Source organism: Methylobacterium sp. J-068, assembly GCF_022829445.1.
In the GTDB taxonomy this organism is placed as follows: domain Bacteria; phylum Pseudomonadota; class Alphaproteobacteria; order Rhizobiales; family Beijerinckiaceae; genus Methylobacterium.
Genome location: NZ_JAKSXY010000100.1, coordinates 56,812 through 97,617 on the forward strand (window position 1 = coordinate 56,812; position 40,806 = coordinate 97,617).

Here is a 40,806-nt window from a genome sequence, read left to right on the forward strand (position 1 = left end):
GGTCGACCCGCCCGCCACGTTTCCGCCCGAGCCGTTGCCGCCCGGTGCGCCCTGTGCCCAGGCGGCGCCCGAGACGGACAGGGCCAAGGCGGCGGCGGTGAGGGCTGCTGCGATGCGCACGGTGTTCTCCGTTTTCGTTTCCTCTGCGGCGTCACTCCCATCGCGGCCGATGGTTCTCCGGCAAGAGGCGCGGCCCGCATGCACCGAATACCTTGAACTGGACACATTCGATGAGCCGCTCTGCCAGGACGCAGGCCGTGGACAAGCGCGACGCTTCTTCGACGAATGTCAGCCCCTGGTCCGACACCCGGGCCAGGGGAGGCCATCGTGCTCGGCGAACCGCTTCCGAGTGGCTTTGACCTTGTTCGTTCGGCAACCTCAGGTTAATAAATCAATTAGATTAACCTGAAGTATGGGGAACGGCGGATTCATGGCCACGACAGTCACCCAGTCTATGTCCGCTCAGGAGGTCGCGACGGAGATTGACAGCTTCTACGCCAGGAATCCGCAACAGACAGTCGGATCTCGATCGAGGGACATCCGGACGGCTTACGGAAAAGTCTCTCCCTTGATGAGGATCAGTATTCCCTTCATCAAGGCGGCGGTCCTGGAGGTGCCCAGATACGGATCGAAGATCGCCGCGGGCCTGGATACGGTCTTGCTTCTGGCTGATACGGCGTGCCCCGTATCCGATCCTGCCCATGGCGATCACTCTGTGCCGAGGACGAAGCATCTCGTCAGTTTTCCAGGTGAAAGCAGCGAGCAGACCGATTACAGTTCATTCCGCATCGAGAATGGATATGGTCTGCTGAACAAGGTCGGGATCTCCGTCGCGCCGGGAGCGGAAGCGAATATCGACGTCGACTTCAAGACCTTGACCTTGACCGATCGGTCGGTTCGGCAATGGTTCGACAGTGTGAAGGGCGCTTTCGAGGGCGCTGGGACGCGCGCTCTGGAAGAAAAACATGCCTTCGGCGGGTTTTCTGGCAGCCTGCTCGCGGAGGTCTTCGGTTGCTTCTTCGGTGACGGGACTGACGATTACTACAAGAATCGAAGTGAGGACGTCGAGCTGTCGAATGATCTGATGCGCCAGGATTGTCTGAAGGCGCTGCATCAGATGCAGAAAACGTATATTCGGCTCACCGGTCGCATGGCGCTGACATCGACGGGTCCTGCTCCCGCCGAGGCGTTCGTCTTCGTCGAGACGACGACGATCACCTTCAATGATGGGACCGGAATATGTGTCGTCGACACGGCGAGTCCCATCGTGGCGGACCGATATGGTGACACGTCCGAAGTGTCCGGCAGGGGAACCATCCGGCCGCTTCCGATCGTCGGTTGAACGGCCATGCGACAACCGCCCGGCGTCCGACGCCTTAGCCGCTTCACCGAACCTCATCGGCTAGCCGCGATCGCTCGGTGAGGTTGCGGTGCCCGGTCGGCGGATGAGGGCACCGCGCACATACGCATGAGACTTCCGGCAGTCCTCAGGCCGCCCGCACGGTATCGAGGAAGCGGCTCACCGCGCCGCTGAGATGCTCGGATTCCCGAGACAGTTCGGAGGCCGAGGCCAGGACCTGGGACGCGGCGGCCCCGGTCTCCTCCGCCGCCCCGGCGACGCCGGAGATGTTTCGCGTCACCTCGCCGGTGCCGGTGGCCGCCGCGTTGACGTTGCGCACGATCTCCTGCGTCGCCGCGCCCTGCTCCTCGACCGCCGCCGCGATCGAGGTCGCGACCGCGTTGATCTCGCGGATGCGCCCGCTGATGCTCTCGATCGCCGTGACGGCGTGGCCGGTGGAGCCCTGGATGCGCCCGATCTGGCCGCTGATCTCCTCGGTGGCCCGCGCGGTCTGGTTGGCGAGTTCCTTGACCTCCGCCGCGACCACCGCGAAGCCGCGCCCCGCCTCGCCGGCGCGCGCCGCCTCGATGGTGGCGTTGAGCGCCAGCAGGTTGGTCTGGCCCGCGATGCTCGCGATCATCGCCACAACGTCGCCGATCCGCGCGGCGGCGGCGCTCAGCTCCTGCACCTGCGCGGCGGTGCGGGCGGTCTCGTCCACGGCGCGCTGGGCGAGGGTGGCCGAGCCGTCGACCTGCCGGCCGATCTCCCCCACCGAGGCGCCGAGTTCCTCGGCCGCCGCCGCCACCATGCCGACATTGGAGGCCGCCTGGTCCGCCGCCGCCGCGACGGTGCCGGATTGCGCCGCCGTCTCGGCGGCGGTGCCGGCCATGCTCTGCGCCGTGGCGCGAAGCTGGGTCGCGGCCGCCGTCACACGGACGAGGATGCCGCCGACGGCGCCCTCGAAGGCGTCTGCCATCTCGCGCATCGCGGCCTTGCGCTGCGCCTCGGCCCCGGCACGGGCAAGCCGGCTCTCCTCCTCCAGGGCGCGGCTGCGCACGAGGTTGGCGCGGAAGGTCTCGAGGGCGTCGGCCATGGCGCCGATCTCGTCGCGGCGCCCGACGCTCGGGATCTCGGCCTCGGCCCCGCCATCCGCCACCCGCCGCATCGCCCGCGCCATCGCGCCGAGGGGCCGGGTGACGCCGAGGATCGTATAGCCCATGGCGGCCAGCGCCATCAGGACCGAGAGGCCGAGCATGATCTGGGTGACCCGCATGGCGCTGGCCTGCTCCGCGCGGGCGGCCGTCCCGGCCGCCTGGCCGGCCTCGCTGTTCATGGCCACGAGCTTGCGCATCGTGGCGCCGGTGGCGAGGTAATTGGCGTTCATCGCCCCCCGGAAGACCGTCAGGATCTCGTCGCGCCGGGCCGCGTCGAGGGTCTGGAGGTGGCTCCAGTCCTGGTTCATCTGGCGGAGCTTGGCGGTGGCGTCGTCGTAGAGGGCCCCTTCCTCCGGCGAGCTGACCAGGGCCTTGTAGGCGGTGCGCTTCGCCTCGAGTTCCCGGGTCAGCGTCGCCGCCTGGGCGATGCTGTTGGCGCGCTCCTCGGCCGTGTCGGCGATGACGTAGCGGAACTGCCAGAGCCGGATGCGCATCACCAGCGCGTTCATCGCGTGCGCGGCATCGACCGAGGGGAGGACGTTGTCCGACAGGGCCGTGATGCGGTCGCCGATGCTGTCGACCTTGGCGAGCGAGATCAGGCCCTGCCCGGTGGTGATGACGGCGAGCAGGCCGAAGAGGCCGATGAGCGTCGACTTGAGGGAAGGGCGCATGATGGGGTGCCGAAATACCGCGTCGCGAGGGACAACACGTTCCCGGGTATGGGAGGGACCTTAAGATTGGCTTGCGCAAACCTTGCCGGGATCGAGCCACGGCGGAAAGATTTCAGATCCGACAGTGTCTTGGCCGGGATTTACGGTTAGGAAAAGCGGCGCTCGGAACGCGATTTCCGGATCAGGCGGCGGCGTTGATCGAGCGCAGGCCCGCCACGAGGTCCGAGAAGCGGTCGCCCTGCACGATGACATGGGCGCGCAGCAGGTCGGACGCGCCCGCCTCGTCGCCCGCCACGATGGCGGCGACGATCGCCGCGTGCTCGGCCAGGGATTGGCCGAGCCGGTTCCGCGCGCGCAGCTGGAGCCGCCGGAACGGCGCGAGCCGCCGGTGCAGCTGGCGCGCCTGCTCCTCCAGGAAGCCGTTGCGGCAGGCCCGGTACACCACCGTGTGGAAGATGTAGTTCTCCGCGTAGTAGGTCTCGGGGTCCCCGGCCTCGGCGGACAGGGCGCAGGCGGCGAGGGCCGCCTTCAGGGCGGCCTCGTCGTCGGGCACGAGGCGGCGCGCCGCGAGGCGTCCGCACGAGGCCTCGATCTCCGCCATCGTCTCGAACATCGCGATCAGGAGCTGCGGGTCCGGCGCGCTGACGATCGCGCCGCGGCGGGGCTTGACCTCCACGAGCCCGGTCATCGCCAGCTGAAGCAGCGCCTCGCGGATCGGCGTGCGCGAGACCCCGAAGCGCTCGGCGAGTTCGGTCTCGTCGAGCCGCGCGCCGAGGGCGAGGCGGCCATCCACGATCTCGGTCTCGATGGTCTGCCGGAGGCGCCGCGATTGGTTCATGCGCTGAGGTCCCAGCATGATTTTAATCCCGCCGACTCGCAAAAATCATCCGCCCACCATTATTCCCTCGCGTTGACAAAATATACAAGACGTCGTTTCATGTATAATCAAAGTGCGCCGCAGTATAAATGCTGCGCTGCAAAAACGGAGCGGCCCGAGGCCGCCCAGGAGTGACACGCCATGATGTTGACGCGCCGTGCCCTCGTTGCGGGCGGCCTCGCCGCCCCCGCCCTCCTGTCCCTGGGCTCGCGCGCCCGGGCCGCCACCACCCTGAAGCTCTCGCACCAGTTCCCCGGCGGCACCATCGACGAGGGTGATTTCCGCGATCGCATGTGCCGGAAGTTCGCCGCGATGCTGGCCGAGCGCTCGAAGGGCGCCCTGGAGGTGCAGGTCTATCCGGGGTCGTCCCTGATGAAGACGAACGCCCAGTTCGGCGCCATGCGCAAGGGCGCGCTCGACCTGTCGCTCTATCCCTCGCCCTATGCGGGGGGCGAGGTGGCGGAGATGAATATCGGCCTGATGCCGGCGCTGGTGAGTTCCTACGAGCAGGCCATCGCCTGGAAGAAGGCTCCGGTCGGCCGGAAGATCGCCGAGATCCTCGATGCGAAGGGCATCATCCTCGTCTCCTGGGTCTGGCAGTCGGGCGGCGTCGCCAGCCGCGAGCGGCCCCTCTACGCGCCGTCGGACGCCAAGGGCCTCAAGGTCCGCGGCGGCTCGCGCGAGATGGACCTGATGATGAAGCAGGCGGGCGCGGCCACCCTGTCGATCCCGTCGAGCGAATCCTACGCCGCCATGCAGACGGGCGCCTGCGACGCGGTCATCACCTCGTCCACCAGCCTGATCTCGTTCCGCCTGGAGGAGCTGGCGAAGTCCCTGACCTCGGGCCGCGAGCGCTCCTACTGGTTCATGCTGGAGCCGATCATGATGTCGAAGATCGCGTTCGAGCGCCTGCCCAAGGACCAGCAGGACCTGATCATGGCGATCGGTGCCGAGCTCGAGCCCTTCGGGCAGGCCGGCGCCAAGGCCGACGACACCAAGGTCGAGGAGATCTTCGGCAAGGCCGGCGCCAAGGTCCAGAACCTTGACGAGAAGACGCTGGGCCAGTGGCGCGACATCGCCCGCGACACCGCCTGGAAGGACTTCGCCGGCAAGTCCGCGAGCTGCGCCGAGCTCCTCAAGCTGGCGGAGCAGGTGTCGTGAGCCACGCCTTCGACGCGGCCTCGGCCGCTTCAGAGACCGCGCAGGCTGTGCCCGAGCCCCGGATTCCCGGCGTGCTCGGGCATCTCGACCGGGGCATGAAGGCCATCAACCGGGTGATCATGCTGCTCGGCGGCCTCGCCCTGGTCTGCGCCTGCCTCGTGCTCAGCTACAGCGTCGTCGTGCGCTACGCCCTGCACGAGCCCACAGACTGGCAGGACGAGATGGCGGTGTTCCTCATCGTGGGCGCGACCTTCTTCTCGGCCGCCGCCGTGCAGGCCAAGCGCGGCCACGTGGCGATCGAGGCGCTGAGCGGCCTGCTCTCGCCCCGCGTCAACCGCGCCCGCCTGCTGATGGCCGACATCGTCAGCGTGGTGTTCGTGACGTTCTTCGCCTGGAAGAGCTGGACCCTGCTGCACGAGGCCTGGGTGGACGGGCAGGTCTCGCAATCCTCCTGGGGGCCGCCCCTTTGGATTCCCTACGCCCTGATGGCGGTGGGCATGAGCTTCCTCGGCCTGCAATTCGTGCTCCAGATCGTCGAGGCGCTGACCTACGGCCCGCGCGCGGCCGGCTGGGCCGACCCGAAGGTCGGCCTCGGCGCCGATCTCGGCAAGAAACCCCTCACCACGGGCACCCATCCATGAGCGTCGCGGCCATCGGCTTCCTCTATGCGGGCGCGACGCTCAGCGCGATGCTCGCCGGCATTCCCATCGCCTTCGCCCTCGGCTTCGTGGCGCTGGCCTTCATGTATGTCTTCATGCCCGGCGCCTCCCTCGATACGGTGGCGCAGAACGTCTACGAGGAGATGGCCTCCATCACCCTGCTGTCGATCCCGCTCTTCATCCTGAAGGGCGCGGCGATCGGCCGGTCCAGGGCGGGCCAGGACCTCTACTCGGCCATGCATGCCTGGATGCACCGCATCCCCGGAGGGCTCGGCATCGCCAACGTCTTCGCCTGCGCGCTCTTCGCCGCCATGGCGGGCTCCTCGCCCGCCACCTGCTCGGCCATCGGCTCGGCGGGCATCCCGGAGATGAGGAAGCGCGGCTACTCGCCGGGCTTCGCCGCCGGCATCATCGCGGCGGGCGGGACGCTGGGCATCCTGCTGCCGCCCTCGATCACCATGATCCTCTACGCGGTGGCCGCCGAGCAGTCCCTGGGCCGCCTGTTCCTCGCGGGTATCGGGCCGGGCCTGCTCCTGGTCGGCCTGTTCGCCACTTGGTCGGTCTACCGCTTCCGCGCGGAATACGCCGCCGCCAAGCAGGCCTACGAGCGCCACGGCACGCCCTCCGCCATCCTGGCCGAGGACACCTACAGCATGCGCCAGCGCTTCTCGACGCTGCCGCGCGTGCTGCCCTTCGTCATCCTGCTCACCGGCGTGATGATCGCGCTCTACGGCGGCTACGCCACGCCCTCCGAGACGGCGGGCCTCGGCGGCCTCCTGGCGCTCGGCCTCATCGCGATCATCTACGGCGTCTGGCGCCCCAGGGACGTGAACCCGATCCTCGCCGCGACCCTGCGGGAATCGACCATGCTGATGCTGATCATCGGCATGTCGCTCCTCTACGCCTACGTGATGAGCTACCTGCACATCTCGCAATCGGCGGCCTCGGCCATCGTGGCGATGCAGCTCTCGCCCTGGGTGCTGCTGGTGACGATCCTCGGCCTCGTGATCCTGCTCGGCTTCTTCCTGCCGCCGGTCTCGATCATCCTGATGACGGCGCCGATCATCCTGCCACCGCTGAAAGCCGCCGGGTTCGACCTCGTCTGGTTCGGCGTGGTGATGACCATCACCATGGAGATGGGGCTGATCCACCCGCCGGTGGGCCTCAACATCTTCGTCATCAAGAACATCGCCCCCGACATCCCGCTCAAGGACATCATCTGGGGCACGCTGCCCTTCGTGATCCTGATGGGGATCGCGATCCTGATCCTCTGCCTCGTGCCCGGCATCGCCATGTGGCTGCCGAACTGGCTCCTGCCCACCACGCGCTGAGCCCGCCGGCCCCGGCCCCCGCGAACGGGGGCCGGGTTTCGTTCACGCGGAGAGAAAATGCCCGTCATGAGAAGCGCCCGGTTCGGTCTCCTCCTGCTCGCCGGTCTCGCGGGCCCGGCCCACGCCGAGTCGGGCGAGGCGGCGGAGTACGCGCCCCGCGTCGAGATCCGGGCGTTCGAGAGCCTCACCCTGTCCGACGCGCAGTTCCTGAGCGGCAACGGCGAGGGCGCCAAGCCGGTCACCCTCGCGGGCACCCTGCGCATCGCCCGCGCGGGGAGCGAGCGCCTGCCGACCGTGATTCTGATGCACGGGTCCGGGGGCCTCGGCGGCAACATCGAGTTCTGGCAGCGCAAGCTGAACGCCGGGGGCTACTCCACCTTCGCGATCGACGCCTTCAGCGGCCGTGGGCTCACCAGCGTCAACACCGACCAGGCGCTGCTGGGCCGCACCACCATGGTCCTCGACATCTACCGCGCCCTCGAGGTGCTGGCCCGGCATCCCCGCGTCGATCCCGAGCGGGTGGCGATCATGGGGTTCTCCCGCGGAGGTCAGGCGGCGCTCTATGCCAGCCTGACCCGGTTCGACGCGGCCTGGAACCGCTCGGGCATCCGGCCGGCCGCCTACCTGCCGGTCTATCCCGACTGCTCCATCGCGTTCCTCGGCGACACGGAGGTCTCCCCGAGTCCGATCCGGATCCTGGCCGGGGGCGACGACGATTACAATCCGGCCGCCGCCTGCATGGCCTATCTCGATCGCCTGTCGGCGGCGGGCCGCAAGAACGTCGCCATGGAAGTCTACCACGGCGGCCAGCACGTCTTCGACAATCCCATCGGCCCGACGACGCCCATCGTGGCGGCGGGCGCGCAGACGGTGCGCAACTGCGCGCTGCGCGAGGAAGCCGGCGGCCGGATCGTCAACGCGCGGACGGGCGCGCCCTTCGCCTACACGGATGCCTGCGTCGAGACGGGCCCGCATATCGGCTCGGATGCCGGCCTGCGCGCCAAAGCCCTGAAGACCACCCTCGACCACCTGAACGCCGCCTTCGCGGCCCGCTGAGGCGGCGCAGCGACGGGGGCCGAAGGTTCGACACTCGCGCATTCTCAGGAGGCGCGCGTGCGGACCGGCACGGGGTTCAGCCGGCCTGTCCTCGTGATCAAGATCTTAGGCTTGGTACTCACCAGTGATGTCCGCAAAGGGTGGATTTCAGGCCGCCCGCTTTCGAAACATAGAGATATCAAAGCAGACATAACCTCGGAGACCGCTCGCGGCCCCTTGCCGCTTCTCTAAAAGTCCGCCCCCGAGCTGTCGAGGCAAATACTAACTACCAGATTGAGCAGGTTTCTGCCGGACCCCTTCTACGCAGCAGGGGGATAAAGTGGGCACCACGCCATCTCGCACGCAATATAGCTAATTAATTCTTGCGACAGCCATCTGTCACGGTTGTGATATAAGCCCTTACTTCTTGCGGATTGCAAACGAGAACTAACTTTGGGATTCGCCGGTGAACAATTGCAATTGCATCGGAGTGACCCATTATCCTAACCCGGTAGCCTGTGATACGATCTGCTTAACAGAAGCCTTGGATGGCTCCTCCCCGGCGTCATATGGTTAAAGAGTAAGATGCTAAGTCGTATCGACATAGTGAACTTTCGATCTCTGCAGAATTTTCACGCCCCAAAAGTAGGGCGAGTAAATCTGATAGTAGGGCGAAATAATTCGGGAAAGAGCTCTGTTTTGGAGGCCCTTCGAATTTATGCCGGCGGCGCTACCAGATCATTGTTGGAAGAGATTGCTCATGAGCACGATGAGCAAGCTTATTATTTCGACGAAGAAACCAGTTCCGCAGGGCAATTTCCATTTACCAATTTTTTTACTCGCCAAGAAGGCCATTCGAAAACTAACAGGATCGAAATCGGAAATCGCGCCGATGATAATTGCCTGATGAGTATAGATAGAGCATTTTTTAAAGAAGTCGAAGAACTATACGTTTCATCATCTTCTCAGAAACAGCTGACCCGAACCAAGTATACAAAGGTTACCGATAATGAATTGTCGTCGCATCAAGGCCTTCTTCGGCCCGGCCTAGAGATAAAAAAGGGCGGTCGCCAACGTCGCTTGTTTCTTGATCATACGCCACGAAATTATCGGCCAATGGAAGTTATCAAGCCGGAAAACTATTCTTACATACCGTCGAGGACAGTTCAAAACGATGAACTCGCTCGTGAATGGGATAAAATCCTATTCACTGCAAAGGGCGATTTGGTCATGTCAACCATTCGTTATGTCGCCCCCGATCTAGAAGCTCTCGCTTTCATCGAGTCTGAAAATTTCCTCTCTCCAAGGATAGATGGTAGATTAGATTTTAGTTCGCGTGAGAACCGTCGTATTCCAGTGGTGAAACTAAGAGGTATATCTGGAACGATGCCGCTGAACAGCTTAGGTGACGGCGCATTTCGCGTCTTCAACCTAGCCATGAAAACAATCAACGCACAAAATGGTCATCTTTTAATCGATGAGTTTGAGAATGGAATTCACTATAGCGCTCAGAAGAAGCTGTGGGAATTTATATTTGAAATGAGCAAAAGATTTAATTTTCAGGTTTTTGCTACGACCCACAGCTGGGATTGTATATCCACTTTCTCTGAAGTGGCAGTGCAAGACGAGCAAGTCGAAGGAATGCTATTCCGAGTCGGGAAAAGCGTTAGATCGTCTGATCGAGGAAAAACGATCGTAACGAGCTTTGATGAAGGACAGCTATTTGGGATTCAACAGTCTGATCTTGAGGTAAGATAATGCGCCAGGATCGCGTGCTGTTGGTTGAGGGTCCGAACGACAAATTTTTTTTCGAAGCGATGTGTCGGTCTTTAGGCCTTTCAACGATTGTCAAAGTTGCTAGTCCGCAAGATATTGCTGGCCCAAAGGTATTCAACAATAAGGGCGGTATATTTAAAATATTGCCTTTGCTAATATCTCAGATGAATGATGGGAGTATAGCAAGTCTTGGAGTGATCGTCGACGCTGACACCTCGGCCACCCATGGGATGGGCGTGGAAAAAACGCTTGAGCTTTTTGCACAAAAGATTGAAAAAGATGGATTCCGCGACAGAAGACGAGTGGGTGATCAGGGCGGTTATGTTTTCAAGAACAATGATGGCTTAGGCGATATCGGATTGTGGATCATGCCCGATAACCAATCTGAAGGCATGCTCGAAAATTGGGTCTATTCTACTGCACGCGGAAGCGAACGCGCTGATATTGCTCACGCGGAAAAAGCAATTGCAACCCTACCAGGGCAGATAAAATTCAAGGAAATTCACCGTATTAAAGCAATCACGTCTGTTTGGATGTCTTAGCAGAAGGTACCTGGTCAAGGGATCAAGCAAGTCGTAACAGATGATCTGTTGGACAGCGGTCACGAACTGCATCAGCGTTTCGTGGCGTGGTTAAAGGGCCTCTTCGCATAGGACGTCGCCTCACGATGCTCTGTCAGCTAATTGGCTGATATATAGTTCAAACTTATACGCGCTACGTGTTCATGAGCGGCGTAAAGAAGGGCCGTGAGGTCCGACGCATAATCGGAGGCCGCTAAGGGGGCGGATAGGAAGCTATTCGGGCTCATTTGGCGTCGGCACTGACGCGATTCATTTCGATTCGCATGAAGTACCCTTATTGTTGCGCCGCAAGGAAAGCTCCATAGCGGCTTCTTCGGAACAATGACATCATCGGTACCCACATCTCAATCGGGTCGAATACAGGATTTCCGCTTCCGGGCGGAGGGATAAAGCCAGCTTTACACGTGGAGCCGACGGTGCGGGACCGTCAACGAACAACCGCTTTGGGTGAGCACCCGTGTCGCTCCCGCCGGCTAGGTTGGGTCGGATGCAGCCACGCCGACACCTCGGCACAGCAGAGCAACGCCGAACACGGCAGCGTCCCATTCTGGCAGTTCGGTCGGACCTCGGGCGGTACCGCCCGCCGAAATCCTCGGCGGCCCGACCGCGCGCGGCGGGGCGAGCGCTCCGCCGTCTCGCCGCGCCGGGACCGATCGCACCAGGCGCGACCTATCCCGCGAGGATCGTCGCGAGGACCTGACGGGCGCGCTCCAGGTCGTGTCGCGCCTCCGCCTCGGCGGCCTCGGCCTGGGCGAGGCGATGCACGGCCTGCAGCAGGGGCGAGCCCTTGGCGAGGGCGGTCAGGGCCGCGACGGTCTCAGGGTCGATCGCCACGAGGTGCGAGGCGTCGCCGAGCAGGAGCGCGATCCGGTGCTCGCAATGCAGGCCCTCCCGTCCCTCCGTGCAGGTGCAGGTGAAGCGGAGGCCGCGCACGGTCTTCGTGGCCTCCATCCGGTGCAGGACATCGCCATCGGGACCGCGAACGGAAAATGCCAGCGCGGTCATCGGGGCTCCTGTCCTGCTTCCGGCGGACGACATGCGGCACGTATACCAGACCGCGTGCGCCGGAGTCCCGCCGCCGACGGACGCATGCGCGCCGCCCGCGCCCGAGCGGATCAGTCGAGCAGCGCGACGCTCTTCACCGCGGCGTAGACGGGCAGCCCCGGTCTCAGCGCCAGTTCGGCGAGCGAGCGGCGCGTGAGACGCGCGACGAGGCTCGCGCCCGCGCAATCCAGGCGCAGCTCGACCATCGGATCGGCGTCGGCCGAGGGGCCGATCTCCGCGACGGTGCCGGCCAGGATGTTGAGCGCGCTCGTTCCCTCCGGCCTGCGCAGGCTCAGCGTGATGTCGCGGGCCGAGACGAGGATGCGTAGGGAGGCCCCCACCGGACGGTCGAGGAGAGGCAGGTCGAGCGGACCGGCGCGCGTCGCGAGCCGCGTCAGCGCGAAGGCCGGGTCATGCCCCTCGACCGTGGCCGACAGCACGGCGCCGGCTTGCCGGGCGCCGCGCAGGGTCGACACGTCGAGCCGGGCCGTCACCGCGTCGACCGGGCCGCTCGCGACGACGCGCCCTTCCTCCAGCACCACCATGCGGTCGGCGAGCCGGGTCACCTCGGGCAGCGCGTGCGAGACGTAGACGATCGGGACCCGGGCCGCGTCGCGCAAGCGCTCCAGGAAGGGCAGGATCTCGGCCTTGCGCGTCTCGTCGAGGGCGGCCAGCGGCTCGTCCATCAAGAGAAGGCGGGGGCGGGCGAGGAGCGCGCGGCCGATCGCGACCCGCTGCCGTTCGCCGCCGGAGAGGCCGTTCGGGCGGCGGCCGAGCAGGGGCGCGATCCCGAGGAGGTCGATCACGTCGTCGAAGCCGATCCCGTCCGAGGCCCGCGCCAGGCGCCGCCCGAAGAGGAGGTTCGCGCGCACGCTGAGGTGCGGGAACAGGCGGCTGTCCTGGAACACGTAGCCGATGCGGCGGCGGTGCGGCGGCACGAAGCGCCGCGCGCCCGTGTCGACCAGGGTCTCGCCGTCCAGGACGATCCGGCCCCGGTCGGGACGGATGAGGCCGCCGATAAGGTTGACGAGCGTGGTCTTGCCGGAGCCCGAGCGCCCGAACAGGGCCGTGACCCCGCCCGGCGTCTCGAAGGCGGCATCGAGCCGGAACGCGCCCTGCCGGTGCTCGACCGCGACCGAGAGCGCGCTCATGCGGCGAGGCGGCGGGCGACGCCGCGCGCGAGGAGTTCGGAGAGCACCAGCGCCACCATCGAGACGGCGATGGAGATCAGGGTCAGCCGCATCGCCCCGGCCTCGCCGCCGGGCACCTGGGTCAGGGTGTAGATGGCCGAGGGCAGGGTCTGGGTCTCACCGGGGATGTTGGACACGAAGGTGATGGTGGCGCCGAACTCGCCCATCGCCTTGGCGAAGCAGAGCACCAGGCCGGCGAGGATGCCGGGCAGGATCAGCGGGAGCGTCACGAGGGCGAAGACTTGGAGCGGGTTCGCCCCGAGCGTCCCGGCCGCCTGTTCGAGCCGGACGTCCACCGCCTCGATCGAGAGGCGGATGGCCCGCACCAGGAGCGGGAAGCCCATGACCGCGCAGGCCAGGGCCGCCCCGGTCCAGCGGAACGAGAGCACGATGCCGAGCTCCGCCAGCGCCGCCCCGAAGGTGCCGCGCCGGCCGAAGGCCAGGAGCAGGAGGTAGCCGGTCACCACCGGCGGCAGCACCAGGGGCAGGTGGACCAGCATGTCGAGCACGGTCTTGCCCCAGAACCGGCCGCGCGCGAGCAGGTAGGCCACGCCGAGGCCGGGCCCCAGGCTCGCCAGCGTGCCGGTGCCGGCCACGAGCAGGCTGAGCCGCAGCGCGGCCCATTCCTCCGGTGTCAGCCAGTCGGTCACGGCCGGGCGGCGGCCGGACGGTCGAGCACCGTGAAACCCTGCTTCTCGAAGGCGGCCCGGGCCGCCGGCCCGCGCAGGTCGGCGAGGAGAGCCGCCGCGTCGGGGTTGACCGAATCCTTCGTGATCGCCACCGGGTAGACGATCGGCGGGTGGCTGTCGGCCGGGAAGGTGGCGACGACGCGCACATTGGCGTCGGCGGCGGCATCGGTGGCATAGACGATGCCCAGCGGCGCCTCGCCGCGCGAGACGAGGAGGAGCGCCGCGCGCACGCTCTCGGCCTGCGCGACCCGGTCCTTCACGCCCGCCCAGGCGCCGAGCTTCTCCAGCGCCGCCTTGCCGTACTTGCCGGCCGGCACCGCCTCGACGTTGCCCATGGCGAGCCGGCCCGAGCCCAGGGCCCCGGCGAGGTCGAGGCCCGGCCCCATCCTGACCTCCGCCCTCGACTCCTTCGGCGCGATCAGCACGATGCTGTTGGCGAGCAGGTTCACCCGCGTGTCCGGCCGGATGAGATCCTTCTTGGCGAGGTAGTCCATCCAGTCGAGGTCGGCCGAGAAGAACAGGTCGGCGGGCGCGCCCTGCTCGATCTGCTTGGCCAGCGTGTTCGAGGCCGCGTAGGAGATCTTCGGGGCCGGCTTGCCCGTCTTTCCGTAGGCGGCGGCGATCTCGTCGAGGGCGTTCTTCAGGCTCGCGGCGGCGAACACGGTCGCGGGCTCCGCCGCCCGTGCCGGGACGGCGCCCGTGAGGCAGGGCGAGACGAGGCCGACGACGACGAGGCCGGCCAGGAAGCCGGCGCGGGTGAGGATACGCATCGGGAAGGGTCCTAGGACTCGAGGGCGGGGTCGCGTCGGGCGGCTTTCGGTAGCGTAGCCGTGTCGATGGCGACGCGATACGTCACGTCGTTCTCGAGCATCCGGCCGTCGGCGGTCTCGATCCGGTCGATGGGGATCATCCCGTTACCGCCGATGAGCGAGCCGGCGAAGTCGCGCCGCCGCCGGATCACGCGGAACACGTTCACGTCGAGGGGCTTTTCCGGCGCGCCGACCTGCACCTGGGTGCCGTCGCGCTCGAGCAGGCCGAGATCGGCGTTCCCGTGGCCGGGAACGCCGGGGGAGAGCGTGTTCTGACCCGCGTCGCGGGCCTGGTGCAGGTCCGAAGGGCGGACGCCGCAAGAGACGATCTCGACATCGTTCGCGCCGGAAGCGCGCCGCTCGATCGTGAAGGCCGTCAGCGGCGCCCCGGCGCTGGCGGCCGCATGGCCGGTGCAGGTGAACATGCGCGCGTCTCTCCGCAATGGCCGATCCCGGCTGTCCGGGAAGCGGCATCCATGGCACGGATGCGCTATATACATCTGGCTATAGCCCTGGCTAGGGCCGCCGGCGCCCCGGTGAGATCATCCGCCTCGACCGCGTGCATGGCGTCCAGCGGATGGCGTCCCACGCTTGGCACCCGGTTCACGGGCCTCGCAACGGGGCGGAAGCGGACCCGGACGCCGGCTCATATCAAATCCGGTCGATCCCTTCGGGATGGCGGATTTGGCCTTCGATCAAGGGGAAGACGGTCTCATCCGTGAGATTTTGGCTGTCGGGAGCCGAGCGTGCGATGGGATGCCCATCGGGGCGGCCTGACGATCACCGGCGAGCGCCGGGGCCACCTGGGTCACGGGGACGGGACATGGCGCAACGGGACATGGCGCAACGAACCACGGCGCATCTGAGCATCCGGATCGACATCGGACCGGACAATCGTGTCGGTCCGGGCAAGGTGCTTCTCCTGGAGATGATCGCCGAGCACGGCTCGATCAGCGCCGCGGGCCGGGCCGTGGGGATGTCCTACCGGCGGGCCTGGATGCTGATCGACCAGATGAACACCGGCTTCGGACAGCCCGTGGTCGAGGCGCAGGTCGGCGGCAAGGCCGGCGGCGGGGCTCGCCTGTCGCCCCTCGGGACCGACCTCGTCGCGCATTACCGGGCCATCGAGCGCGCGGCGGAGAAGGCGGCCGCCCCCTTCCTCGCGCGGCTCCTGTCGCCGCCCGGAGAAACCTGACGCCTCCTCGTCGGGGCACCCTTAGCCAAGGCCCGCGGCATTCGGTAGAGTGTCATATCGGAATGGATACAGCGTCTGCCGGGTGCCCCATGCCGCCCACCTCAGCGCGCGGTGATCAGGTCCTTGATCCGCGACGCGAGCGCTTCCATCGGGAAAGGCTTGGTCAGCACCTCCATGCCGGGCTCCAGATGGCCGTGGCCGAGGATCGCGTTCTCCGCGTAGCCGGTGACGAACAGCACTTTCAGGTCCGGTCGCCCGACGCGGCCCGCATCCGCCATCTGTCGCCCGTTCATGCCGCCGGGGAGCCCGACATCGGTAACGAGGAGGTCGATGCGCACGTCCGATTGCAGGACCTTCAGGCCCGCCACGCTGTCGGCCGCCTCGATGGCGGTGTAGCCGAGATCCTCCAGCACCTCCGTCACCAGCATGCGCACCGAGGGCTCGTCGTCGACGATCAGCACCGTCTCGCCCTGCTGGGCGCGCGCGACCTCCGTGAGGGTCAACGCGACGTCGTCCACCTCGACGTCGCCGTAGTGGCGCGGCAGGTAGAGGCACACGGTCGTGCCCGCGCCGACCTCCGAATAGATCCGGACCTGGCCGCCCGATTGCTGCGTGAAGCCGTGGATCATCGAGAGTCCGAGCCCCGTGCCCTGGCCGAGGGGCTTGGTGGTGAAGAACGGCTCGAACACGCGGGCGACGACCTCCGGCGGCATGCCCGTGCCGGTGTCGCTCACGCACAGGGACAGGTACTGGCCCTCGGGGACGTCGTGCTTGATCGCGGCGGGGCGATCCAGCCACTTGTTGGCGGTCTCGATGGTGATGCGCCCGCCCTCCGGCATGGCGTCGCGGGCGTTGATGCAGAGGTTCAGGAGCGCGTTCTCGAGCTGGCCCGGATCGACCAGGGCCGGCCAGAGCCCGGCCGCCCCCACCATCTCCATCGCGATCTCCGGCCCGATGGTCCGGCGGATCAGCTCCTCCATGCCGGCGATGAGCCGGTTCACGTTCGTCGGCTTCGGGGTCAGGGTCTGCCGGCGCGAGAAGGCCAGCAGGCGGTGCGTAAGCGCGGCGGCGCGCTTGGCCGCGCCCTGGGCCACCGTCATGTAGCGTTCGAGGTCGCTGAAGCGGCCCTGGCTCATCCGGGTCTGCATCAGTTCCAGCGAGCCGGAGATGCCCGCCAGCAGGTTGTTGAAGTCGTGCGCCAGCCCGCCGGTGAGCTGGCCCACCGCCTCCATCTTCTGCGATTGGCGCAGCGCCTCCTGCGCGCTCATCAGCTCGTCCGTCCGCTCGGCCACGCGCTGTTCCAGGGTCTCGTTCAGGGCCGCCAGGGCGGCCGCCGCCCGGTCGCGCTCCGTCTGGACGGCGATCCGCTCCTCGATATCGATGAGGACGCCCGGAAAGGTCGTCGGCGTGCCGTCCTCGGCGTGGTCGGCCCGGCCGCTCGCCTCGACCCAGTAGTACCGTCCGTCGACGCGACGGACCCGGTACTGATGGGAATAGGCGCCGCCCCGCGTCACCGCCTCGGCGATGGCCTGGTTCAAGGCCTCCCGATCGTCGGGATGCACGGTGGCGACGACCTGCTCCAGGCCGAGGCCCAGGCGCACGCGCTCGGGATCCAGCCCGAAACTGCGCGCGAAGCCTTCGTCGGCCGTGAAGCGGTCGGCCGGGATGTCCCAGTGCCAGGTCCCGACGATCGCGCCGGCCGCGAGGGCGAGCTGGACCCGTCCCGCGTTCTCCCGGGCGCTGGCCTCGCTGGCCCGCAGGGCCGCGTCCGCCCGCTTGCGCGCGCTGATGTCCCGGAACAGCACCGAGACCTGGCGCCGGCTCGCCGGCTCGATCCGGGCGGCCGAGACCTCGATGTGCCGCCCGACCTCCGGGAACGCGCGCTCGAACCGGATCGATTTCCCCGTTCGAAGGACGCCGCCGTAGAGTTCGAGCCAGCCCTCCGCCTCGCCGGGCGCGATGTCCCGCAACGTCTTGCCGACGACGTCGGGGATTCCGGTCTGGCGCTCGTAGCCCTGGTTGGCCAGGACGTGGACGTAGTCGCTCGACGGCCCATGGGGGCCGTCGATGAACTCGATGATGCAGAAGCCCTCGTCGATCGTCTCGAACAGCGTGCGAAAGCGCGCCTCGCTGTGGGCCAGCGCGTCGCGCGATTCCCGCTCCCGCATCACGCCGCGCTGCTCCATGCGCGCGACCTCGCGCCGGTCGACGGCGCGGCGCATCTCCATCAGCGCGCAGACCTGCCGTGCGAGCGCGCGCAAGTCGTCGGCCTGCGCGGCCGTCAGCCCCTCCGGGCGCGGCACGGTGTCGATGACGCAGAGGGAGCCGAGCGTCTGCCCCTCGGGCGTGCGCAGCGGCGCTCCGGCATAGAAGCGGATGTGGGGAGGGCCCGTGACGAGGGGATTGGCGGCGGTGCGCGGGTCGACGCCGAGGTCCGGGATGACGAGGAGGCCGGGCTCCGAGAGCACGAACTGGCAGACGGAACGGTCGAGGTCGGTCTCGCACAAGGGAAATCCGACGCGGGCCTTGAACCATTGCCGATCGGCGGCGACGAGACTGATCAGGGCGACCGGTGCCGCGCAGAGCCGGGTCGCGAGCCGCACGACGTCGTCGAAGCCCTGCTCGGGCGGCGTGTCGAGAAGGTCGTAGGCGTCGAGCGTGGCGAGCCGGATCGGGTCGCCGACCGGGGTGGGACGATCGCTCACGGTGCAGGCTCCCCGGTGATGCGGGAAGGGGCCGGCCGCCCGCCGAGGATCGTCGCCTCACGCTCGATCGTGCGGTGGCGCGCGGCGCGGACGCCCGCACGTGCGCGCGCGAATTGGCCCGAAGCGACCCGCGTCCGGATCGAGGCGTCGAGCTCCCCGGTCAGGGCGATGCAGCGCGTCGGCGTACTGGACATGGCGCCCTGTGGCACGAGCGGCGGGCGTTATCAATCACGGACGAACCCGTGCCTCGACGCCCGGTCACCGGGCTTCCGGGAGCGGACCCCACGCACCGGGACATCGGGTCCGCGTCGCGGGCCGGCGCGACCTCGTGCCCCTCGTCGGGCACGGCCCCGGCCGTCGACGCCGGCGCGTGGATCGTCGCGGCGGGCCGATGGTTCATCGATCCGGACGGAGGCGGACCGGGGGGCACGCGCTGCCGATGGCGGCCCGAGCGCGCCGATCCCCAATCCCAGGACGCCAGGATCATCGGATCGCAGGAAAATGCGCGCCTTTCATCCCCTGAGCACGGGTCGTTAACGAAGCGGTAACCATACCGGGCATCAATGGTCTGGTAAGGAATCGCGAGAGCCCGTGACCGACTCAAGCCCTCCCCGCAGACCCGTTCAGCTTCGCGGCCGCGCCTTCAAGTCCCTGGTGCTGGCTCCCGAAGGCCCGCTTCCCGATTGGTTCGCCGATCTGGACGAGGCGCTGAAGCGCTCGCCGACCCTGTTCGACGGGCGCGCCCTGATCCTCGACGTGGCGGCGCTGGAGCCCGCCGCGCCGGACCTCGACGCCCTGCTGGCCGAACTCGGCAGCCGGCAGATCCGCATCCTCGGCGTCGAGGGCACGACCCACGCCCTCCTCGGGCCGGGGCGCCCGCCGCTCCTCGCCGGGGGACGGCCGGTGAGCACGATCGAGATCCCGGTCCAGCCCGAGCCGGAGGTGCCTTCGGCGCCCCCGGAGCCGGCCACCACCTCGCTCACCATCGAGGGCTCGGTCCGCTCGGGCCAGTCCATCGTCCACCCCACCGGCGACGTCACCGTGATGGGGTCGGTCTCGTCCGGCGCGGAGATCCTCGCCGGCGGCTCCATCCACGTCTACGGCGCGCTGCGCGGCCGGGCCATCGCCGGCGCCGCCCGCAACCCCCGCGCCCGCATCTGCTGCCGCAAGTTCGAGCCCGAACTTCTCGGCATCGACCGCCTCGTCCGCACGGCCGAGGAAATGGGCAATCACCTGCGCGGCAAGGCCGTGCAGATCTGGCTCGATGGCGGCGCCATCAAATTCGCATCCTTGGATTGAGGAGTAAGCTCGTATGGCCAAAGTTCTGGTCGTGACATCAGGCAAGGGCGGCGTCGGCAAGACGACGACGACGGCGGCTCTCGGCGCGGCGCTCGCGCAGGCCGGAAAGAGCGTGGCGGTGGTCGATTTCGACGTCGGCCTGCGCAACCTCGACCTCGTGATGGGCGCCGAGCGCCGGGTCGTCTACGACCTCATCAACGTGGTCAACGGCGACGCCAAGCTCAGCCAGGCCCTCATCCGCGACAAGCGGCTGGATAAGCTCCACCTGCTCCCCGCCTCGCAGACCCGCGACAAGGACGCCCTCACGGATGCGGGCGTCGCCCGGGTGATGGACGAGCTGCGCGAAAAGTTCGACTGGGTGATCTGCGACTCGCCGGCCGGCATCGAGCGCGGCGCGACGCTGGCCATGCGCCACGCCGACGTCGCCGTGGTGGTGACGAACCCCGAGGTCTCCTCGGTGCGCGATTCCGACCGGATCATCGGCCTGCTCGACTCCAAGACCCTCAAGGCCGAGCGCGGCGAGACCATGGAGAAGCACCTCATCCTCACCCGCTACGACCCTGCCCGGGCCGATCGCGGCGACATGCTGAAGATCGAGGACGTGCTCGAGATCCTCTCGATCCCGCTGCTCGCCATCATCCCGGAGAGCATGGAAGTTCTGCGCGCCTCCAATGTCGGCTGCCCCGTCACCCTGAACAACCCGCTCTGCGCCCCGGCCCGCGCCTACACGGACGCCGTGCGCCGCCTCAACGGCGATGCGGTCCCGATGTCGGTGCCCACCGACAAGAAGTCCTTCCTCGACAAACTCTTCACCCGGAGGGCAGCATGAGCCTCCTCAACATGTTCAACCGGCGCGGTTCGGCGCCGGTCGCCCGTGACCGCCTGCAACTCATCCTCGCTCATGAACGGGCGGGGGTCGGCGGCTCCGACCTCGTGATGGTGCTGCGCGAGGAGATCCTCGCGGTCATCGCCAAGCACGTCGAGGTGAACAGCGACAAGGTCCAGATCCGCCTCGACCGCGGCCAGGACATGTCGACCCTCGACATCGACATCGAACTCCCGCTGACGCCGGCCAAGGCCGGCGGACGGGCCGGGGAGCTCAAGACCAAGGCCGCGAAGCTCGCCGCCGCATGAGGTCCCGCGTGACGATCCCGGCCGGCTCCGCCGTCAGGCCCCGATGAACAACCCGGCGAGCGTCGCGCTCGTCAGGTTGGACAGGGTGCCGGCCAGGATCGCGCGAAGGCCGAAGCGGGCGATCTCGGGCCTGCGCTCCGGCGCGAGGCTCGCCAGACTCGCGAGCTGGATCGCCACCGAGGTCAGGTTGGCGAAGCCGCAGAGCGCGAAGCACAGGATCGCGGCGATGCGCGGATCGAGGCTGCCGCTTTTCAGCACCGGCGAGAGCTGCGCGTAGGCCAGGAACTCGTTGAAGGCGATCTTCTGCCCCAGCGCCCCGCCCACGAGGCCGGCCTGGTCCCAGGGCACGCCCATCAGCCAGGCGAGCGGCGCGAACACCGTGCCGAGGACGCCCTCCAGGCTCAAGCCGGGATAGCCGGCGAGGCCGCCCGCCCAGCCCGCGAACCCGTTCAGCAGGGCGATCAGCCCCGTGAAGGCGATGAGCATCGCCCCCACCGAGACCGCCACGGCCAGCCCCTTCTGGGTGCCGTCGGCCGCCGCCTCGATCACGTTGACGGCCCGCGTCTCCCCGAACGTGACCCGCGTAGTCGTCACCCGCGTGGGCTCCGTCGTCGGCACCAGGATCTTGGCGTAGAGCAGCCCGCCCGGAATCGCCATGACGCTGGCCGCCAGCAGGTACTCCATCGGCACGCCGAGCGCCGCGTAGCCGGCCAGGATCGTGCCCGCCGTGGAGGCGGCCCCGCTCGACATCACGGCGAAGAGTTCGGCCGAGGTCAGCGCCATCAGGAACGGCCGCAGCGCGATGGCGATCTCGCTCTGGCCGATGGCGATGGTGATCACCGCCGCGAAGGTCTCGATCGGCGAGGTTCCGATCACCCGCCGCAGCACGGCGCCGATGCCGCGTGCCGCCGCCTGCATCACGCCGACATGGTACAGCACCGCGATCAGCGCCGAGACGTAGAGGATCTGCGGCAGGATGCGCAAAGCGAGGATGAAGCCGCTGCCGCCGAACAGCTCGAACATGCGCGGCTCCACGAGCCCGCCGAACAGGAACGCGGTGCCCCGGTCGCCGTAGTTCAGCACGGTCTGCACGAAAACCGCCGCGCCCGCCAGCGCCGTGCGCCCCGCCGGCACGAACAGAACCAGGGCGCCCAGGGCCACCTGGAGCGCCAGGGCGGAGAGCACGACGCGGGGTGAGATCGCCCGCCGGTCGGTCGAGAACAGCACCGCGACGGCCAGAAGCAGGACGAGGCTCGCGCCCGCGTGAAACCATTTCTCGACCATGCCGCCCCGCTGTTCCTGGCCGGACGGAGCAAGCCCGATGCCGGGACGGTTGTCGCGGGCGAAGTTGCGCCGTCCACCGGGCGCTGGTCGCAACCGACCGTGTCCTTCTCCCGCGTGGGATGAGGCCGGTGGGCAAAATCCGACGGATGGGGTCCGAACCCTCTGGCTCGAGCGCTGACATTGCGACCGGATCAGGACCGCGGAGGGGCGCCGCCGCGCGTTGGCATGCCGATGCGAAGGGGCGAACGAGCCCACCCGTGACGCTGTGCTAACGCGGGCTACCGGGCTTCCGGGTCGTCGGCCCCCTCGATGAGCCGGGCATACTCGGTCTCGGCCAAGCCGTAGCCGTCCCCTGCCAGATCGAGCAGGCGTTCGCGGTCGATGATCTGGACGCGGCCCCGGCTCTTGGCGATGAGACCGTCCTTCTCCAACGTCCGCAACGCCATCGTCACGCCGGGCCGCTCCACACCCAGCATCAGCGACATGAATTCCTGCGTGACCGTGATTTCGTCGCTCTCGCTCCGGTCGTGGCACATCAGCAGCCAACGGGCGAGGCGGATTGGCGTACCGCCCCGGGCGTTCGTGAACGCGGTTTGCGCGGTCTGGACGTATTGGGTCTGGATGTAACGGTGCAGGAGACGGCGGAGGGCGGGGCGCCGCTCGATTTCGGCGCGCAGGTCGAGCACGTCGACGGCCAATGTGTGCCCGGCCGCCTGTACGAAGTGGGTGTACGGGCTGCGGTCATCGTCGAGCAGGACCGCGGCGGCACCGACGAGGGCCTCCCGTCCGAGCAACCCGATTTCGACGCGACCGCTGGGAGCGTCGGAGGTGATGGAGACAATGCCTGCCTCCACGAAATAGACGGTCGCGATCCGCGTGTTGGCCGAGATGAGCACGCGCCGGAGGGGGATCGTCTCAGGGCGCAGCAAAGGCGCCAGCACGGCGAACTCCTCCGGCGGGAGCGCGCGCAAGAGACCGTTGCGGAGGCCGGTCTGCTGGAGATTTGACATGTGTTCTCTCACGATCGGGCAAGAGCACACGCTGTCCCTCAATCGTCAGCGCCCTGAAACGAGCCGACCACGCACAATATTTGGTGCGAACAAGAAAGAATATTAATCCATAAAATTTACATCATCCAAGCTGATGTATGTTAAAATTTGGGATTGTGTCTGATTTTTACTAATCGTGCCCTCGGCATTGTGTCATCTCAGCCGGCGGCGCGCGTTGACTTTCCCTTGTCCGCCCGCAGCATTTCGCAGGCGAACGCGAACACCGCGTTGCGCGCCTTCGGCGACCTGATCGCCAGCCACGTTTGGATTAGGCGCGCGGCATCCTTCGAATAGACCGCGTCGGACGGCTCGAAGAAACACTCTACGGAGCAGCCGAGCACCTGGGCGATCCGAGCGAGCGTCTCACGATTGGAAACGTCTCGGGTTGGAATCATCCCTTCAGGCGTTGGCATGTCCATGTCGTTTCCCTCGCGCAGAGCCCCAGTCAACGTATAAAATCGAGCTTATCACCGCAGTGAGGCTTGCGAAATCGTAAACATTATACAATAGTAAAATACACATTTGATGCGTAAAATATTTACAATCAATCCTCCCGTGTAAGAGGGATAGGCCGATGGCTCACATGGGTGATTTGAATACGGTCGCCGACGTGGTCATTACCGCGCACGACGTTATCGAGGAGCACGGCACGCACGAAATGAAGGCGATGATTCGGATGCTTCTGTTGACGATCGGCAGAGAGATCGCTCAATCGGGCGGACTTGCTAAAGTGTCACAAGCTCTCCGCCGCGACGAAATCGAATGATCTTGAGAGTAGTTTGAGGCGCAGGGCTAAGAGTGCCTCACAAAACTTCCGACCACTGTCGGTCCTCACTGTGGGCACGGCGGCGCAGCGGGAGTTTTGTGAGAGACACTAAGTGCTCGCGAGGCGAGTGGACGATCCGGGCCTCCGCCAAAGCGTGGTGAGCCCGACCTGTGGGTCGGGCTCATGAAACACCCGGGATCCGTCGCCTGTGCGCCCTGCGCCTCGGGAAGCCCCCGGAGGCCGCTCCGAGGCGCGCGGGCGTCGGCGTCCGGTCAGGCGGCGCGGACGGTGGCGAGGAAGCGGTGGACTTCCGCCGACAGGTGCTCGGACTGGCGTGAGAGTTCGGCGGCCGAGGCGAGAACCTGGCCCGCCGCCGCGCCCGTCTCCTCCGAGGCCTTGGCCACGCCGGAGATGTTGCTCGTCACCTCCGTCGTGCCGGTGGACGCCTCGGCCACGTTGCGCACGATCTCCTGCGTCGCGGCCCCCTGTTCCTCCACCGCGGCGGCGATCGTGATCGCGACCGTGTTCATCTCGCGGATGCGGGTCGTGATCGAGCCGATCGCCCCGACCGAACGTCCGGTCGCGACCTGGATCTGCGTGATCTGCCCGGAGATTTCCTCGGTCGCGCGTGCCGTCTGCGAGGCCAGTTCCTTCACTTCCGCCGCGACCACCGCGAAGCCGCGCCCCGCCTCGCCGGCCCGCGCCGCCTCGATGGTGGCGTTGAGCGCCAGGAGGTTGGTCTGCCCGGCGATGTTGGAGATCATCCCCACCGCGTCACCGATCCTGGCGACGGCGCTGCTGAGGTCCTGCACGAGGGTGGCGGTCTGGTCGGCCTCGTTGACCGCCTGCTGAGCAAGATCGGACGAGCCGGAGACCTGGCGTCCGATCTCCTGCACGGATGCACCCAACTCCTCCGCGGCCGAGGCGACGGTGTTGACGTTGGCGGCGGCTTCCTCCGCGGCGGCGGCGACGGTGGTCGACTGGTTCGCCGTTTCCGTCGCGGTCGCGGTCATCTGCTGCGCCGTGGCCTGCAACTCGGTCGCGGAGGACGAGACGCGTCCGACGATGCCGCCCACCGCTCTCTCGAAGCTGTCGGCGATCTCGATCATCGTCCGCGTCCGTTCCGCGGCCGCGGCCGCATCGGCGATCTGCCTGCGCTCGGCTTCGTCGGCGGCCTTCTTGGCCACCATCGCCTTGATGCCTTCCACGGCCCGGCCCACGGAACCGATCTCGTCGCCGCGTGACGCTTCCGGGATCGCGGCATCGATCGCGCCCTGGGACATCCGCTGCAGGACGCCGACGAGGCTCGCGAGCGGACGTATGATGCCGATCACGACGATGGCGCCCGCGAGAGCGAGGGCGACGATCAGGCCCGCGATGGCGGTGCCGATGAGAAGTCGTGCCGCGCTCTCCGCCTGGGCTTGGGCCGCACGCTTCGCATCCGCGAATTGTTCGGTCAGCAAGTCGATCCGAGCCTGGACGGCATCACGGACTTTCGCCCGAGCGGCCGAACCCTCCGTCAGGGCGATTTGGGCGGCCGCCGCCGTTTCGTTCTTCAAGCCGAGTGCGGTCGACCGGTCGGAAATGACGAAATACTCCTCGACGACGCGACGCAACTTCACATTCGCGTCCCTCCGCTCGGGGGTGTCGGACATCGCGATCAGCCGGTCGACGGCAGCATAGCTGGCCGTCACGGCCGCATCGTAGCGCGTTTTGTAACCCCCCATTTCCTGGTCGCGTGTTTCGATCGTAATGTTTCTGTTCTGCACCGTCGCTTCGGTCACGCCGTTTCGCAGATTGAGAATGTTCTCGAGGCGAGTGGCCTGAACGTCGACGATGGATTTCGAGCGCGATGCCAGATCGTTCAACGCGCTTTGCGCATAGACAACGAGGCCGAATGCGAGTGCCGCCAGGAGCACTAAGGGCACTGCCAGCTTTACTTTGAGGCTGCTATTCCGCATCAGGCCAGACATTGTTCGTCTTTCGATAGAAGGTGTGATCGATCGATAAATGCAGAATTGCGGTTAAATTTGAATGAATTCCGTCTAGTGCCTCTATCGATGAACAAAGGGGTTCTGTAATCGGGCCTCCACCGTCAAAGGGTGCCGGGCTACCGCGCGTGTCGAAGGTCCGCAGCGGGTGGATTTCCGTTGGGCCGCTTTCGGAACGCGATAGCAGACAAGCGGACGTTCGCTGAATAGCGACCACTGGCTGCGAATCAATTGCGACCCGGCTCCGATGTGGACAGGCCGACCCCTGCGCACTTTAAAACCGCCGCGCTCGCAAGGCCGGCAGGTTGGGCAAGCGCTGCCCGCGGATGCATGCTAGACCGCTGGTTTTCCAGGAGTGCGGGCTTGTCCGTCGTTCGGCGACACAATGTGAGGCAGGCTGGAGACAGCGCGACCGCCATGGTCTTCGCGCATGGCTTCGGCTGCGACCAGAACATGTGGCGCTTCGTGGCTCCGGCCTTCGAGGAAAGCCACCGCACGATCGTGTTCGACCATATCGGGGCCGGCGGATCGGACCTGACCGCCTACGACGCCGACAAGTACGCCTCCCTCGACGGCTATGCCGACGACGTGGTCGAACTCTGCCGCGGCCTGTCGGTGACCGGTGGCGTGTTCGTCGGGCATTCCGTCAGCGCCATGATCGGCATCCTCGCCGCGAAGAAGGCCCCGGAGCTGTTCGAGAGCCTCGTCCTGGTCTGCCCCTCGCCGCGCTACCTCGACGACTACGGCTATGTCGGCGGCTTCACGCGCCCGCAGGTCGAGGAGTTGCTGGAATTCCTCGACACCAACCACATGGGATGGTCCCAGGCGATGGCGCCGGTGATCATGGGCAACGCCGACCGCCCCGAACTCGGCGAGGAGCTGACCAACAGCTTCTGCCGCACGGACCCGGACATCGCCCGGCGCTTCGCTCGCGCGACCTTCCTCGCCGACAACCGCGCCGACCTCGCGGGCGTGACGGCCCGCTGCCTCGTCATCCAAAGCTCCGAGGACGTGATTGCACCGCAGGAGGTCGGCGACTACGTGCACCGCCACTTGGCGAACAGCGAGCTCGTGCTACTCGACGCGACGGGCCACTGCCCAAACCTGAGCGCGCCCGAGGAGACCATCCAGGCCATCGCGACATTCCTTCGAGGACCGGGCGGTGAGTGACACGGCAGTCGGCTCTCAAGCGCTGGACGTGGACGATCTGGAGGACCTGTTCGAAAACGCCCCCTGCGGCTACGCCTCGACCCTGCCGAACGGACGGATCTCCAAGGTCAACCACACGCTCGCGATCTGGCTGGGTCACCCGGCCGAGCAGATCGTCGGGCGCCGCTTCCTCGATTTCCTGAACATCGCCGGCAAGATCTATTACGAGACCCACTTCGCGCCGATGCTGAGGATGCAGGGCTTCTTCAACGAAGTCGCCCTCGACCTCAGGCGCGCCGACGGCACGATGGTGCCGGTCCTGGTCAACGCCGTCGTCCGCAAGGACGCGGTGGGTGGCGTGCGCTTCATCCGGATCACCGTCTTCAACGCCTCGGACCGCAGGCGGTACGAGCGTGAGATGCTGGAGGCGCGCCGGGTCGCGGAAAGGGCCACGGTCGCGCTGCAGGATCTCAACCTGACCCTCGAAGCCCGGGTCGCCGAGCGTGCACGCGCCCTGGATCGGGCCTGGCGACTTTCGCCGGATCTCCTGGCCATCGCCGACGCGCAGGGGACGCTCCTGGCGGTGAACGCGGCCTGGACGGATCTGCTCGGCTGGGAGGCGTCCGATCTCGTCGGTCACGGCTTCGCCGGGTTTACCCATCCGGACGACCTGGAGCCGACCCGGGCCGCCCTGGGCCGCATCATGACGGCACCGCTCGTCGAGCCTTACGAATACCGCCTCAGGCATGTCGACGGGACCTATCGGCAATTCGCCTGGACGGGCGCTTTCGAGGACGGCCAGATCTATGCAACGGGCCGGCACACGACCGTCGAGCACGAGCAAGCCGCCGCGTTGGTCCAGGCGGAGGAGGCGTTGCGCCAGTCGCAGAAGCTGGAGGCCGTCGGGCAATTGACCGGCGGCGTGGCGCACGACTTCAACAACCTGCTGACCATCATCCGTTCCTCGGTCGACTTCCTGCGCCGGCCGGACCTGCCCGAAGACCGCCGGATCCGCTACATGGATGCGGTCTCCGACACGGTTGACCGGGCCGCGAAGCTCACCGGCCAGCTCCTCGCCTTCGCGCGACGCCAGACCCTGAAGCCGGAGGTGTTCAATGTCGGCGAAAGGCTTCATGACGTCGCCGACATGCTCGATACCGTCACCGGCGCCCGGATCCACGTGGTGATCGAGATCCCGGACGAGCCCTGCTTCGTGATGGCCGACGTGAGCCAGTTCGAGACCTCCCTGGTCAACATGGCGGTGAACGCCCGGGACGCCATGGACGGCGAGGGCACGCTAAGGCTGCGCCTGGACCATACGGGCACCCTGCCGCCGATCCGCGGACACGCCGCCGCGCCCGGCCGGTTCGCATGCGTGTCCCTCACCGATACGGGCACTGGAATCGCTCCGGATCAGGTCGCCCGCATCTTCGAGCCGTTCTTCACCACGAAGGAGGTCGGCAAGGGCACCGGGCTCGGCCTCAGCCAGGTCTTCGGCTTCGCCAAGCAGTCGGGCGGCGACGTCGAGGTCGAGAGCGTGCTTGATCGAGGCACAACCTTCACGCTCTACCTGCCGCAGATCGATGCGGGGATGTCCGAGCGTCCGGCCACCGCTCGCGACGGGGAGGACTTCCCAATGGGAGATGGGCAATGTGTGCTCATCGTCGAGGACAACGTCGAGGTGGGTCGGTTCGCCACCCAGATCTTGGAAGATATCGGCTACAGGACAACCTGGGCGGCCAACGCCGAGGAGGCGCTGGAAAAGCTCGGAGCCGATGGTGCCGGCTTCGACGTGGTGTTCTCGGACGTGGTCATGCCCGGCATGGGCGGCATCGCGCTGGCCAAAATCCTCCAACGCCGGATTCCGGACCTGCCGATCCTGTTGGCATCGGGCTACAGCCACGTACTGTCCCAGGACGGGCTGCACGGCTTTGAGTTGTTGCACAAGCCCTACTCCGCCGACCAACTTGGGCGCATCCTCGGCAAGGTGGTGCCACGTTCCCAGGACTGAGAAACCGTCCGCGCCGGTTGTTGAAAGAAACGGGCGCAATGCTGCCGGAGCGGCAACGGGCCGAGCGACCGCTTCCCGGTATGGTCGAGGCCGCGCATAACGACCGGATCGGGTCGAAAGTTCACCTTCCCCGGTCGCGCCCGGCGGGCGCGCGCGACGGTTGGGAACAGGGCGGTGAGCCCGCGACCACCGCGCGTCGGCGGAGCCGACCCACGCTCCCGTTGCGACGGAAGGGCGACGGGCACCCTGTCATGACAGTGTCGCCCAGGCTTGCGATCCACCCCCGCGATCGTCGGCGCTTTGCCGGCAACAGGGCCGCCCCCGGATGCAGCGCCTCCTCACCGACACCACTGCCCTGCCGGGCCTGCTCTTCGCGCTCGCCTTCGATGCACAGGGGAACGGGCGCCTGCTGACGCCGGGCGACGAACTGCCGGAGCCGGTCACGGGCGGCTTCCTCTGGCTGCACCTCGACCTCGTCGACGCCCGCCTCGACGGCCTGATCGCGGCCGGGCGCCTCGGGCCGCCGGCGCTCGCGGCCGCCACCTTCGCCCGCGACGGCCACCAGCGCGTGGTGATCGAGGGCACGGATCTCGGCCTCGTCATCGCCGACCGGGAACGGGAATTCAGCGGCCGGATCGAGGAGGAGCCGGCCGGGCGCCTGCACTGCGTGCTCGGCGAACGCCTCCTGGTCAGCGGGCGCCGCCACGCCACCGCCGCCGCCGAGGCCGCCCGCGACGCGGTGCTGGCCGGGCGGCGCGTGCCCTCGCCGGCCGGGTTGCTCGAAATCTTCGTCACGGGTGTGGCCGCCTCCCTCGACGCCTCGGCCCGACGCTTCTCGGACGCGCTCGACGCGATCGAGGACCGCATGCTCGACGAGGACCAGCCGGACGATCCGAAGCCGCTCGCGCCGATCCGCCGACAGGCGGTGCGCCAGCATCGCCAGCTCGCGGGCCTGAGCGCGGTCTTCCATCGCCTCGAATCCGAGACCGAGGAGGAGGACGACGCCCTGCCGGAGGCGGTGGTGAGCATGGCCGCGCGCGTGGTCCAGCGCCTCGATTCGCTTCACCGCGACATGCTGGTCCTGTCCGAGCGCTCGCGCCTGCTGCAGGACGAGATCGCCGGGCGCACGGCCGCCGAGACCAACCGCCAGCTCTTCACGCTCTCGATCCTCACCGCCCTGTTCCTGCCGCCGACCCTGGTGACGGGCGTGTTCGGCATGAACACCAAGGGGCTGTTCCTCGGCGAGTTCGAGAACGGCTCGCTCCTCGCCCTCGTGATCTGCGCGCTCGCCGCGCTGGCGGTCTACGGCGTGATCCGCCGCCTCGGGCTCGTCAAACGCCGCGCCTGATCGTAAGCCGGCTTTTCCGTCGCGGGGCGCACCCGCCGAAAACACCGCGATCCGCACCCATCCGTCATCGCAGCGTCACGTCCCGGCGCGAACGGTGCGCACAGACGCCCTCTGGAGCCTTTCCCGCATGGACTTCTTCCGCCGCTTCACCGTGCTGATGTGCGCGCCGAACTTCGATCCGGACGACCTCGAGGGCGTGCGCGTCCAGCAGATCATCGGCTCCGTGGAGAAGCTCGGCTTCGAGGTGGTGCGGGCCCGGCGCGTCGAGGACGCGGCCATCGCGGTCCAGACCGATTCGGCCATCGGCTGCATGGTGGTCGATTGGGGCAAGCGCGGGCTCGACGGCAAGGCGGCCGCACTCATCAACCTCATGCGGAAGCGCGGGCTGGAAATGCCCATTGTGATCATGGTCCGCCGCAAGCGCCTGGAGGACATCCCCGTCGAGGTGCTCGACTTCATCGACGGCTACATCTTCCTCGCGGAAGAAACCCCGGACTACATCGCCCGCGGCCTGGTCAGCCGGGTGAAGCAATACGCCGAGACCCTGAAGACGCCGTTCTTCGGGGCGCTCGTCGACTACGCCGAGCAGGGCAACCAGCTCTGGACCTGCCCCGGCCACAACGGCGGCATCTTCTACAACCGCTCGCCGATCGGACGCATCTTCGTCGAGCACCTCGGCGAGGCGGTGTTTCGCGACGACCTCGACAACTCGGTGCTCGATCTCGGCGACCTCCTCGTCCACGAGGGCCCGGCGCTGAAGGCGCAGAAGGAGGCCGCCGTCATCTTCGGGGCGGAGAAGACCTACTTCGTCCTCAACGGCACCTCGGCCTCGAACAAGATCGTGCTCTCGGCGCTGGTGGCCGAGGGCGACCTCGTGCTGTTCGACCGCAACAACCACAAGGCCGCGCATCACGGCGCGCTCTTCCTCGGCGGCGCGATCCCGGTCTTCCTGGAGACCGACCGCAACGCCTACGGGCTGATCGGCCCGATGTACCACGAGGCCCTGGACGAGACGCTCATCCGCCAGAAGATCCGCGACAACCCGCTGATCACCGACCCGGAGGCCTGGACGCGCGAGCGCCCGTTCCGCGTCGCGGTGGTGGAGCAATGCACCTATGACGGCACGATCTACAACGCGCAGATGATCCTCGATAAGATCGGGCACCTCTGCGACTACATCCTGTTCGACGAGGCCTGGGCGGGCTTCATGAAGTTCCACCCGCTCTTCGCCGGCCGCTTCGCCATGGGCCTCAAGGGTCTCGACGAGACCTCGCCGGGCATCATCGCCACGCAATCGACCCACAAGCAGCTGGCGAGCTTCTCCCAGGCCTCGCAGATCCACACCAAGGACAGCCACATCCGGGGCCAGACCCGGCGCATCGAGCACCGGCGCTTCAACGAGACCTTCCTGGTCCACGCCTCGACCTCGCCGTTCTACCCCCTGTTCGCCTCCCTCGACGTCGGCGCCCAGATGATGAAGGGCCGCTCCGGCGTCGTCCTGTGGGACGACACCATTCGTCTGGGCATCGAGTGGCGCAAGAAGGTCCGCGCCATCCGCCGCGAGTTCGAGGAGAAGGAGCGCGATCCGCTCCGCCGCTGGTTCTTCGACCCCTTCGTGCCCGACACCGTGAAGGGACCGGACGGCCGGGTGCCGTGGGAGAGCGTCTCGACCGACGAACTCGCCAGCAATGTGAAGTACTGGGAACTGACGCCCGGCGCCGACTGGCATGGCTTCACCCACGTGGCGCCCGACTACGCCATGACCGACCCCAACAAGCTGACCGTGCTCACCCCCGGCTTCGACCGGCGCACCGGCGAATACGCCGAGCACGGCGTGCCGGCGCCCATCGTCGCGCAGTACCTGCGCGAGAACCGCATCGTGCCGGAGAAGAACGACCTCAACTCGCTGCTCTTCCTGCTGACGCCCGGCGTCGAATCCTCCAAGGCCGGCACGCTGATCTCGGGGCTGGTCGCCTTCAAGCGCCTGCACGACGACAACGTGCCCCTGGAGGAGGCGATGCCGGAATTCGTGCGGCGCCGGCCCAACCGCTACAAGGGCGTGCGCCTGCGCGACCTCTGCGCGGATTTCCACGCCTTCCACCGCGAGCACGGCACCAGCACCCTCCAGCGCAAGCAGTTCGAGCCCGGCCACCTGCCCGAGATGGTGATGACCCCGAAGGCGGCGGTGCAGCAATTGACCCGCAACAACGTCGATTACGTGCCGATCGCGGAAGCGGAGGGCCGCGTGGCGACGACCTTGCTTCTGGTCTACCCGCCGGGCATCGGCACGGTGCTGCCGGGCGAGCGGCTGGACGAGCGGGCCAAACCCATGCTGGACTATTTCAAGATGTTCGAGCGCTCCGCGAACCTGTTCCCCGGGTTCGAGGCCGAGATCCAGGGCGTGTTCCGGGACGTCGATCCGGACGGCACCATCCGGTTCTACACCTACGTCATGCGCGAGACCCGCTGATGCGGGGCGCGACCGAGAGCGACCCCGACCTCGTCATCCGGCCCTCCTCGGACGCCGACGTGCCGGACATGGTGGACATCTACGCCCACCACATCCGGCGCGGCGTCGGCGATGTCGGGGATTTCGAGGCGGACCCGCTCCATCCGGACGACCTGAAGAAGCGGCGGAAAGCCATGCGCAAGAAGCGCCTGCCGCATCTCGTCGCCGACCGCGACGGGGTCGTGGCCGGCTACGCCTACGCGGTGCCGTTCCGCAAGCGCCCGGCCTACCGCTACACCCTCAAGCACTCGATCTACGTCCACCACGCGCACCTGCATGCCGGCATCGGCCGGCGCCTGCTGCCGGCCCTGATCGAGGCCTGCGCGGCGGGCGGCTACCGCCAGATGATCGGCTACATCGACGCGCAGAACGCGGCGTCCTTGCGCCTCCACGAGTCCTGCGGCTTCGTCCGCGTCGGCCTGCTGCCGGCGGTCGGCTACAAGTACGGCCGCTGGAGCGACAGCGTCATGGTCCAGCGCGCGCTCGGCACCGGCGCCACCGACCAGCCCGGAACCTGGACGCGGTCCGTCGAGGCCGTGACGGCGCCCCACGACTGGATCGGGAAGTAATACCGGGCCTCTGAGCAACAGAAGCGATGTGGCTGATTGACCTGCAATACAGTCGCCGGTTGATCCCTTCGGGACGATCAGACGCGACGGGCTCCCTCTCCTTCCATGAGAGGGGACCCGCGAGTCACCCCATCACCGAACCGACCAGGCGGCGGTAACAGTATCATTCCATCAAAATGACGAGCACGGACCTATTGCTGCGAACGGTTGATCAGCGCCTGCAACGCGCGGGCCACCGCCTCGCTGACGTTCTTGCGGTACTTGCGGTGAACCAGCTGCCCGTTGTGGTAGATGTCGTGCTCCACATAGAGCTTCTCGCCGTCCCAGCGGACGACGTTGTCGGTCTCGGTGGTCTCCTCGACGCCGAGATCCTCGCGAAAGGTAACGCCCCCGGCTTGCGCAAACATGGCTCGTCCCTGGTGATCGAAGCGGCGACCGGCTTCCTGGAGGGCCATTGTAGGCAGGCACCGTCCGGCGCGCTACCCGTAAGGCGTTTCAGCGCACCGTCACCTGTTCCTTGATCCGCTCGTAGACGGCCCGGCTGAGCACCCGCTTCGAGAGCAGTTCGCTCACCGCTCCGTAGGGCCGCTTCTGCACGATGGCGCGCCCGATCATGCCGCCGCCCTTCAGGGCGTTCAGCTCCGCCACGCTGCCTGTGTTGAGATCGACGATTGCGATGCCGCGCGGGCCGGCGGTCTCGGCCGCGTTGTCGATGGCCTCGTCGCCCGTCATCGGGGTCGCCGGTCGGTTCGCCGGCGCCGGCACGGGCGTGTTCGGAGCGGGCACGACCGGCATCGGTGCCGGCGCGGCGGCCTGCGGCGCCTCCGGGACTTGAGGTGGAAGGGCTTGCGGTGGAAGGGCTTGCGGCGACGGGGCCGGCGGTGGCGCCACCTGCCGCGGGGGCGCCGGGTCCACCGGAACGGCCGGCCGCGTCGCGGCCGGTGGACGTGCCGCCTGCGTGCCGGCCTTTCCCGTCTCGGGCGCCGTCCTCGTGACCGGAGCCTCGGACGTTCCGCTCTCCCGGGGGCGCAGCACCTGGATCACACCGGCGAGCACGGCCGCCACCACGACGAGGATGCCGACCCGCAGAAACGCTGAACCGCTAAGCATCGATGGCGGCCTCGTGCCGGTGAACACCTGCCAGGAACATCTGTCAGGACTAACATGCGCGGCAAAGCGAAGTCTCGCAGGCGGGCGGTCTGTCCTCAAGAGCTTGCCACTGGGCCGCTGCGACATGGGCGACGTTCGGGTCAGGATCGACGGGAGCGTCCGCCACCGTCATGGTCCGCGCCGATGCTCACCGTCCTCTCTCCCCTGGCCGCGCGCGCGGCCGAGCGCCTCGGCGCCCTGCGCCACCTGCCGGCCCTGGTCCGCCTCGTCTACGCCGCGAGCCCCCGTCTCCTCGTCCTGAGCCTGGGGCTCCGCCTCGCGCGGGCCAGCCTGCCCGTGCTGATGCTCTACCTCGCCAAGCTCATCCTCGACGCCATCGTGGCCGAGCACGCACGGCCGCATCCGGCCGGCCTCGGCCCGGAGAACTGGCTGGTCGACCCGGCGCTCCGCCAGCTCGGCCTGCTGGTGGCGGCCGAGTTCGGCCTCGCGATCCTCGCCGATCTCCTGGGCCGCGCCAGCACCCTGGTCGACGGCCTCGTGGCCGATCTCTACGGCCATGCCGCGACCCTGAAGCTGATGCGCCACGCCGCCGAACTCGACCTCGCGCAGTTCGAGGACAGCGCGCAGCAGGACCGGCTGGAGCGCGCCCGCCGCCAGGTCACCGGTCGCTCGAACCTCCTGTTCCAGCTCTTCGGGCAGGGGCAGGACCTCATCACCCTCGCGGCCTTCGCCATCGGCCTCATCGCCTATGCGCCCTGGCTGATCCTGCTTCTCGCGGTGGCCCTGGTCCCGGCTTTCCTCAACGAGACCTCCTTCAACCGCGAGGGCTACCGCCTGGCCTGGACCCGCACGCCCGAGCGGCGCCAGATCGACTACCTGCGGTTTCTCGGCGCCAGCGTCGAATCCGCCAAGGAGGTGAAGCTGTTCGGCCTGAACGGCTACATCGCCGAGCGGTACGGAACCCTGGCGGCCAGGCTCCTGGCCGACAACCGCGCGCTCGCGCTGCGGCGGGCCGGCTGGGGCGGCGCCTTCGCGGCCCTCGGGACGCTGGCCTATTACCTCGCCTACGCCACCATCGTCTGGCGCACGCTGGCGGGACAATTCTCCATCGGTGACCTCGCCTTCCTGGCGGGCTCCTTCCAGCGGCTGCGCGGCCTGATCGAGGGCCTGCTCCTCGGCTTCTCGCAGATCGCCGCGCAGGCGCAGTATCTCGACGACCTGTTCTCGTTCTTCGCCGTGGTCCCGGAGATCCGCTCGCCCGCCGATCCGAGGCCCCTGCCGCGCCCGATCCGGGCCGGCCTCGTCTTCGAGGCGGTCGGATTCCGGTATCCCGGCAGCGAGACCTGGGCGGTGCGGGGCCTGAGCTTCCACCTCGCGGCGGGCGAGGTGCTGGCGCTGGTGGGCGAGAACGGCGCCGGCAAGACCACCATCGTCAAGCTGCTGACCCGGCTCTACGACCCGACCGAGGGCCGGGTGCTCCTCGACGGCCTGCCGCTCTCCGCCTACGACCTCGACGACCTGCGCGCGCGCATCGGCGTGATCTTTCAGGACTTCGTGCGCTTCAGCTTCACCGCGTCCGAGAACGTCGCGGTGGGACGCATCGATGCGCGCGGCGACGCGGACCGGATCGCCCGCGCGGCGCGCCGCAGCCTCGCCGACGGCGTCATCGACCGGCTGCCGCTCGGCTACGAGCAGCCCCTGGGCAAGCGCTTCGCAGAGGGGGTCGACCTCTCGGGCGGCGAATGGCAGAAGATCGCCATCGCCCGCGCCTACATGCGCGAGGCCGAGATCCTGATCCTCGACGAGCCGACCGCCGCCCTCGACGCCCGCGCCGAGTTCGAGGTGTTCCAGCGCTTCCGCGAACTGAGCCAGGGGCGCACGGCGGTGCTGATCTCGCACCGGTTCTCCACCGTGCGCATGGCCGACCGCATCCTCGTCCTCGACGGCGGCCGGGTCATCGAATCCGGCAGCCACGCCGAATTGCAGGCCCGTGGCGGCCGCTACGCCGAACTGTTCGAATTGCAGGCGGCGGGCTATCGCTGAGGGATCGCCTCCGCGTCTTCCCGAACCTATCGCCCGGCCACCGGCCGGACCGACCACGTGCCCCAGTAGGTCGGGCGCCCGAACACGCTGGAAGTGCCGGTGTCGTGCCCCGGCGCGAGGCGGTCGAGCCACGTCAGGAAGCCGGCCTTGTTGCGGTAGTTCGTCGGGGTGGCGAGATTACCGTAGCGGTCGGTCATCCAGAAGTGCTGGCTCCGCCCGAAGCGGCCGGAGCCGTCGCCACCCGAGCGCAGGCCGAGATAGGCGTTCGAGCGCATGATCGCCTGGGGCTCGGAAAACCAGGTCAGGGATGCCAGCGAGCCCGGCGAGAGATCGGCGGTGTACTGGACGCAGATGTCGGAGACGGGCCCATCCATGGTGTTCGCGGGGCGGTTGCAGCGATAGGCCACCGCCCAGCGGTCCATGTCCTTGGCCTTCGCCACGCGCACGAGGCTCTGGTTCGGCAGGGGCTGCGCGATGGTGCGGGCCGTGGACCAGACTTTCTCGGCGTTGAGGTCCCGGCTGGTGCGCAGGTAGAGGCCGAGGCGCCGGGTCGCCGCGGGCTCGTTGCAGTCGGACGGCAGAACGTCGGTGTAGAAGTAGTGATAGACCTGATCGACTACGCTGATCGCGCCGACGAGGTCGGTACGGTCGAAGCCCTGGCCGGGGCAGTTGCCGATCACGGGCGCACCGCTCTCGTCCAGCACCGCGCCGGGATTGGGCTCCGCATCCGTCCGCGCTCGACGGCGCCGGCCTCGTCCCTCCGAGCCGCTCCCGCCGGACGAGGTCCAGACCGTGCCGTCCGCATTGCGCTCCCGGATGTCGAAGCGGGTGAAGTCGAGGGTGCGGGCCTGCAGCAGCGCGTGGCGGTTGCCGGACTCGGTCGGCACGGCGGCGAGAAAGAACACGTAGCTGTAGGCGTCGCCCCCCCAGTCGCGCCCCGCCACGCTCATCGGATGACGGGCGGCGATGCCCTCGCTCATCGGCGCGGCGTCCGGCGCCGCCGCGCCCTCCCGGCGGCCGCGCCGCCGCCCGGCCTGCTTCGCGTCCGCGGCGGTCATCTCCCAGAGCCGTCCCCGAACCGGCGGCATCGTGGTGGCGAGTTGCTCCGGCATCGCGCCCGCGCGCACCGAGCCGCCATCGAGCGGCGCGGTGGCGCGGCGCGGCGCGCAGGCCTCGCCATCCCGCTGGCCCCTGCTTCTGCCTCGCGAGGCAAGCGGCGCCTCGGCCTGGTACATCGCCTGAAGCGGACCCGTGCCGGGCGTCGTCCGGACGATCTGCACGCCGCTGACCGCTTCGCAGGCGCGGGGCGCGACGAACACGCCCTCGGCCTCGTTGCCACGGCAGATCTCCAGGGTTCCGCCGCCGGTGACGTAGCAACTCGGGTCGGCGGTCTGCGCGGAGGCGGCGGTCGCGCCGAGTGCCAGGGCGAAGGCCGCAGCGGAGGCGCGCCGGGGCGCGGCGATCGGGGTGGGGTGCAGGTCTCTCACGGTGCTTAGGGGTAACGCGCGCCGATCGTTCGGCAAGGCTCGGCCGCCCCCTCATCCACACCGCACCGGGTCACGTTTCCGAGGTGGACTACCGGCTCAGGCCGGGACGCGGGCCTCCGTCCCGCACCATTCGGCCACGAACAGCGCCAGGGCGGTGGTGATGCGCTGGACGGACGACAGGCTGACGCACTCGTCGAAGCCGTGGATGTTCCGGCTGATCGGCCCGTAGCAGAGGGCCGGGACCCGGTCGTAGAGGGCGTGGACGCGGGTATCGAGATAGCTCGGCGACATGAAGCTCCGCAGGTCCGCGCCGGTGGCGGTTCGGTGTGCCTGGCCCAGCACCGTCTCCGCCTCCGACCCCTCCGGCAGGACGTAGCCCTCCGCGAAGAAGCCGTCGAAGGCGACGCGCGGCGGATTGTTCGACAGGAACGGGTCGTCGCGGGCGAAATCGGCCACCGCCTGTTCCAGCGCGCGGGCGCCCGCCCGCGCCGAGAGGCCGGGATAGAGCCCGATGCGGCAGTCGATCCGGCACCAGGCCGGCACCGAGGAGGCCCAGTCGCCACCCGCGATCCGCCCGACATTGAGGTTGATGGCGTCGGGCGCGTCGGCGAAATGCCGGTGCGCCGTCTTCTCGGCGTTCCAGCGCGCCTCGACCGCCCGCAGGGCGCCGATCACCCGGTAGGTCGCGTCGATGGCGTTGGCCCCCGCTCCCATCTCGCGGACATGGACGGGGCGGCCGCGGACCTCCACGGTGAACCACAGCACGCCGACATTGGCGCGCACCAGCTTCTCGTCCTGCGGCTCGGGGATCAGCACCGCGTCGGCGCGGTAGCCCCGCAGGTGGGTCATCAGGGCGCCGTTGCCGGTGGATTCCTCCTCGACCACCGATTGCAGGGTGACGGCGGCGGCCGGCTGCAGGCCGATACGCGCCAGGGCGTCGAGGGCGAACAGGTTGGCGGCATGGCCCGCCTTCATGTCGGCCGCGCCCCGTCCGTACATCCAGTCACCGTCGATCACCGGCTCGAAGGGCGGATGGGTCCAGAGATCGGCGGGGCCGGGCGGGACCACGTCCACGTGCGCCTGGAGGATCAGCGAGCGTCCGGTCTCCGTCCGGGGCCGGTGGAGCGCGACCACGAGCGGCGCTTGGGAATGGCTCTCCGACATCGCCGCCCCGCCCGGATGGGCGGCCAGCGCCGCGCCGTCCATGCTGAAGCGGTCCATGGCGTAGCCGCGCGCGCGGAAGGCGCGGAACACGAAGTCCTGGATCGCGTGCTCGGCGCCCCGCGTCGATCCGAACCGCACGAGGGCCTGCGTGTGGGCGACCTGTTCGGCAAAGCCCGCCGCCACGGCCTCGGTGATGCGGGCGGCGAGGGCGGGACAGAGGGGCATCGGTACTCCCGGGGGGTGGTGACGGCCCCAGGCTACACGGTGCCGGCCGGGTTAGGCGAGGAGGGCGGCGGCGAGCGCCAGCGGCAGGGCGAGGAGGGCGGCGGGGCGGATCCAGCCGGGGCGATACGAGACCAGCCCGACCACGAGGAGCGCCGCCGCGGTGAGGGAGCCGATCCACTGGACCGGGCCGAAGTTCCAGTCGGACGTCACGACCGCCGCGGTGAACGAGGCCGCGAGGGCGACCCAGCCTCCCGCGCGCAGGGTACGGGCGCGGCCGCGGCTCTGTCCGCGACCGGAGATCGCCCGGTGATGGCGATCCATGGAGAGGCAGAGCGCTGCGAGTCCGGCAAAGCTCAGGGCGAGGTTCAGGGCGATGGAGAGCGGCGTCATGCTTTCATGAAACCTTCTTGCGCGAGACCGTCCTGCGTCGGACCCTTGCCCCGGCCGGCCACGGGAGCCGATCGGCGGCCCTCGTAGAGCGCGACCTTGCGGGCGCCGAGGGCCAGGACGACGCCGAGGCCGAGCATGGCGGCATCGAAGCCGACGAAATCGAGGCCCCGGTCCGTGGTGAGCCAACTGACCACCGGGACCGCGCCGAACAGCAGGCCGGCCGCCAACCCGGTCTCGGCCCAGGCCTGCCGCTGCGGCCGGGCGAGCGGCACCAGGGCGGCCAGCACCCAGGCTCCGAAGAACGAGGCCCCCTCCCAGGTCGCGCGGTGGGCGAGGTCGACGGGCAGCAGGCGGTTCGCGAGGAAGAGCGCCGCGATCCCGATGGGCAGGCCGAGGATCGTGCCGATGTTGAGCCCGCGAACCAGGCGCAGGCCGAAGCCCGTCGCCTCGCCGGCCCTCGGCATCCGCGCGACGCTCCAGAGGACGAGGCCCGTGGCGATGGTGGCCGCGCCCATCAGGCCGCAGAGGAAGAACAGCAGCCGCAGGGCGCCGCTGGCGAAATGCGCCTCGTGCAGGCCCATGAAGCTGGTGAAGACGCGCGCGGCCGGCTTCAACGCGCCGATGCGCTCGACGATGGCGCCGGAGACCGCGTCGAAGGCGATCTGCGGGTGCTGGTGGGCGAGGCCGTGCGGCTCCTCGAACACCGCCACCACGGTCGCGTTGGCGTCCCCCGGATTGTTGATGATGACCATCTCCAGGGGCTCGGAGACCTCGGCCCGCGCGCGCGCGAGGAGCGGGCCCAGGGGCGCGGGCTCGCCCGGCCGGCCGGCGGCGGGGCGCCAGGTCGTGGTCTGTGCGGCCTCGACGTAGAACCGCAGGTCGTCGCCCTTGTAGGCCGTTGTCACGCCCCAGGGCATGTACATCAGCGCGAGGGTGACGATGCCCGTGTAGGTGATCATGAGGTGGAAGGGCAGGGCGAGCACGCCGGTGACGTTGTGGGCGTCGAGCCAGCCGCGCTGGGCCGCCTTGTCCCGCCGGAAGGTGAAGAAGTCCGCGAAGATG

The 40,806-nt window shown here is 68.0% G+C and carries 38 protein-coding genes (1 of these 38 only partly in view); 18 read left to right on the forward strand and 20 right to left on the reverse strand.

The genetic code is table 11. From position 1 onward, the window contains the following. Nucleotides 1-120, reverse strand: the 5' portion of a protein-coding gene (locus MKK54_RS17180) for a hypothetical protein (RefSeq protein WP_244012417.1). 117 nt of this gene lie to the left of the window's left edge; 120 of the gene's 237 nt are visible here — the first part of the coding sequence; its start codon is at nucleotides 118-120; the stop codon falls past the left edge of the window. Between the two features lie 310 nt (nucleotides 121-430). On the opposite strand from MKK54_RS17180, the gene MKK54_RS17185 reads away from it, so the two are divergent. Then, entirely contained in the window at nucleotides 431-1,342 is a 912-nt protein-coding gene (locus MKK54_RS17185; protein WP_244012418.1) for a hypothetical protein, read from the forward strand. Nucleotides 1,343-1,487: 145 nt separating this feature from the next. On the opposite strand, the gene MKK54_RS17190 is transcribed toward MKK54_RS17185, so the two are convergent. Together MKK54_RS17190 and MKK54_RS17195 are read right to left on the reverse strand one after the other, a co-directional pair. Then, nucleotides 1,488-3,164, reverse strand: coding sequence for a methyl-accepting chemotaxis protein (locus tag MKK54_RS17190; protein WP_244012419.1), 1,677 nt, complete (start codon nucleotides 3,162-3,164; stop codon nucleotides 1,488-1,490). Between the two features lie 181 nt (nucleotides 3,165-3,345). Further along, nucleotides 3,346-4,002: a GntR family transcriptional regulator gene (locus MKK54_RS17195; RefSeq protein ID WP_244012457.1), complete on the reverse strand. Its 657-nt coding sequence runs from the start codon at nucleotides 4,000-4,002 to the stop codon at nucleotides 3,346-3,348. Between the two features lie 180 nt (nucleotides 4,003-4,182). Between MKK54_RS17195 and dctP the strand changes: the two genes are divergently transcribed. From dctP to MKK54_RS17225, 6 genes are all read left to right on the forward strand, one after another. After that, nucleotides 4,183-5,202, forward strand: coding sequence for a TRAP transporter substrate-binding protein DctP (gene dctP / locus MKK54_RS17200; RefSeq protein ID WP_244012420.1), 1,020 nt, complete (start codon nucleotides 4,183-4,185; stop codon nucleotides 5,200-5,202). Next, nucleotides 5,199-5,843 carry a TRAP transporter small permease gene (locus MKK54_RS17205; protein WP_244012421.1) on the forward strand — a complete coding sequence of 215 codons (645 nt, stop codon included), beginning with the start codon at nucleotides 5,199-5,201 and terminating at the stop codon, nucleotides 5,841-5,843. Before dctP ends, MKK54_RS17205 begins: the two co-directional genes overlap by 4 nt. Beyond that, nucleotides 5,840-7,192 (forward strand): TRAP transporter large permease, encoded by a 1,353-nt coding sequence (locus tag MKK54_RS17210; RefSeq protein ID WP_244012422.1) that lies wholly within the window; start codon nucleotides 5,840-5,842, stop codon nucleotides 7,190-7,192. Before MKK54_RS17205 ends, MKK54_RS17210 begins: the two co-directional genes overlap by 4 nt. A 57-nt stretch (nucleotides 7,193-7,249) precedes the next feature. Next, complete coding sequence (locus tag MKK54_RS17215; protein ID WP_244012423.1) at nucleotides 7,250-8,248, forward strand: dienelactone hydrolase family protein; 999 nt, start codon at nucleotides 7,250-7,252, stop codon at nucleotides 8,246-8,248. Nucleotides 8,249-8,812: 564 nt separating this feature from the next. Continuing rightward, on the forward strand, nucleotides 8,813-9,985 hold the full coding sequence (locus tag MKK54_RS17220; RefSeq protein ID WP_244012424.1) for an AAA family ATPase: 1,173 nt from the start codon (nucleotides 8,813-8,815) through the stop codon (nucleotides 9,983-9,985). Then, nucleotides 9,985-10,545: a DUF3226 domain-containing protein gene (locus MKK54_RS17225; RefSeq protein WP_244012425.1), complete on the forward strand. Its 561-nt coding sequence runs from the start codon at nucleotides 9,985-9,987 to the stop codon at nucleotides 10,543-10,545. Before MKK54_RS17220 ends, MKK54_RS17225 begins: the two co-directional genes overlap by 1 nt. 708 nt (nucleotides 10,546-11,253) lie before the next feature. On the opposite strand, the gene MKK54_RS17230 is transcribed toward MKK54_RS17225, so the two are convergent. From MKK54_RS17230 to MKK54_RS17250, 5 genes are all read right to left on the reverse strand, one after another. Then, on the reverse strand, nucleotides 11,254-11,589 hold the full coding sequence (locus MKK54_RS17230; protein WP_244012426.1) for a hypothetical protein: 336 nt from the start codon (nucleotides 11,587-11,589) through the stop codon (nucleotides 11,254-11,256). 110 nt (nucleotides 11,590-11,699) lie between these two features. Then, nucleotides 11,700-12,779, reverse strand: coding sequence for a molybdenum ABC transporter ATP-binding protein (gene modC / locus MKK54_RS17235; protein WP_244012427.1), 1,080 nt, complete (start codon nucleotides 12,777-12,779; stop codon nucleotides 11,700-11,702). Then, the gene (modB, locus tag MKK54_RS17240) at nucleotides 12,776-13,468 is read right to left on the reverse strand and encodes a molybdate ABC transporter permease subunit (RefSeq protein ID WP_244012428.1); all 693 of its coding nucleotides are present in this window, start codon (nucleotides 13,466-13,468) and stop codon (nucleotides 12,776-12,778) included. The genes modC and modB overlap by 4 nt, the downstream gene beginning before the upstream one ends. Continuing rightward, complete coding sequence (gene modA / locus MKK54_RS17245) at nucleotides 13,465-14,277, reverse strand: molybdate ABC transporter substrate-binding protein (protein ID WP_244012429.1); 813 nt, start codon at nucleotides 14,275-14,277, stop codon at nucleotides 13,465-13,467. Before modA ends, modB begins: the two co-directional genes overlap by 4 nt. 11 nt (nucleotides 14,278-14,288) lie before the next feature. Then, a complete protein-coding gene (locus tag MKK54_RS17250) occupies nucleotides 14,289-14,741 on the reverse strand; it encodes a hypothetical protein (RefSeq protein ID WP_244012430.1) in 453 nt (150 codons plus the stop codon). A gap of 398 nt (nucleotides 14,742-15,139) precedes the next feature. Between MKK54_RS17250 and MKK54_RS17255 the strand changes: the two genes are divergently transcribed. After that, nucleotides 15,140-15,511 (forward strand): winged helix-turn-helix domain-containing protein, encoded by a 372-nt coding sequence (locus MKK54_RS17255; RefSeq protein WP_244012431.1) that lies wholly within the window; start codon nucleotides 15,140-15,142, stop codon nucleotides 15,509-15,511. Nucleotides 15,512-15,612: 101 nt separating this feature from the next. Here MKK54_RS17255 and MKK54_RS17260 read toward each other — a convergent pair whose 3' ends face one another. After that, the gene (locus tag MKK54_RS17260; RefSeq protein ID WP_244012432.1) at nucleotides 15,613-18,216 is read right to left on the reverse strand and encodes an ATP-binding protein; all 2,604 of its coding nucleotides are present in this window, start codon (nucleotides 18,214-18,216) and stop codon (nucleotides 15,613-15,615) included. After that, nucleotides 18,213-18,410 (reverse strand): type II toxin-antitoxin system ParD family antitoxin, encoded by a 198-nt coding sequence (locus MKK54_RS17265; protein ID WP_244012433.1) that lies wholly within the window; start codon nucleotides 18,408-18,410, stop codon nucleotides 18,213-18,215. Before MKK54_RS17265 ends, MKK54_RS17260 begins: the two co-directional genes overlap by 4 nt. A 397-nt stretch (nucleotides 18,411-18,807) precedes the next feature. Between MKK54_RS17265 and minC the strand changes: the two genes are divergently transcribed. The 3 genes from minC to minE are packed head-to-tail and all read left to right on the forward strand — an operon-like array spanning nucleotide 18,808 to nucleotide 20,649. Beyond that, a complete protein-coding gene (gene minC, locus MKK54_RS17270; protein ID WP_244012434.1) occupies nucleotides 18,808-19,515 on the forward strand; it encodes a septum site-determining protein MinC in 708 nt (235 codons plus the stop codon). 13 nt (nucleotides 19,516-19,528) lie between these two features. Continuing rightward, complete coding sequence (gene minD / locus MKK54_RS17275; protein ID WP_244012435.1) at nucleotides 19,529-20,344, forward strand: septum site-determining protein MinD; 816 nt, start codon at nucleotides 19,529-19,531, stop codon at nucleotides 20,342-20,344. After that, entirely contained in the window at nucleotides 20,341-20,649 is a 309-nt protein-coding gene (gene minE / locus MKK54_RS17280; protein ID WP_244012436.1) for a cell division topological specificity factor MinE, read from the forward strand. The genes minD and minE overlap by 4 nt, the downstream gene beginning before the upstream one ends. Nucleotides 20,650-20,682: 33 nt before the next feature. Here minE and MKK54_RS17285 read toward each other — a convergent pair whose 3' ends face one another. The 3 genes from MKK54_RS17285 to MKK54_RS17295 all read right to left on the reverse strand — a co-directional run bounded on the left by MKK54_RS17285 (nucleotide 20,683) and on the right by MKK54_RS17295 (nucleotide 23,401). Then, nucleotides 20,683-21,933, reverse strand: coding sequence for a NupC/NupG family nucleoside CNT transporter (locus tag MKK54_RS17285; RefSeq protein WP_244012458.1), 1,251 nt, complete (start codon nucleotides 21,931-21,933; stop codon nucleotides 20,683-20,685). A gap of 278 nt (nucleotides 21,934-22,211) precedes the next feature. Further along, entirely contained in the window at nucleotides 22,212-22,874 is a 663-nt protein-coding gene (locus MKK54_RS17290; RefSeq protein ID WP_244012437.1) for a Crp/Fnr family transcriptional regulator, read from the reverse strand. A gap of 266 nt (nucleotides 22,875-23,140) precedes the next feature. Further along, the gene (locus MKK54_RS17295; protein ID WP_244012438.1) at nucleotides 23,141-23,401 is read right to left on the reverse strand and encodes a hypothetical protein; all 261 of its coding nucleotides are present in this window, start codon (nucleotides 23,399-23,401) and stop codon (nucleotides 23,141-23,143) included. Nucleotides 23,402-23,556: 155 nt separating this feature from the next. On the opposite strand from MKK54_RS17295, the gene MKK54_RS17300 reads away from it, so the two are divergent. Continuing rightward, nucleotides 23,557-23,748, forward strand: coding sequence for a hypothetical protein (locus MKK54_RS17300; protein ID WP_244012439.1), 192 nt, complete (start codon nucleotides 23,557-23,559; stop codon nucleotides 23,746-23,748). A 272-nt stretch (nucleotides 23,749-24,020) separates the two neighbouring features. Here MKK54_RS17300 and MKK54_RS17305 read toward each other — a convergent pair whose 3' ends face one another. After that, nucleotides 24,021-25,721 (reverse strand): methyl-accepting chemotaxis protein, encoded by a 1,701-nt coding sequence (locus MKK54_RS17305; protein WP_244012440.1) that lies wholly within the window; start codon nucleotides 25,719-25,721, stop codon nucleotides 24,021-24,023. Nucleotides 25,722-26,102: 381 nt separating this feature from the next. On the opposite strand from MKK54_RS17305, the gene MKK54_RS17310 reads away from it, so the two are divergent. From MKK54_RS17310 to MKK54_RS17330, 5 genes are all read left to right on the forward strand, one after another. Then, nucleotides 26,103-26,909: an alpha/beta fold hydrolase gene (locus MKK54_RS17310; protein ID WP_244012441.1), complete on the forward strand. Its 807-nt coding sequence runs from the start codon at nucleotides 26,103-26,105 to the stop codon at nucleotides 26,907-26,909. A gap of 28 nt (nucleotides 26,910-26,937) precedes the next feature. Further along, nucleotides 26,938-28,899: a PAS domain S-box protein gene (locus tag MKK54_RS17315; RefSeq protein ID WP_313898395.1), complete on the forward strand. Its 1,962-nt coding sequence runs from the start codon at nucleotides 26,938-26,940 to the stop codon at nucleotides 28,897-28,899. A gap of 325 nt (nucleotides 28,900-29,224) precedes the next feature. Continuing rightward, nucleotides 29,225-30,247 carry a CorA family divalent cation transporter gene (locus tag MKK54_RS17320; RefSeq protein WP_244012443.1) on the forward strand — a complete coding sequence of 341 codons (1,023 nt, stop codon included), beginning with the start codon at nucleotides 29,225-29,227 and terminating at the stop codon, nucleotides 30,245-30,247. A 127-nt stretch (nucleotides 30,248-30,374) separates the two neighbouring features. Beyond that, the gene (locus tag MKK54_RS17325) at nucleotides 30,375-32,717 is read left to right on the forward strand and encodes an Orn/Lys/Arg decarboxylase N-terminal domain-containing protein (RefSeq protein ID WP_244012444.1); all 2,343 of its coding nucleotides are present in this window, start codon (nucleotides 30,375-30,377) and stop codon (nucleotides 32,715-32,717) included. Continuing rightward, complete coding sequence (locus MKK54_RS17330) at nucleotides 32,717-33,325, forward strand: GNAT family N-acetyltransferase (protein WP_244012445.1); 609 nt, start codon at nucleotides 32,717-32,719, stop codon at nucleotides 33,323-33,325. The genes MKK54_RS17325 and MKK54_RS17330 overlap by 1 nt, the downstream gene beginning before the upstream one ends. Nucleotides 33,326-33,516: 191 nt before the next feature. Here the strand turns inward: MKK54_RS17330 and MKK54_RS17335 are convergent, their stop codons facing one another. Further along, entirely contained in the window at nucleotides 33,517-33,732 is a 216-nt protein-coding gene (locus MKK54_RS17335) for a hypothetical protein (RefSeq protein WP_056471345.1), read from the reverse strand. Nucleotides 33,733-33,820: 88 nt separating this feature from the next. Beyond that, nucleotides 33,821-34,435 carry a ComEA family DNA-binding protein gene (locus MKK54_RS17340; RefSeq protein WP_244012446.1) on the reverse strand — a complete coding sequence of 205 codons (615 nt, stop codon included), beginning with the start codon at nucleotides 34,433-34,435 and terminating at the stop codon, nucleotides 33,821-33,823. 183 nt (nucleotides 34,436-34,618) lie between these two features. Between MKK54_RS17340 and MKK54_RS17345 the strand changes: the two genes are divergently transcribed. Further along, nucleotides 34,619-36,478, forward strand: coding sequence for an ABC transporter ATP-binding protein (locus tag MKK54_RS17345; protein WP_244012447.1), 1,860 nt, complete (start codon nucleotides 34,619-34,621; stop codon nucleotides 36,476-36,478). Between the two features lie 26 nt (nucleotides 36,479-36,504). Here the strand turns inward: MKK54_RS17345 and MKK54_RS17350 are convergent, their stop codons facing one another. The 4 genes from MKK54_RS17350 to MKK54_RS17365 form a co-directional block, all read right to left on the reverse strand. Next, a complete protein-coding gene (locus MKK54_RS17350; RefSeq protein WP_244012448.1) occupies nucleotides 36,505-37,965 on the reverse strand; it encodes a hypothetical protein in 1,461 nt (486 codons plus the stop codon). Nucleotides 37,966-38,061: 96 nt separating this feature from the next. Then, complete coding sequence (locus MKK54_RS17355; protein WP_244012449.1) at nucleotides 38,062-39,354, reverse strand: ArgE/DapE family deacylase; 1,293 nt, start codon at nucleotides 39,352-39,354, stop codon at nucleotides 38,062-38,064. A 51-nt stretch (nucleotides 39,355-39,405) separates the two neighbouring features. Next, the gene (locus MKK54_RS17360; protein ID WP_244012450.1) at nucleotides 39,406-39,744 is read right to left on the reverse strand and encodes a DUF3325 domain-containing protein; all 339 of its coding nucleotides are present in this window, start codon (nucleotides 39,742-39,744) and stop codon (nucleotides 39,406-39,408) included. Further along, the coding region (locus tag MKK54_RS17365; RefSeq protein ID WP_244012451.1) for a PepSY-associated TM helix domain-containing protein at nucleotides 39,741-40,806 on the reverse strand (1,066 nt) is incomplete at its 5' end. The genes MKK54_RS17360 and MKK54_RS17365, both read right to left, overlap by 4 nt.

Coding starts and splice junctions, on each gene's coding strand:
- MKK54_RS17285 (WP_244012458.1), bottom strand. CDS start 21,933: ATGGTCGAGAAATGGTTTCACGCGGGCGCGAGCCTCGTCCTGCTTCTG.
- MKK54_RS17295 (WP_244012438.1), bottom strand. CDS start 23,401: ATGGACATGCCAACGCCTGAAGGGATGATTCCAACCCGAGACGTTTCC.
- MKK54_RS17220 (WP_244012424.1), top strand. CDS start 8,813: ATGCTAAGTCGTATCGACATAGTGAACTTTCGATCTCTGCAGAATTTT.
- MKK54_RS17190 (WP_244012419.1), bottom strand. CDS start 3,164: ATGCGCCCTTCCCTCAAGTCGACGCTCATCGGCCTCTTCGGCCTGCTC.
- MKK54_RS17230 (WP_244012426.1), bottom strand. CDS start 11,589: ATGACCGCGCTGGCATTTTCCGTTCGCGGTCCCGATGGCGATGTCCTG.
- minD (WP_244012435.1), top strand. CDS start 19,529: ATGGCCAAAGTTCTGGTCGTGACATCAGGCAAGGGCGGCGTCGGCAAG.
- modC (WP_244012427.1), bottom strand. CDS start 12,779: ATGAGCGCGCTCTCGGTCGCGGTCGAGCACCGGCAGGGCGCGTTCCGG.
- MKK54_RS17320 (WP_244012443.1), top strand. CDS start 29,225: ATGCAGCGCCTCCTCACCGACACCACTGCCCTGCCGGGCCTGCTCTTC.
- MKK54_RS17195 (WP_244012457.1), bottom strand. CDS start 4,002: ATGAACCAATCGCGGCGCCTCCGGCAGACCATCGAGACCGAGATCGTG.
- modA (WP_244012429.1), bottom strand. CDS start 14,277: ATGCGTATCCTCACCCGCGCCGGCTTCCTGGCCGGCCTCGTCGTCGTC.
- MKK54_RS17250 (WP_244012430.1), bottom strand. CDS start 14,741: ATGTTCACCTGCACCGGCCATGCGGCCGCCAGCGCCGGGGCGCCGCTG.
- MKK54_RS17360 (WP_244012450.1), bottom strand. CDS start 39,744: ATGACGCCGCTCTCCATCGCCCTGAACCTCGCCCTGAGCTTTGCCGGA.
- MKK54_RS17300 (WP_244012439.1), top strand. CDS start 23,557: ATGGCTCACATGGGTGATTTGAATACGGTCGCCGACGTGGTCATTACC.
- MKK54_RS17265 (WP_244012433.1), bottom strand. CDS start 18,410: ATGTCCAGTACGCCGACGCGCTGCATCGCCCTGACCGGGGAGCTCGAC.
- MKK54_RS17345 (WP_244012447.1), top strand. CDS start 34,619: ATGCTCACCGTCCTCTCTCCCCTGGCCGCGCGCGCGGCCGAGCGCCTC.
- MKK54_RS17305 (WP_244012440.1), bottom strand. CDS start 25,721: ATGTCTGGCCTGATGCGGAATAGCAGCCTCAAAGTAAAGCTGGCAGTG.
- MKK54_RS17215 (WP_244012423.1), top strand. CDS start 7,250: ATGCCCGTCATGAGAAGCGCCCGGTTCGGTCTCCTCCTGCTCGCCGGT.
- MKK54_RS17210 (WP_244012422.1), top strand. CDS start 5,840: ATGAGCGTCGCGGCCATCGGCTTCCTCTATGCGGGCGCGACGCTCAGC.
- MKK54_RS17330 (WP_244012445.1), top strand. CDS start 32,717: ATGCGGGGCGCGACCGAGAGCGACCCCGACCTCGTCATCCGGCCCTCC.
- minE (WP_244012436.1), top strand. CDS start 20,341: ATGAGCCTCCTCAACATGTTCAACCGGCGCGGTTCGGCGCCGGTCGCC.
- MKK54_RS17185 (WP_244012418.1), top strand. CDS start 431: ATGGCCACGACAGTCACCCAGTCTATGTCCGCTCAGGAGGTCGCGACG.
- MKK54_RS17335 (WP_056471345.1), bottom strand. CDS start 33,732: ATGTTTGCGCAAGCCGGGGGCGTTACCTTTCGCGAGGATCTCGGCGTC.
- dctP (WP_244012420.1), top strand. CDS start 4,183: ATGATGTTGACGCGCCGTGCCCTCGTTGCGGGCGGCCTCGCCGCCCCC.
- MKK54_RS17325 (WP_244012444.1), top strand. CDS start 30,375: ATGGACTTCTTCCGCCGCTTCACCGTGCTGATGTGCGCGCCGAACTTC.
- MKK54_RS17340 (WP_244012446.1), bottom strand. CDS start 34,435: ATGCTTAGCGGTTCAGCGTTTCTGCGGGTCGGCATCCTCGTCGTGGTG.
- MKK54_RS17355 (WP_244012449.1), bottom strand. CDS start 39,354: ATGCCCCTCTGTCCCGCCCTCGCCGCCCGCATCACCGAGGCCGTGGCG.
- MKK54_RS17255 (WP_244012431.1), top strand. CDS start 15,140: ATGGCGCAACGGGACATGGCGCAACGAACCACGGCGCATCTGAGCATC.
- MKK54_RS17225 (WP_244012425.1), top strand. CDS start 9,985: ATGCGCCAGGATCGCGTGCTGTTGGTTGAGGGTCCGAACGACAAATTT.